This is a genomic window from Microbulbifer harenosus, assembly GCF_005771435.1.
In the GTDB taxonomy this organism is placed as follows: domain Bacteria; phylum Pseudomonadota; class Gammaproteobacteria; order Pseudomonadales; family Cellvibrionaceae; genus Microbulbifer; species Microbulbifer harenosus.
Genome location: NZ_VANI01000004.1, coordinates 402,300 through 459,970, shown reverse-complemented (window position 1 = coordinate 459,970; position 57,671 = coordinate 402,300). Strand labels below are relative to the sequence as shown.

Here is a 57,671-nt window from a genome sequence, read left to right as displayed (position 1 = left end):
GTCGACCACAAGCGCTTGGGCGTGATGTATATCCTGCTGGCGCTGATCATGCTGATCCGCGGTTTTTCCGACGCAATTATGATGCGCACGCAACTGGCCATGGCCACCAACGGCGCCGCCGGTTATCTGCCGCCGGAGCACTACGACCAGATTTTCACCGCCCATGGGGTGATCATGATCATGTTCATGGCGATGCCATTCATGATCGGGCTAATGAACATCGTGCTGCCGCTGCAGATCGGCGCGCGCGACGTGGCCTTCCCATTCATGAACAATCTAAGTTTCTGGTTGTCTGCGGGCGGTGCTGTGCTGATCAATATTTCCCTCGGTCTCGGTGAATTTGCCAAGACTGGCTGGCTCGCCTATCCCCCGCTGTCGGAGCTGTCATTCAGTCCCGGCGTGGGCGTGGATTACTATATCTGGGCACTGCAGATTTCCGGCGTCGGCACGCTGCTGACAGGGGTGAATTTTCTGGTGACCGTGTTCAAGATGCGCGCACCGGGCATGAAGCTGATGGACATGCCGATTTTCACCTGGACCTGCACCTGGGCCAACGTGCTAATCGTGGCCTCCTTTCCGATTTTGACGGCGGTGCTGGGCCTGCTGACCCTCGATCGCTACCTGGATTTCCACTTCTTCACCAACGATCTTGGCGGTAACGCCATGATGTATATCAATCTGTTCTGGGCCTGGGGTCACCCCGAGGTGTACATCCTGATGCTGCCCGCGTTCGGGATTTTCTCCGAGGTAATTTCCACCTTCACCGGCAAGCGTCTTTTTGGTTACACATCCATGGTGTGGGCAAGCGGTGCGATTTCCATCCTCGGCTTCATCGTGTGGCTGCACCACTTTTTCACCATGGGTTCCAGCGCCAATGTGAATGCTTTCTTCGGCATCATGACCATGATCATTGCGGTACCCACCGGCGTAAAACTGTTTAACTGGCTGTTCACCATGTATCGCGGCCGCCTGCGTATGACGGTGCCGGTACTGTGGACGCTGGGTTTTATGGTGACCTTCACCATCGGCGGCATGACCGGGGTTTTGCTGGCAGTGCCGGGGGCGGACTATGTGCTGCACAACAGCCTGTTCCTGATCGCACACTTCCACAACACCATCATTGGCGGTGCGGTGTTCGGCTACCTCGCCGGCTTCGCCTTCTGGTTCTCCAAGGCCATGGGCTTCCACTTGAACGAGCGCATCGGCAAGGCCTCTTTCTGGTGCTGGCAGATCGGTTTCTATATGGCGTTCATGCCGCTGTACGTACTGGGTTTCCTCGGCATGACCCGCCGTCTGAACCACACGGACAACCCCGACTGGAATATCTGGCTGTATATCGCCTGTGCCGGTGCCTTCGTGATTCTCGTGGGCATCGTGCTGCAATTTGTGCAGCTGTATCTGGCATTTCGCAACCGCGAGCAGAACCGCGACCTCACCGGCGATCCCTGGAACGGCCACACCCTGGAGTGGTCCACCGCTTCGCCACCGCAGTTCTACAACTTTGCGGTGCTGCCGCAGGTGGACGACATCGATGCATTTACTGATATGAAAGAAAAAGGCACCGCATACCAGCGCCCCGCCAAATATGCGCCCATTCACATGCCCAAAAATACCGCTGCCGGAATTCTAATCGCCAGTGCAGCCACCGCGTTCGGCTTTGCCGCAGTGTGGCATATCACCTGGTTGGCGGTGGCGAGCCTTGTGGCCGCGGTGGTCTTTCTGTTGCAGCGCGCCTACGTCTCGAATGTGGATTACTACGTGCAACCGGATGAAATCGCACGTATCGAATACGCGCACCTGCGCCACGTGAATCCCGCTCCCGCTCACCACCAGGCCACCCCGGCCAAGCGCCGCAAAAAAGCTGCCGAAGAATCTATCGAGGAGGTGTCCGCATGACCGCGATCGCTCACGTACATCAGGGTGCCAACACGGCACCGGATCATCACCACCACGACACGAGTGAGAACACCATCTTCGGTTTCTGGCTCTATCTGATGACCGACTGCCTGTTGTTCGCATCAGTCTTCGCCACCTACGCAGTCCTGTTTATGAACACTGCCGGTGGCGTATCTGGACGCGATATTTTCGAACTGGATTATGTCGCTATCGAAACCGCGGCACTGCTGTTCAGCAGCATCACCTACGGTTTTGCGATGATCGCCGCACACCGCCAGAACAAAGGTGCCACCCTCGGATGGCTGCTGGTGACCTTTGCCTTCGGCGCGGTGTTTATCGGCATGGAAGTGAATGAGTTCCATCACTTGATCGCCGAGGGTAATGGCCCGTCGCGCAGCGCCTTCCTGTCTTCGTTCTTTGCTCTGGTCGGCATGCACGGTCTGCATGTTACCGCCGGCCTGATCTGGATGGCGGTGATGATGATCGAAGTGGTCAAGCGCGGTCTCGGCAGACAGACCATCACGCGGCTGTCCTGCCTGAGCCTGTTCTGGCACTTCCTGGATATCGTCTGGGTGTGTGTATTTACCGTTGTCTACCTGATGGGGGTTCTTTAATGAGCGCGCAGACAGATTTACATGCCGATCACTCTCATGAAACGGATCACGGCAGCGTCAAGTCTTACCTGGTGGGGTTTGCACTGTCGGTCATTCTCACCGCCATTCCATTCTGGGCGGTGATGACCGCTCAATTCGACAAGGCCACCAATATCTGGCTGATGGTGACAATGGCAATCGTGCAGGTGGTGGTGCATCTCAAATATTTCCTGCACCTGAACTTCTCCGAACAAGGGCGTGCGAACACATTCGCCTTCCTGTTTACCGCATTGATCATCGTCATGGTGGTTGGATTGTCGATATGGATCATCTACGCCTCCAACGCCATGATGATGCACTGACGCTTTTGGCGATTCGGGAATGGCTATGCTCAAACATTACATTCACGTCACCAAGCCGGGCATCATCGCCGGCAACCTGATCTCGGTCGCCGGGGGATTTTTTCTCGCCGCCCGCGGGGACATCGACTGGCAGCTGTTTTCCGCCACGGTAATCGGGTTGTCACTGGTGGTGGCCTCCGGTTGCGCTATCAACAACTGCATCGACCGCGATATCGACGCGCGTATGCAGCGTACCCGCAATCGGGTGACCGTCACCGGCGCCCTCTCGGTGCGCGCGGCGCTTGTGTTTGGAATAGCGCTCGGCGTTGTGGGATTTGCGCTGCTGGCGGTATTCACCAACGCCGTCAGCGTCGCTTTCGCTGCGCTGGGTTTTGTGATTTATGTGGTTGTCTACAGCCTGTATATGAAGCGCAATTCCGTATACGGCACGTTGGTGGGCGCGCTCTCCGGTGCAGTGCCGCCGGTGGTGGGTTACTGCGCGGTCACCGGCCAGTGCGACAATGCGGCCCTGATCCTGCTGCTGATGTTCTGCCTGTGGCAGATGCCGCACTCCTACGCCATTGCGATATTCCGTTTCCGCGACTACGCAACGGCGAATATCCCGGTACTGCCGGTGGCGCAGGGCGTCGGCAAGGCCAGGCTACATATCGTGCTGTATATCGCGGTGTTTTCACTGGTCAGCATCCTGCTGCCACTGAACGGCTATACCGGCGTGGCTTTTACGGCGGTGGCCTGCACCACCAGTTTCTGGTGGCTGGTGATGGCACTGCGGGGTTACCGGAGGGATGTGGATATTCACAGCTGGGCGCGACAGGTGTTCGCGTTTTCTATCTTTATCATCACCGCACTCAGCGTCAGTATGGCGCTGGACTTTAATGAAGTCGTAACTAACGCGTCCCCACATCTCGCGGGAATCTGATGCCGCATGGACCACCAGATACCATTCCAATAAAAAGGTTTGCCGGCTAACCGGCAAACCTTTTCGCTCTCACAGATCCTTTGACGTTTACCGCTGCAGATCCCGGATGCAGCTGTTGTAGGCATTGATAAATACCTCACTGCCCCGGTTCGGGACCGCATTGGATTTATCCGCTGCCACGTTCCGACAACCCTCAAGCTGATCACTGCTCAGGCCTGTACCCGGCAATGTCTGGCTGCGCTGATACATATGCGCTTGCAATACACGGTCCTTATGAGCCTGTACGGTAGGTTGAGGTACCTGATAGAACAGGCCGGTGTCCTGGTTGAACTGATAGAAATTATTGCCACTTCTCCAGTAGGTGGTGCCCATGATCTGAACTTCCGAAGCACCAGCAGGAAGCTGGGATATCGGCTGCTGCGCCAGGGCGGCACCGGAAAGTGAACAGAACAGTACTACAGGTATTAAGTAACGCATGGAAAACTCCTCCTCTTCCAACGTGCCACGAAGTCTACTCACGCCCGACCGCCGTCCCCAACGAATTTCCCGATAAATTTTCTGATCCGGTGGTTCACAACCGACCCTTTTCAGAAGCCTGGTTTTGTCAATACTGCGCATTTTAAGAAAGCGGAAAACTGGTCTTCAATATGATCTAATTGAGTCCTTATTGGTTCAAAATGGACAAAAAACGTGCAACCAGAATTTCTTACCGCCACCCTGTTCAATCTCGGTATCAACCTGCTCTACACCGTACTGGCCATCATCGTGGGTATGGTTGCATTGCTCGTGATCGACAAAAAGCTGCTGAAACATGTGGATATCGAACAGGAACTCAAAAACGGCAACATCGCCGTAGCGATATTTGCTTCCACCATTCTGGTGTTTGTAGCAATGATCATTTCCTTTGGTTTGAAAGGTTGAGGTTAATTTCCCGTGCGCCTTTTGCTCACCGGAGTACTACTGAGCATACTGATGATGCTGCCGGAGCTGCTCCAACAGCGGAACCAGTTACTGCGAGACAGCGTTGTTCTGAGCCACCAGCGCGCCGCCGCTGGGGAGGGCGAACCTACCGATGTCAGCGACAACCAGCGCGGCACTGTACTGGTGGAAGGCAGCCGCTCGCCACTCACGGAACAAATGGTGCAACAGGCGGTGGGGAAACGCTCGGATGCAGAGAGCGGCTACATTTCTATCTGGAACTGGCAAGGGCTGGAAAACGTCACCGCCTCTGCCCGCGGCCTCGACAGTCACCATCACTTCGCCAACAGTTATCTCGTCGGCTTCCAGCCTTTTGAGACCAAGGAGCTTTGGGTCCCGCTGTACACTCTCGCCATGCGCAAGGAATACCAGTACGACCATCTGCAGTACGCAGGGCTTGCAGATATCTGGCAGACCTCCCGCCAAGCGTATTACCAGAAACGCGGTGACTGCGAAGACCACGCCATCCTGCTGGCGGACTGGCTGATCAATCTCGGGGTGGATGCGCGGGTCGCACTTGGTACCCATAAGGGTGAGGGCCACGCCTGGGTCGTGGCTGTTGTCAATAACACGGAATACCTGCTCGAAGCCACCAGCAAACGGCGCCAGTCCAGCTGGCAGGCCATGCCGCTGGCGGCACTCGCGGAAGGTTATGAAGTGGAATTTCAGTTCAACCGGGAATACTTCTGGGCGAAAACCACCTCGGCGTCCACCCGCAGTTATCGCGGTAAGCACTGGATCAGAAAGTCGCAGTTTGTGCGCGGTTAGTATAGCCGGTATTAATCAGTCGCAATTCTTGCTTAATTGGCGAGGTAATAAAACAACGGCACCTTTCGGTGCCGTTGTTTTATTCCGAATTACCTTACTCCTGACTCAGCTCTTGTAACTCCAGACCACTGATTCCCTGGGAGATAACATACAGTTTGTCTCCGCTGCGCAACAGATGCAGTGGATTTACCAGATTGTTGGCGCTGCCAGTACGGGCAAAGCTCGTAAGATAGTCATGCTCATACAGTGTGCCGTCCGAGCCCAGTACTTGAACTTCACCGGCAGATTCATCGAACACCAAGCTGTTCACCATTACGCCAGTCGCAGTCAGGCTGAGGACATAGGTCATGTCGGAGGCGAGGAATACATCGCCACCGCGGGTTATAACGTGCTGGCTATCAGGCGTCGCCCAGATGTTGCCATTCATTCGGTAGTATCCGTGATAGGGTGAATCGCCGAGACGGGTGATGCCAGTACCGCTAATGTCGAATTTTTCAATATCGGAAGGAGATAAGTCACTGTCCGCGGCAAATACCCAGTTCTGCGATGGGTGCAACGCGAGGCGTGAACGCTGCCGGATGCCATTCTGCCCAAGCAGGACGCCGGTCTCGGCATTATAAGAGAGGATATCTGTCCACTGGCCGGAACCCGACGCCACCACCAGTTTACCGGAATCAGTAGCCACGAGATCGTAAGGATCTGTCGCCACCAGGATAGTGTTGATATGGGCCTGTTGCTCAGGATCAAACTCAGCCACATAACCATACTGGTCCTCTTCCCACCAGTAACTGCTATGCTCTTGCACCAGCAGCGCAAGATAGAGCTTGCTGCCATCTGGTGTGATCGCCAATCGCTCCGGCATTTGTTCAAACTCGAAGTAGCGTTCGGTAAGACCACTCAACAGATTTACCACATATAGACGCTTAGCTGATTTATCGCTGAAGTAAGCCTTATTCCGCGTCTGGTCCACCACAAAGTCGGCTATGGCAAAATCCAGCTGATTGGCAATGCTGCCCGTTACCTCTATCCCCGTGTTCACACCCTGCGCGACAGAGAGACTCTTCTGCGCAATCGAAGCAAGCCCTCCCGAGTCGCGGACCTGCATGCGAACGAGGTAGCTACCCGCCAGTATATAGTTGTGACTGGCAGAAGAACTGGTAGAGAAGTCACCATCCCACTCACCATCACCGTTCAGGTCCCAGCGGTACTGCAGTGCATCACCATCCTCATTGTCAATACTGCCCGAGGCATCGAAGGTAAATGTGTTCGCCGTATCCATCGCCGCTGCATCAACACTGAACGCGGCCACCGGCGCGGTGTTAGCGCCGCAGCCAATGCAGGGATGTACGTATTCACTCAGCTGGAATGCCGTCTGCCCTTCGGAAACAACGAACACACTGCTGCCAACTACGGAAATGGATACCGTATCTGCCGGCACCGACATGGTGTCAACCTGCAACCAACTGCTTAGATTGAAGTACTGAACACTTCCGTCTGACAATAGCGCAAACGCCAGTTTTTCCGCTGTATCAAAAGCCAGTTGCTCTATCCGCACCTCCTCCGAGGTCAACCCAAACACAAAGGAGAGATCTGATGTGCGAAAAATATCGCCGCCGCGGCTGATCAGGTAGTTTCCATCTGGGGAAACCCAAATATTGCCATTCACGCGATGATTGCTCAGATAAACGGAATCCACCGAATCATCAATACCAATACCCGATATATCCAGTTTGTAGATATAGGAATATGAGTCGGACTGAACCGCAAACACCTGCTTCTGCGAAGGAGACAAGGCCAACACGAGCTGGCTTGCCACACTGAGACTACTAAGCAGATTGCCACTGTCAGCATCATATGCCTGGACGTGATTCCAACGTCCAGAGACAACCAGCTGCCCTGCATCCGTCACCACGAGGTCATAGGGGTCAATCGCAACCGGCAGTGTATTTACATGGGCCTGTTGCTCGAGATCAAACACAGCAACATAGCCGAGCTGCTCTTCCAAACTGCGGTATGCATTAGAACTCGTAGAAAGTAACGCGAGATACAACTTACTGCCATCTGGAGTAATCGCCATGCGCTCCGGAATTGCCGGAAATTCAAAGTAACGTTCAGTCAATCCGGTTAACAGGTCGACTACATATAACCGCTTTTCCGATTTATCGCTGATGTAAGCCTTGCTGCGCAGAAGATCGACTTCCATTTCTGTCACAGTGAAGTCAAGCAAATGGGCCGCGCTGTCTGAGACTTCAACACCATTGTCGATGCCCTGGGCAACCGAAACCACCTTTGTTCTGGTGGAGGTCAGACCGCCGGAATCCCTGATCTGAAGACGCACCTGATAGCTGCCCGAGAGCAGGTATTTCTGTTCCGCGGTAGAGTTGCTGGAGAACGCCGAGTCCCACTTTCCGTCACCGTTCAGATCCCAGCGATAGAGCACTGCACTCCCATCTTCGGAATCACTACTTGCACTACCGTCAAACTCATATACGTTCGAGGTATTACCTGTTTCCGGGGCATACTCAAAAGATGCCGTAGGTGCAGTATTAGCACCGCAACCCGTACAGGGATGCTCCATATCCGTAAGCAGGGATTCAGACTCCGTACCGGCCAGAGCAACGACTTTGCCACCCATTACGGAAATCCATTCACTCCCATTCAGTACAGGAACACTGCCAACCTGTAACCAGCTGGTCATATTGAAATACTGCAGGCTGTCGGCAGACGTCAGAGCGAAAGCCGTGTTTTCCACCGGATCGAAAGTCAGCTGTTCAATGTAAACACCCTGGGCGGTGAGGTTCGTAACAAACGTCATGTCGGAGGCATTGAAAATATCACCACCGCGTGTGATCAGATACTTTCCATCCGGCGTAGCCCATACGTTGCCGTTTATACGGTGGTCGCCGTGGTAGGGGGAGTCACCCACACTCACAATACCTGCGCCACTAATATCAAATTTTTCAAAATCGGATGGAGACGAACCCGTGTCCGCCGCAAACACCCAATTCTGGGACGGATGGAGAGTTAGGCGGGATGCCTGACTAATGGATGCATTGCCGAGAACCTTGCCAGTACTGGCTTCGTACGCGTAGATATCGGTCCACTGACCAGAACCCGACGACACGATCAGCTTGCCGGCGTCTGTAACCACCAGATCGTAGGGGTCGGTATTTATCTTGAATGTGCGGACATATGCAAGCTGTTGCAGGTCGATCTCTGCGATATAACCATACTGCTCCTCCTCCCACCAATAAGAACTGTGCTCCTGGGCAAGCAATGCCAGATACAGGGTAGAACCGTCGGATGTCATGGTCATGCGCTCAGGCATGAAATCGAATTCGAAATATCGCTCGGTGAGGCCGGTGGTGACATTCACTACATACAGACGTTTGCCGGCCTTGTCGGTGATATAGAGCAGGTTGCGCGCTTTGTCCTCCTGTACTTCGGTAACATTGAAGTTCAGGCTATTGGCGACAGCATCCTCTACAACCACACCGGGATCAATCCCCTGCGCAACGTTGACGCTCTTGACAGCCGTGGAAACCAACCCCCCCGGATCCTTTACCTGCAGGCGAACAAAGCGCAAGCCCGCCAGTGTGAAGCGATGCTTCAATATCGGACTGGAAGAGAAGTCCGCTTCCCACTGACCATCGTTGTCGATATCCCAGCGGTACTTAAGCCCTACGCTACTTTCACTATCGCTACTGGTCGATGCATCGAACGTGTATAGATCGGTCGTGTTGCCATCGGTCGGAGTGTAAGCATAGCGCGCGACGGGTGCTGAATTGTTACCGCAATCGGCGCAGGGGTGCTGTTTCTTGATGGTGATTAGTTCATTCTGGTCAACCAGAAAGTAACTGACACTGTCCCCATGGGTATGGACTCCGAGAGCATTGCCAAAATACATATCTGTGGTTACTGCCTCGAAGGTAGACAGATTGACAATCAGAATGCTCTTGTCGGAAAGCATGAGCCAGGCAAGACCCCGCGCAGTATCAAAATGTACGTGATGGATCGTTACCGACGGCGGAGTAATACTTTTTACATAGGAAAGGTCACTGGCTAAGAACAGGTCCCCGGCACCAGCAATGACATACTTACCATCTGGCGTGGTCCAGACGTCGTAACCAGCGCGATGATTGTAGTTGGTGGATACATTAGAGGGGCGCACAATACCCGCGCCACTGATATCCAGCTTTTCGATTTCCGATGAGCTGGACCTGGAGACAAATACGGATTGTTCATCCGAGTGCAGGCTGATATATGAACCCTGGTAAATGTGATTGCTCATGCGGCCAAGCTCTACGCCAGTATCCGCATCGTAGGCGATGATGTTGGTCCACTGCCCGGATCCCGACGTCACTACCAGTTTTCCGCCACTGGTAACTACCAGATCGAATGGATCGATATTGAGTGTGAGGGTTTTAACAAGAGTGCGGGACTCGAGGTCGACTATCGCTACGTGGCCCAGCTGATCTTCCTCCCACCAGTAGGAGCTATGTTCCTGCTCCAGAAGCGCCACATAAAGCTTGCGCCCATCCGGAGTAGCCGCCATCCGCTCGGGAGCGTGGTCAAAGGTGAAATATTGCAAAAGGTCGCCGGAGTATAGATCCAGTACTTCAACACGCTTTCTGCTTTTATTGGATATGTAGAGTAGGCCACGATCCGCATCTACATAGGTATCGGCAATGCCTTCAGCTGCGCTGGCACCAATATGCACCAGCTCCAGAAGGTTGTCGGTTGCGTCTTCCAGTCCATCCTGATCGTCATCTTTATCGGTATTGTCCCCCAGATAGTCGCCATCAAAATCCCGCTGTTCATCGGGGTTCCAAGGCAACTGGTCGAGTTCATCCGCGACACCGTCATTATCATCATCCGGGTCGACGTTGTTCATCAGACCATCGCCGTCAAAATCGAGCAGCGTGGATTCCGCCAACTGACGGGAAAAGTGTCGAATGGCATTGGCTGGCATCACCGGGCCGTCTCTTCCTGGCAGCGACGCAATAAGAGCCTTGACCTTTGCGCTAGCCAGAAACGTCTTATATGACTCGGACAAATCGGCCAATTTAATGTCGGCGGCGGCCAGTGCATCAATATTCACCTGCGGGATAACGATGGCATTTTCAATATCACCATCGTCATCAAGGGTCTGTAACAGCACAAGCGTGTTGATCACTTCATTGCTGCTGAAATCCCGGAGCGCAAACAAATCAAAAGGCGTCATTACCGGTAAGGCGGCTACTTCCGGAAAAGCGATATTCCCCACTGAAAAGACAATGTGGTCATCTTGCCTGAACTGGAATTTCCCGCGGGCATCGGTGGTACCGGCAAGGCCGGAGGTGGTGGTGTAGGAGAGTCCCACCACGCGGCTGTCCAGGAATATGCCATCCATGGACACAACGTCACCGCCACTGGAACTGCTGGATCCGCCCCCGGAGCTGCCCGAACTTGAGCTGCTGGAACCACCAGTCTGGGGCGATTCGCTCGATCCGCCCCCGCCGCCGCAGCCCGACAACGCCAGCACAACTGAAAACAGTAAAGTGAAAAGATTTCGGGAGAAAAGTCCGTGTTTCATGGGCAATCCGGTTATTAACGTCAAATACAGCCAGAGGTCATTGCGCGCAGCAATAACTGGAGCCCCTGAACAACCAGACTACAGTGACGGCGAAGCCCCCCAGAAAATAGCGATCAAGGCTAAAACAGTGATCGACGCCAGTCCAGAGCGTGTAATGAAGTGTAATTTCGTTAGAGCCGACCACAAAAAATACAAAACGAACAATAAAAAAACACAAGAGTTAGTAAAACCACAATATGAGTGATAATCAACCAGAACTATACCCGTTACCTCGACTCCGATCCGCTTCGACAATGATTCATTTACTGCCTCCACTATCTTCGATGGCCTGTTAATGGTTTCTCGCCCCTACGTCTGTCATAGAACCCGGGCGGCTAATCATATCGGCAAAACAGGCAGCACCGACTTAACGTTTCCTCTGGCCAATGAAGTACCGGAATTTCGCCAACTTAAAATTGGCGCGAGCTTGATAGCGAATTGGCGGCCGAACTGCAACGTGCATACTGTTCGCATTCTCAGATCCCACTCCCCCGATCCCTGATTTCTTTCGCCCCGACTCCACTCACCGCGTATGCCCGGCTTTTGGCACGTTTAATGCTTTTCACCCTTTGTTCAACGGGGAACAAACGGGGAAATTTATGAGTATTGAGGAAGTATCTCTATTCATCCTGCTGCTGTGCGCTGCAGGTCTTATCGCGGGAATTACCGCGGGACTGTTCGGCAATGGCGGAGGCTTTGTGGTAGTGCCCGCGTTGCTCGCCGTATTTCCCTTTCTGCACAGCGCTTCGGATGAAATGATGCGGGTCGCTGTGGGTACCTCCCTCGCTTCCATCGTGATTTCCTCGGCGCGCTCGGTGCAGGCGCACCACAAGCGAGGGGCGGTGGATTTCAAGGTATTGCGGGACTGGTCGATATGGATTGTGCTGGGCGTCGGCGCCGGTCTGTATATTGCCTCGTTTACCGACAGCAAAAGCCTTGTCTATGTATTTGCGGCCGGTGTACTCCTCTACTCCATCTATTTCCTGTTTCCGAATCTGTTCGATGGCCTCAAGGGCAAACTCGAAATGCCTACCGGCCTCGCCCGCGCCGGGCTCGCCAGTTTTCTCGGTGGGTTTTCGTCTCTGCTCGGCATCGGCGGCGGCACCATTACCGTGATGACCATGGTGCTGTGCAACCGCCCTGCGCATCAGGCGGTTGCAACCGCTTCTGGTATCGGCTTTCTGATCGGTCTGCCCGGAGCCATCGGCTTCCTCATTATGGGGCTCGACGCACCGAATCTGCCCATGGGCTCCATCGGCTACATCAATATCCCGGCGCTGATTGCGATTTCCGCGTTCTCTATCATTTCCGCGCCTATCGGTGCGCGCTGGGCACACAGTCTTAATGAGCTGCATCTGAAGCGGCTGTTCGGGGTGTACCTGATTGCCGTCTCCCTGGCGATGTTTGCCAAGGCCTGATTACAGCGTTAATCCAACACACATAAACACAAAACACAAAACACACAGCCAGGAGAGCAGAATAATGCACAAATCACTGAGCAGAAGGTTGTTTTTACAAGGGGCAACAGCGGCCTTTTCCGCGGCTACCATGGGTGGACTTGCGAGCAGCGCCTCCGCCAAGGAAATTATCAGACCCAAACCGCTGTACGGCCCACCGCCGGGTGTGGCCAGGCTCAGCGCAAACGAAAATCCCTACGGGCCCAGTCCCGCCGCCCTCAAAGCCATAATGGAGGCAAGCCAGAAAGGGGCCTACTACGTTTACGACAGTGTAACGCGGCTCAAGGAAATGATTGCTGAACGCCACGGTCTGACACCGGATTACATTTCCCTCGGTTCTGGCAGCAGTGCAGGACTCACAGCGGCCGCCATCGTCGCCGGGCGCAAGGGCAACATTCTCGGTCCCGATCTGTTTTGGGATACCACAGCTCAGGTAGTGGAGGTTCAGGAGCTGGGCGAAATCAAAAGGCTGCCGAAACTGGAGTCTCTGCAGATCGACCTGGATGCCATGTACGCAGCCATTGACGATTCCATCTCCATGGTACAGGTCACCAACCCGAACAACCCCACGGGTCTGTTGATTGACCCGATCGCTATGCGGAATTTCTGCATCAAAGCTTCCAAAAAGTGTACCGTGCTGGCGGACGAGGCCTATAACGAACTCACCGACAACAGCGATGCCAATACCGTCATTCCCCTGGTGAAGCAGGGACATGACATTATCGTTGCACGCACCTTCTCCAAAATCTACGGGCTTGCGGGTATGCGCGTGGGCTACTTGATTGCGCAACCGGAGAAGATAGAAGAAATCGAAAAGTACGGTGTGGGCTGGTACGGGCTCAACCAGGCCGGCCTCGCCGCCGCCATCGCCAGCTACGAAGACCACACGTTTATGGATTACTGCCGCAACAAGGTGAAAGAAGCGCGGGAGATGGTCAGTGCGGCGGTTAAAGAGAATGGGCTAACTGCGCTCCCCTCCGTCACCAACTTCATGTTCGTCAATCTGGGCGATCTCAATGCGGAAACTTTCCGCGCGGAGATGGAAAAAGAAAGTGTGTTTATCCGCGGTATCTACCGCGACTACACCAACTGGTCGCGGGTCAGTATGGGCTTTATCGAGGATGTGGAGAAATACACTTCCGCACTGCCAAAAGTTCTTCATCGCTTGGGCTGAGCAAACGCCTGTTCCTCCAAATGGCCAGCACTGCTGGCCATTTTTCTGCCGGTATCCGATTCGCGAAAACGTTTATCGCTTTTAGTTCGCGTCACGCAGCGCCCGCCGCCACAGGCAAACGAGCATACTGGCCGTGATTTGCGGAAATCCGGATACTGCGCACGGTTAGTGTGATTAATCCAACCGACTCGCAAGTGAGTACCGGCTCGACAAACTTCTGTCGCGCAAAAAAATCCCCGCAAAGCGGGGATCAAGCACGTGAAAGGCAATGGAAGACTAGAAATTGTGTTGGAGACTCAGGTAGTAAAAACTGCCCTGCCAGTCGACGATGGAACCGGTGGGATAGATAGCACCGCAGCAGTAGTCGCCCAGTAGATCCTCGTCTGGGTATTCGTCAAAAATATTCCGACCGCCGATACTGGCACTGGTGGCTTCGGTAAAGTGGTATTTACCTTCCAGATCCACCTGTACCACGGAGCCGTACTTCTGCACCTCGCCATCCTCGTAATTTTCCGAAGTCCCGTACCAATTGGCCCTGGCCATCAGCGAGACGGGGCCAATATCGTGCATCGCGGTCACGGCGCCGCGCAGTTTCGGGTCGAAGTTTTCGAAGTCGTGCTGATCCTCCTCGTTCAGGTATTCACTGGGGTCCGAGGTAAATTCCGACTTGTTGTAATTGAGCGAAGCGGTAATGTTGGTGGTGTTGTCTGCGGACCACTCCAGTGGATAGGTCGCCACCAAATCTACGCCCTGGGTACGTGTGTCGAAGGCATTGGTGAAGTAAAAGACACCGCCAATGGATTCCGCCCCCACCACACCGGCGTCCACCAGTGCCAGATAGTTTTCGTAGGCCGCGCCACTGTCAGTATCTGCGGAAACATCCAGGGTGGAGATCGCGTAAGTCCTGTCGTCCACGTCGATGCGATAGAAATCCACCGTCAGATTGAACTTGTCAAAATCCGCAGTGAACCCAAAGGTAAAATTGGTTGAGGTTTCCGGCTTCAGGGCTTCGGCGCCCAGCGCCTGGGCGACACTGCTGCTGGCGGGAAACAGGCCGGTCGCCACCGGGAAGCCGTTTGGCAGGCGCGTGGACACGTTGGTGGTACCCTGCTGGCCCGGCGTTGGTGCGCGGAAGCCGGTGCCGATCGAGGAGCGCAGCCCGATGCTGTCGGTGATGTCGTATTGCATCGCGAGCTTGCCCACCAGCTCCGAATCAAAGTCGGAGTAATCCTCGAATCGCATAGCGGCCTGCACAAACAATTGATCGGTGAGGTCGGTGCTCAGATCGCCGTAGATGGCATAGGAGTCGCGGGAATAGCTGCCGCTGTATTCCGGCGAGTACCCGGGAAAACCGTTGGAACCCACACCCACCACCTGATAGACCGCATCATCCGGATCGGCACAATCGAGACTGGAGCCATCCGCAATAGCGGCAAGACCCGCGCTGGAGGCGGTGCCATCGGCATTGCAGAGGCCCCAGGGATCTGGTGTGGCATAGGGGCCCGCCTCGTAGGAAGCCTCGTCACCGCCGGTCAGCTCGTAGGATTCATCCATATAGCTGAAACCGAACGCGGCCACCACCGGGCTGCTTAAGCCCAGCATTAACTCTTTGGAGAAGTCCGCCTGGATTTGGACTTCCTCATTCGCCAGGGTGCCCGGCTTAAAGGATGTGGGGCTATCCGGTCCCATGGACGGGTTGATGGTATTTTTCAGGGTATAGCTCACCTCCGAGTAGCCGTAACGCGCACTCAGATCGTAGGCAAGACCGGAAATCATTTCGCCTTTAAGCCCGGAGACCAGCGCATAGTCAGTGACATCGCCAAAAAAGCGCGGAGTAAAGCCGCCGGGGAATTTTTCCAGTGGACTGTAGATGGAACCGTCTTCCAGCCGCAAATCTTCAATAGTGCCATTGCCCGGATAGCGATAATAGAAACCGCCGTCCGCCGAGCTTTCGGAGTAGTTGCCGAACGTATAGAGTTCCCGGCCCTCGCCGAGATCGTAGCCGGCATTGAAGAACAGCCGCGCGGCTTCGGAATTGGGCTGCCCCCAGGGCTGCACCACATCACCTTCAAGAGATGCTTTTTTTGCCGCTTCGATATACGCCGCATCCTGATCGTCGATACAGAACCAGCTTTCACAGTACTGCTCTGAGCGGGATGTGAAATCCGCAGAAGACACCTCACCGGAAATGCTCAGGAAGCCACGGCTCCCAAGCGGCATACCCACGTTGCCGGTGGCGGTGGTCTGGAAGCCATCACCTTCGCTGTACTCACCGGTGCGAACGCCAAAAGACCCACCTTCATCATTGTCTTTCAGAATAAAGTTGATCACACCGGCGATGGCATCGGAGCCGTATTGAGCCGCCGCACCATCGCGCAGTACCTCGACGGATTTGAGTGCGGAACTGGGGATGGTCGCAATATCCGGGCCCTGGGTACCGGAACCACCGATCTCCACCAGTGCGGCTCGGTGGCGGCGCTTGGAGTTCACCAGTACCAGGGTTTTATCCGTGGGCATACCGCGCAACTGTGCCGGGCGAATAAAGGTACCGCCGTCACTGATCGGCTGGCGCGACAGGCTGTAGGAGGGAACAAGGGTCATCAGCACATCATTGGTATCGGTGTGGGAAACCGACTCCAGCGCCTCACTGCCGAATACGTCCACCGGTACTGGCGAATCAGAAACCGAGCGCGGCTTGCCCCGCACTCCGGTCACCGCTACTTCCTCTATTTCATCTGCCACCGCCATTGGAACCGGTGCCATGGCACCTCCGGCGATAATTGCTACCACAGCACAACTTAGAGACTTCCGCTTCATGAGCCACCCCTCTTTATTAAAAAAACGCCATAACTTTTTGTTGAGTTTTGATTTTTTCGGGCAAAGAAACCCCGCACCGCGTACGCATCAGATTGCGCGGTGAAACTGGACATCGGGTACAACGGATACTTCTGTTAAGGGCCAGTGACGGTCATTGCGACCAGCGCCCTTCTGCGCCTGACGGCGGCACTAAATGCCTGTCGATACGGCTTAACCTAAATTCAGCAATATGCGTGCCAGAAAATTTCTGACCATTTTTCGCATCCACTGCATCCAGAATGGCAATGACTTGCGTCATACCTGCAGATCAAGCCTCTTATTCCACCTGGAACAGTTTCTGACCGGACATGATGATGAACCAGATTCGCCTGCTGACCCTCGCTTCTTTAATGGCCCTTTCCGTCACCGCGCCGGTGCAGGCAGCCGAGATCCATCTGGACTCGGATGACCATCACTATTGCGACGTGGATATCCACCATCAGATCACCGTCGGGCCGGACTTTATGGAAGCCCGCGACGGAGACGATAACCAACCGCTGTTCGCCTACAACGCCCCGGACCAACTGGCGGTGGGCGATACAGGGCTGCTTCTCAATCGCCAGCAACAGGAAATGATGCAGTCCTACCAACAGGGACTGCACACGGCCGGGCGCCAGGTGTCGCAGATTGCGATGGATGCCATCGATATCGCCATGAACGGCGTCGGCATTGCCCTCGCCGCACTTGCCGGTCCCGATGACTCAGACACCCAGGAGTTTCTGCAATCGTCCGAAGCGCTGCGGGAAAAACTGCTGGCGCAGACCAGGCGGCAGGGCGACGTATATACCTTCGGCACCCCATGGGTTGGCGACTCCTTCGGAGGAGCTTTCGAAAGAGAATTGGAACCACAGATCGAAAAACTGGCGATGAAGTCTGCCCGTAATATTTCCTGGCACGCGATGAAAGCGGTATTTACCGGTGGTGCAAGTATTGAAAGGAACGCGGAAGCCGCGGCAGAGGCCGCCGAAGCGGCAATAGAAATGAAAGCGGAAAAACTGGAAGCCCGCGCGGAGTCACTGTGCCAACAACTGCACGCGCTGGACCAACTGGAAACAAAACTGCATCAGTCCATCCCTGAACTGCTGGGAATGGAACTGATTGCCAAAAAATAATTTCCTCAGGACCGCCGATGGTCCTGATACCGATTACTCAACACCCCCAAGTGTTCGGCCGCAATATGCGGCCTTTTTTTATTGTTTTTTTGCCACACCCAACTCACCCAGAGTGCGCGCCATATCCTCGGCACTGGTAGCCGGCTTGATGTTCTCATCGATTTTCAGAATCTTTCCATCCTTGCCGATGTAGAAGGTGACTCGTTTGGCCATATTCAATACCGGCATTTTCACGCCGTAGGCCTCGGCGACGGCACCGGTGGGGTCGCTCAGCAGCGGGAAATCCGCTTTCTGTTCCGCCGCGAATTTCTTGTTCTCCTCCACCTCATCGGTGCTCGCCATAAAATAGGCAACGTCGTACTCGCGAATCAAATGACCGTTTTCCGCCAGGGATTTGCACTCGATGGTGCAACCCTTGGTGAACGCCTTGGGGTACCAGGCAATGGCCACTGCCTGCTTGCCTTTGAAATCCGACAGCGTGTAGGTTTTTCCATCGGACGCCTGCAACGAAAATTCCGGCGCCGGCTCGCCCACTTCAACGGCCATAGCAGGAACCACTGCTACTAACAGCAACATTCCGTAGAACAGCTTTCTCATATTCTTCTCCTTTAACAGAACCTTCTCACACGGGTGATTTTTACCTGGATTTCCGACCGGTAATTCACAAGCAGTTTCGGTGTTTTCGCCGCTGGCTTCAATCGTTTTTCGGTTTTAGAATCGGGTCTTTTTTCGCGCACCCAAAAGTTCACGGAAGCGGATACCAGTCGGTCACTGGTATCTAGGCGCAGGGATTAACACAATAAAACCCCCTACGCCGTATTATGATTTCATCCATCGTTTCACCCTGGTCATCCAGTTGGCTGGCCAAGGGCCGCCATTACCTTTTTCTTGTTTCTCTCTGTACTCTGCCTTTGCTGTTCGCCGGTTGCGGTGGCGGCAGCAGCGCGGGTGACAGCGATATCGCACCGCCGGAGGAACCGGTCGAAGCGCCACCGACATCCACGGCGCCGGGCTCCAACAATTCCTCCGGTGGCACTACCGGAGAGGTATCAACGCCCAGCAACGCTACCGCAGTGGCGCCCGGCGATTACGCCAGCCTGAGCAGATGCACACCAATTGCCGGCAGCGAAACCGCAGAGTTCAAGGTCCTGCTCGCCAATCTGGACAACGCCCCGTATTTCGATGAGATCGTCACCGATGCCATCGACAATCAGTTCCGGGCTCTGTCGCCATTCGCCGAACAGTTTTCCCGTTTTGCGTTTTACCGCATTGAACTGCAGGACTTTGCCGCGCTGGGCTGCAAGGCTCAGGAAGGAACGGCATTCGCGTGTGATGATACGAAGGTCATGCAGGCAATGGATCAACAGTGCGGCGCGGATGACATTTACGGCATCATCAAGATTGTGGTGGCAGATACCGGTTACGGGGCATCCGGTGGCGAGGTGATCTATCTCGGCAGCGACAGCAGCTGGCCCGACGCCACCACTGCGCTGCGCCATTTGCGCAATATCGTCGTTCACGAAGTCGGGCACAACTTCGGACTTGCGGATCTATACGAAACCGGTATTGATGGCAGTGGCACCGCTGTCGAGGGCTGGCCGAGCGAGCTTTCCCGGGAATGGCGCAACCTCGACGGCCCGGGTTGCAGCAAGTGGTGCGGCAGTTACAAACCCGCATCGGAGTACACTCAGTCAGCCAGCGCCACCTGCCCCACGCTGACCACCAGGGACAGCTGCACCAGTTTTAATCGCTCCGAAACTGGCGCGTGTACAAAAGACGCCGACGGTAACTACCAGTGCTGCGCCTGGTCCGACGAAGCCAAGGACGATTACTTCGCCTCCCAGTGCACACCGGCCTGGGGCAGTGAAGACATAGGGTTGGACTGCCTGGAGGGCGCGGGCTGCTACTATGGCGGCGCTTACGGAAATAATTCCTGGCGACCGGTAAAGACCTGGTCAGACAGCATTATGTACGGTGCGGGACATTCGCAGGCGTTTGACAGTGTGTCTGTGCGCGAGCTCGATGAGACCATCCGCTGCTGTGGCAGCTCCGATGACAGCACTCAATCCTGTGCGGATTTCCGCAAGGAATACAATACTTTTCTCAGCCAGCACCAACCCTATAAACAGCGGCTTGGTTCCTGCGGCGTGCGCTAGGCGCCCTTGTTACTGCGCCGCGAATTGGCCAGGGCGCCCGGCCCGCGGCTGCAGTTCAAAGCCAAGCTCGAGTGAGTGGCACCAGTGTGGCTGCACCCGCAGCCGCCGCAATTACAAATACTCGCGGCAGAAATTGCCTCCGGTAAGTCGCCAGACCGATCACGATAAACACCGCGAAACTGACCACCCCCACAAGTCCGGCCAGCCCCGGCCCCCATCCCGCAGCCTGTACCGCAATAACGGCGGTGGCGCTCAGTGTGATCCAGCCGTAACCGCGCAGCCATCCGCGCCAGCTGACCAAGTTTGTATGCGACCCGGGATTGTTACCGGCGAGGCAGAAGCCCGCAAACGCGGACAATACCAGCAGACATTGAGCCAGCAGGGCAAGGGATGGCGTGCTCACGAAAGATCTCCCATGGCACCGGCGGCGGACGCTGCCGGATGGTCAGCAGCGTTTACGCGACGCGCTGCGGGCAGCGATATGCGGGAGAACCACGCGGCGGCGCCGAACAGACTGGCGATGCCGAGAGCGGTGAGCTCAAACCCGGCGAACACCCAGTCCCCACTGACGAAGCTGTGCAGTAAATGCCGCGGGGTGGACAGGGCATTGATAAGCGGTATCGCCGCAAACGCAAACGCGGCGGCAGCGAGTTGCTCCGTCCAGGCCCGCCGGGTTGGGCGCAGCGCCGCGTGCACCAGCATCAGCAGCCAGGTGAGAAACAGCGCGTGCACTTCCCAATCGGCCCGTGCCGGCATGTCTGCGGGCAACAGACGGTTGGCCCAGAAATAGGCAGCGACGGCAGTGGGGAGGCCGGCAATGGTTCCCACATTGAGCTTCTCCACAAGCACCAGACCATGCGGACGACGGCCGCTAGTGCGTTCAGCGCGCTGGCGGCGTTTTACCGCCCACATGATCAGACCGGTGGCAACCATACCGGTGCCGAGCAAGCCGGAGAAAAAATACAGCCAGCGGATTGCCGGCGCGGCAAACAGGCCTTCGTGCAGGCCGAGAAATACGTCGCGCACGCGCTTGGCCGGTGACGAGCCGGACGGCGCATTGTGCAGCAACTCACCGGTCACACCGTCGAACACCAGACGGCCAGCACCGGTGGCAACAGTGCCATCGATTGTCTCCGAAAGTACGATGCGCCCGTTGCTAAAGCCGGGGTAGCGAATATCAATACTGCGTATTCGCCCCTCCCCCCAGTACTGTTCGGCCAGATGAATGACCGGTGCAAGTGGCGCGAGCCTTGCGGGACTGCCGGCCGCGTCAATCATCCCCGGCGGGCTGAACACTTCATTGTAAAACTGGCCGCGGCCCTCGCCGCCGTACTGGGCGGCGACGATCAACGGCATAAAGGAGAAGCCCATGAAGATCAGCCCGGAATAGGTGATCATCAATTGAAAGGGCAGCGTGATCACACTCAGTACATTGTGGGCATCCAGCCAGGAGCGCTGGCCCTTGTTCGGGCGAAAAGTGAAGAAATCCTTGAAAATTTTCTTGTGAATAATGACACCGGTAACCAAGCCGACCAGCATGAACAGCGTGGCGATACTGATCAGCCAGTCGGAGTAGCTGCGAGAGGTGTAGTGCAGCAACCAGTGCATTTGGTAGAGCTGCTGGCCGCCTCCGGTCTCTCGCGCCTGCAAGGTTGCGCCGCTATTCAGGTCCACCAGCTTATTGCCACTGGCAGCGCCCGCGCCTGCTTGTAGGTCTGCGCCACGCCAGTAAATACCCGCGAAGGGTTGGTTGCGATCAGCAGGCAGCGTGAGCAGCCACTGCTCCGCACCCGGGGCTTCGCTCTGCAGTTTACCCAACAGAATGGCTGCACTTTGCGTGGAGGCGCGATTGATCTGCGCCGGTGGTAACTCCGGCTGCATCCAGCGGTCGATTTCTGTATCGAAGTAACCGGCGGTGCCGGTGACGAACATAAAGTACAACAGCCAGCCCAGGGTGAGGCCCGCCCAGGTGTGCACCCAGGACATGGTCTGACGGAGCCCCGCTTTCACGGCAGGTGCGACGTTGCGATCTGTTTCTTTGGCCATACTGTTTACCGCTTTCAGCCTACTGCCGGTTGACGCAGTGCGAGACCGATACTCGCCAGCAAAGTGCTGGCGAGTATGAGGCTCGCCCAGGCGACGCCGGGTCTGCGCGTATGAAATACCCATAGAATGGCGCCGGTATAAAACGCAAACCCCGACAGATGTCCGATCAGGGTATTTTCAGCGATAGAGAACGGCAGCACACCGGCGAGAAAGATGCCCGCGGCAGTCGCCAGTATGTATCCTCCCAACAACGCGGCACCGATCAGCGAGATCAGCCGCCAGCCGTGCAACCCCATATCTGAGCCCCCGATACTTTTTTGTTTACTGTACAAAAGAATGGCCCCGATGAGATTGTCATCGGGGCCTTAGCGTTTCCGTCAGTCAACTCAGACAGGATTAGAACTGATAGGTGACGGAGGCTGTGACATTGCGCGGCTCTCCATACTCAAGCTGGTTATAGAAGCCGATCTGGCTGTAGTACGTCTCATCCAGCAGGTTGTCAAAATTGATCTGGCCGGAAATCTGCTCGCTGAATCGGTAGCGGGCCATCAGGCTGACCAGACTGTAGGCTTTTTGCTCCAGCCGTTCCGCCTGGCCGGTGACGGGGTTGGTGGTATCAGTGAAGTTGCGCCCCTGCCAGTTGACCCCACCGGCCAGAATCAGCCCTTCCAGCTGTCCGGCAAAACGATAGGTAGTAAACAGCTTTAACAACTCACTGGGCTGACTGGTGTTGACCGCGTTGCCTGCAGCATCCTCTGCGTCAAAACTGGTGTAACTGAAGCTGAGATCCCAACCGGGCTTCAGCTCACCAACCACTTCCAGTTCATATCCCTGGCTGCTGGCACCCTCCGCGGCATAATAGGCCTGACTGTTTTCAATGCCGGGTACCGGCAAGTTGCCATCGGGCTGGCCGAGTCCGTCCTGCAGAATATCGAACACGGATACCGTGGTCTGCAGACTTCCGTTAAAAAACTGGCTTTTCAGACCGAGTTCTTTGCTCTCGCCGGTAACCGGATCGAGAAAATCACCGTGGCGGTTCTGCAGATTCTGCGACTGGAAGATTTCTGTATAGCTGGCGTAAACGGTGTGCTGGTCGCTGAATTCATACAGTGCACCGACGTAGGGGATAAATACATCGTCATCGCCAAAGGACTGCTGAGCACCGTAGTAGAAGCCCCGCTGTTCCCAGTCTGCGACACGCCCGCCGGCGATCACCTTCAAATCGTCGGTGACGGAAAGGCGAGTGGCGGCATAGAGGCCGAACTGCTCTGTGGTCTGATCGATGTCTAGATTGTTGTCCCCCCAGGTGGCTTCGGGGTAATGGCCATCCCAGGTATTGAAGTTACCCACCTGAGCAACGTTGCTGCGGGAGCGGGAGGTTGCGTAGCTGTCGTCCTTGTGGTCTATCGCACCCAGGGTGAGTTCGTGCTCTCGCCCCAACAACGTGTAGGCTCCACTCAATTGGAGGCTGACGCTGGTCTGATCGCGGTCAGTGGCCGCATTGCGCGGAGAGGCACCCATACCGAGTCCGGTCTCCCTGTCCGGGGTACCGAACAGGTACAGCAGCTTCTGATCTGACGCGTTGCGGTTGTTATTGACACTGAACTTGGCGGTCCAACCACCGAACTGCTGCACCAGATCCAGATAGTAGTGTTCCACCGTGGAGGACCAGGACGTCCAGTCCACCCCTATGGTTTTGCTCCGAGCCCACTCGGTGCGACTGCCATCGGCATACCAGGTGGGCAGGCCACCCCAAGTGGATGCGGTGGGGTCGTTTTCCTGCCGACTGGCACCAATCCGCAACAGGGTATTGTCGGTAAGGTCGGCATCAACCACGCCGTAAAATACAGTTTTTTCTTCGCCTGCCAGGTCGCGGAAAGAGTCTCCGTCCAGAATATGGCTGACAAATCGCCCCCGGACAGAGCCGCTGGCATTCAGCGGTGTGCTCACATCGGCGGTGGCAGAGTAGGTGTTCCAGCGGCCGGCGGACACATCTGCATTACCGGTGAACGTCCTGCTGTCTGCGTGTTTGCGCACCAGATTGACCGACGCAGAAGGGTTGCCGGCGCCAGTCAGCAGGCCGGTGGCGCCGCGCACAATTTCCACCCGCTCATACAGGCTCATATCGGACTGGGTTTCACCGGCGTTGCCACCCGGCTGCCAGTAGATAGGAATACCGTCCACCTGGTAGTTGTTGATCGCGAATCCGCGCGAGGAATAGGTATGCCGGGTGCTGTCCTGGGCGCGGGCGGAAACACCGGTAGCATTGTTGATAACGTCCGTCAGGGATTCCAGGTTCTGATCGGTAATACGCTGCGCAGTGACCACGCTCACGGACTGCGGCGTTTCATAGAGGGTGAGACCGAGTCCGGTTGCGGTATCCAGACGGTCTTTGGTGGTGTAGCGGCTGATCACCACCACCTCCTCTATGGCTTGCTTTTCAGCGTGCGGGTTTCCAGAAGACTGCGCATGTCCCAGAGGGCTGAGCGCGGCACAGGCAATCGCCGCAGCGAGACTCCGGCGTGCAAAACACGGGCATCCGGCTGATGTTTTTTTGTACATCCTGTATTCCCATCGGTTTCATAAAAAAGCGATGCTAATGAGAATGCTTAGCGTTTGCAAGTTGTAAAAAAGGAGCTCTCGCCACAAAAACTGCTACCGCTACCAACAGTCAACCGTCGATGAGTGAGCGGACATGTCACGGGGATGCCAATCATCTAGCGCGGATTTGAGACGCATCGGCTCCGGATGGTACGTTGGTGCATCAAGCGTCTGGGAATTCTAATTCCCGGCGTGTATATATGAAGACTTCTACGCTGAAGTCAGTTCAGTTCTCTAGAACATCCAATATTGTTAATAGTGCCGGATGACTGGCGTGCGCGAATAGGTTATCCGAACACCGGACCTGTATATGTGAAGGGATTCCGATGAGCCTGAAAAACCATTTTCAAATGATGGCTGATTACAATCAGTCAATGAATTCACAGATCTATGGAGCCGCTGGCCACCTCAGTGCTGAAGAGTTAGCCGAAGATCGTCAGGCCTATTTTGGATCTATTTTGGGCACCCTCAATCATATATTGGTTGGTGACACCATATGGTTGAAGCGGTTCGCGACACACCCATCCAGCCGGACGTCTCTACGTGAGATCTCTGTACTTCCGAGTCCTGACAGTCTGGATCAGATACTCTTTAACGATTTTGCAGCTCTCACTGAGCACCGAGCCTGGCTGGACAGCCTGATCATTCACTGGATAGATACACTCACCGAAGCTGATCTGGGCTCTGTGTTGAGTTACCGCAGCACCAAGGGAGTACCGGCCAACAAACGATTTTCGAGCGTGATTCTCCACTTCTTTAATCATCAAACCCATCATCGTGGACAGGTTTCCACACTGCTGTCTCAGGCAGACAGTGATGTTGGGGTGACTGATCTGTTGATCAGAATTCCCGAAGTGGATCGCGTGTAGCCAAGTCAGTGGAAAACAGTGGTACGGGGTTGCTGCAACGTGCGGTGACAATAGAGATCGCGCACCCGTTAGCCACCATTTTCATTGAAATGGACAAATTGCTCTTCGAGCCTGTCGGCGAGCTCATGACGGTCTTTGTTCCGCAGAATTTCCACAACACATTCCGCAGTACACAGTCCCTCTTTCTTCTGATTGCGACGCAGGCGATAGCGAGAGCCTCGCGCTGAATTCAGGCTCACTCTACCCACCGCGTGTAGATACGGGCTGCGGTTGTACATCTTGCGCGCCTCCTGCCAAGTGGCATCGAGCAGAATAAACCGCTGGCAGGCTTCAATATCCAGTGTGCTGTACGCTGCCCCCGCGACTTCGGTATCCGGATACACAAGCCCGGTGCTGCCCCCACCCAGCATCGAGAGTAATGTCTTGTCCGGTTCTGCGCGCCGCCAGATCAGGCGCTTTGCACTTACACCGACATCAGACACCGCGGTTAAAACCAACTGGCCGGTGTTACTCGGGCGCATCACTTCGCGCTCATGTGTCAGCAGAATAATCTGCACGCATTCAGGCCTGCAGCTTTCTCGCCACATCCAGCATCCGATTGGCAAACCCCCACTCGTTATCAAACCAGATCAGCACCTTCACCAGCTTGCCACCAGCGACCCGGGTCTGGCTGGCGTCGACGATGCCGGAGCGGGGGTCGTGGTTGTAGTCGCAGGAGGCAAGGGGTTCTTCGCTGTAACCGAGCACGCCGGAGTAGCGGGTTTCCGCTGCGGTTTTGAGTACAGTGTTGACTTCGGCCTGGGTGACAGGTTTTTTCAACTGCACCGAGAGGTCGATGGCGGAGACGTTGATGGTGGGCACACGCATGGCCTGGGCTTCGAATTTGCCGGCCATGCCGGGGAGTATGCGCTCGATACCGCGGGCGAGGCCGGTGTCGACCGGGATGATGGAGTTCATCGCGGAGCGGGTTTTGCGCAGATCGGTGTGATGGTAGGCGTCGCTTACCGGCTGGTCGTTCATCGCGGAGTGGATGGTGGTGATGACGCCGGCTTCGATACCGAAGGCATTTTCCAGTGCGGCGATCACGGGGACGCTGCAGTTGGTGGTGCAGGAGGCGGCGGAGATGATGGTCTCTTTTCCGCTGAGCGATGTGTCGTTGATGCCGTAGACGACGGTGGCGTCGACGTCGCGGCTGGCGGGCTGGGAGAAGATGACTTTTTGTGCTCCGGCCTTTAAATGCAGCTCGGCGCGCTCGCGCTCGCTGAAGCTGCCGGTGCATTCGAGGACGATGTCTACCTGCGGGTTGCGCCAGTCGAGGGCTTCGAGTTTGCGGTGGTGGGTGACGGCGATTTTGTCGCCGTTGATGTGCAGGGTTTCGTTGTGCACCGCAACTTCGCCGTGGAAGCGGCCGTGGACGGTGTCGTATTTGGTGAGGTGGGCGATGGTGGCGCAGTCGGCCAGTTCGTTGATGGCGACGATCTGCAGCTGGTCGCGCAGGTTGGATTCGTAGAGGGCTCTAAGGACGCTGCGTCCGATACGGCCGTAGCCGTTGATGGCGAGTCTTATCATGGATTCCTGATTCGGAGTCGGACTCTGTAGGAGCCTGCTTGCAGGCGAATAGATCTGTGCTCTGATCTGTTCGCCTGCAAGCAGGCTCCTACAGGGTGCCAGCGCGTTACTTCAGCAGAGACTCGACGGCCTCGGCGACTTTATCGGCGGTGATGCCGAAGTGCTTCATCAGATCGCCCGCCGGGGCGGATTCACCGAAGGTGTCCATGCCGATGATGGCGCCGTCGAAGCCGACGAACTTGTACCAGTAGTCCTTGTGACCGGCCTCTACCGCAACGCGGGCGCGCACGGCGGAGGGCAGTACGGATTCGCGGTAATCGGCGGGCTGGGCGCTGAAGGCTTCGGCACACGGCATGGAAACCACGCGCACTTTGCGGCCGGCGAGCTTGTCGGCAGCGGCGGTGGCGAGCTCGACCTCTGAGCCGGTGGCGATGATGATCGCTTCCGGAGTGCCTTCGCAGTCGCGCAGGATGTAGCCGCCTTTCTCGATGGCTGCCAGCTGCTCATCGGTGCGCGGCTGCGGGGCAAGGCCCTGGCGGCTGAAGATGAGGGCGCTGGGGCCGTCGTTGCGGGCCACGGCCATTTTCCAGCTGACCGCGGATTCGGTGGCGTCGCACGGGCGCCAGGTGTGCAGGTTGGGAGTCACGCGCAGGGCGGTGAGCTGCTCTACCGGCTGGTGGGTGGGGCCGTCTTCGCCGAGGCCGATGGAATCGTGGGTGTACACGAAGATGACGCGCTGTTTCATCAGTGCGGCCATGCGCACGGCATTGCGGGCGTATTCCATGAACATCAGGAAGGTGGCGCCGTAGGGCACCAGGCCGCCGTGCAGGGCGACGCCGTTCATAATGGCGCTCATGCCGAATTCACGCACGCCGTAGTAGACGTAGTTGCCGCTGGCATCGTCCGCGGTGACGCCTTTGGCACCGGACCAGATGGTGAGGTTGGAACCGGCGAGGTCAGCGGAGCCGCCGAGGAATTCCGGCAGCAGCGGACCGAAGGCGTTCAGGGTGTTCTGGCTGGCCTTGCGGGAGGCGATTTTCTCGGCGTCGGCCTGGCACTTTTTGATGTACTCGTCGGCCTTGGCGAGGAAGTCTGCCGGCAGCTCGCCCTTCATGCGGCGCACAAATTCTGCGGCCAGCTCCGGGTGGGCTTCTTTATAGTCTTCGAAGATGTCGTTCCACTCTTCTTCCTGGGCTTCGCCTTTGGGGCGCGCATCCCAGGCGTGGTACAGGTCTTCGGGAATCACGAAGGGCTCGTGTTTCCAGCCGAGGGTTTCGCGTACCAGCGCGATTTCTTCCGCGCCCAGCGGCGCACCGTGGCACTCTTCGCGGCCCTGTTTGTTGGGAGAGCCGAAGCCGATGACGGTCTTGCAGCAGATCAGGGTGGGCTTGGTGGTCTCGGCGCGGGCGGCCTCGATGGCGGCCTTGATCGCCTGCGGGTCGTGGCCGTCCACACCCGGGATCACGTGCCAGCCGTAGGCTTCAAAGCGTTTAGGCGTATCGTCGGTGAACCAGCCTTCCACCTCACCGTCGATGGAAATGCCGTTGTCGTCGTAGAACGCGATCAGCTTGCCGAGGCCCAGGGTACCAGCCAGGGAGCAGGCTTCGTGGGAGATACCCTCCATCAGGCAGCCGTCACCCAGGAAGGTGTAGGTGTGGTGGTCCACCAGCTCGTAGCCTTCGCGGTTGAACTGGGCCGCCAGCACTTTCTCGGCCAGCGCCATGCCCACGGCATTGGTAATGCCCTGGCCCAGAGGGCCGGTGGTGGTTTCTACACCCGGGGCGTAGCCGTACTCGGGGTGGCCCGGGGTCTTGGAGTGCAGCTGGCGGAAGTTCTGCAGCTCGTGAATGGACAGGTCGTAACCGGTCAGGTGCAGCAGGGAGTACAGCAGCATGGAACCGTGGCCATTGGACAGCACGAAGCGGTCGCGGTCCGCCCACTCGGGGTTGGCCGGATTGTGTTTCAGATAGTCGTTCCACAGCACTTCGGCGATGTCGGCCATGCCCATGGGGGCGCCGGGGTGGCCGCTATTGGCTTTCTGGACCGCGTCCATGGCGAGGGCGCGGATGGCATTGGCCTTTTCTGTGCGAGACGGAGTAGAAGACATAGGGATCTCTCGGTTTGGGGTCTTCGGTTCATCAGATGTGCTGCGAGCCCGGCTCTGACGGCCAGTTGCCGCGGCCCCGTTGCGGTCTGCGGCGCCGGTAGTAAAACAGGAGCCTGTGACAAACGGGGGGCGGTATTTTCCCGTAATCGCCCCGTCGGCGCAAAGGCTGAGGGTTCAATTCACGGCCAGCAATGCAACATTTTCCCGGTGTTTGGCGATCTTTTGGCAAACCGATGGCCCACTCCCACCTCTATCAACTATTTTTGATACACCTAAATCAAAAAATTTTGATATAGGTTCAGGCCGCTGCTAGACTCCCCACCATGTTTGACTCCAGCCACGCCCCTGCCAGCCGCGAAGTACGCGCGAGCGACCAGATTCCGCAACTGGCGGCGACCCTCAAGGCCGCCGGCGACCCGCTGCGCCTGGAGGTCCTGCGCCTGCTGAGTCAGGACTCTTACAGCGTGCTGGAGCTGTGCCGCATCTTCGATCTGCGCCAACCTGCTCTGTCGCACCATTTGAAGGTGCTGACTCAGGCGGGCCTGGTGAGCAAGCGCCGCGAGGGGAACAACCTCTTTTACCGCCGCACGGCGGGCAGCGAGCTGCTGCAGCAGTTGTTTGCCGGCCTCGATCTGTTGCCACTGACCGAGGAGCGCGCGGAGACCGTGGCGCAGATTGCGGCAGAGCGCGCGGAGGCGTCGCGCCGGTTCTTTGCGGACTACGGCAACCGCTTCCGCGAGCAGCAGGAGTTGATCGCCAGTTATAGCGTGTACGGCCCGCAGGTGGCGCAGTTGCTGAAACCGGGGCGTCACGCTTTGGAAGTGGGACCCGGCGAGGGTGAATTTCTGGCGGAGCTGGCGAATCGCTTTGGCACGGTGACGGCGTTGGATCTGTCGAAGACGATGCTGGAGCGCGCGCAGGCGTTTGCGGACGAGAAGGGTCTGCAGAATATCGAGTTTGTGTGCGACGACACCCGTGCTGCGGCGTCGCGCCCGGAAAGTTGCGATGCGATTGTGGTGAATATGGTGTTGCACCACACCCCGGAGCCGGCGCAGATTTTTCAGGATTTGCAGAAGTCCCTGAAGCTGGGGGGGCAGTTGTTGATTACGGAACTGCACGACCACGAGCAGGACTGGGCACGGGATGCCTGTGGCGATCTGTGGCTTGGGTTTGCGCCACAGCAGTTGGTTGAGTGGGCTTCTGAAGCAGGATTATCGAAAGGCCGCAGTGTGCACAGTGCTTTGCGCAACGGGTTTCAGATTCAGATTCAGGAATTTGTAAAGTCCTGAGCTTCGTAGCTTTGGTGCTCTGTTTTTAGTACCGGGCGCCAGATCACCGGGTGCACCTTTTCGGAACCGAGCTAGGCGCCCCCCTGGGAACCCATCCCTGGGAGCTGCGGCGCAAACATCCTGTTTGCGACGCTTCCGAAAAGGTCCACCCGGTGCTCTGGCTTCGCGATGAAATTATGCGCTTCGTAAGCAGAATTAACGACGAAGCTCAATAACTCGAATTTAAGGCCGGGTAGCGGGGGAAAGGTTTCAAAAGCGTCGGCAACAGGGATGTTGCCGACGCAGCGTACAGGGACGTATTCACAGCGGTTTTGAAACCTTTCACCCGCTGCCCGGCCGCCACTGAACCAGGACCAGTGCTCCAAACCAAAAGGCTACGGAGCACGCAACAAGATTTACGCTAACCGCCAGCAGCGGATAAATGGAGCGCCCGCGGCGCAAATGGAGAGATCACAATGAGTGAATACAGCATCTTTACTTCGGAATCTGTTTCCGAAGGCCATCCGGACAAAATCGCCGACCAGATTTCCGATGCAGTACTGGACGCACTGCTGGCGCGCGACAAGAACGCCCGTGTTGCCTGCGAAACCCTGGTGAAAACCGGTATCGCCATCATCGCCGGTGAAATCAGCACCTCCGCCTGGGTCGATCTCGAAGATCTGGTGCGCAAGGTCATCACCGATATTGGCTACACCTCCTCCGACGTCGGCTACGACGGCGAGACCTGTGGTGTGCTGAACGTCATCGGCAAACAGTCTGTGGATATCGCCCAGGGCGTCGACCGCGTAAAACCCGAAGACCAGGGTGCCGGCGACCAGGGCCTGATGTTTGGCTACGCCACCGACGAAACCCCTACCTTTATGCCCTCCCCGATCTACTACGCCCACCGCCTGGTAGAACGTCAGGCCGAAGCGCGCAAGTCCGGCCTGCTGCCGTGGCTGCGCCCGGATGCGAAGAGCCAGGTGACCTTCCGCTACGACGAAGACGGCAAGCCCTGCGCGATCGACGCCGTAGTGCTATCCACCCAGCACAGCCCGGAAGTTTCCCAGGAAGACCTGCGCGAAGCGGTGTTGGAATTAATCGTGCACCACGTGCTGCCGGCGGAACTGCTGCATGAAAATACCAAGTTCCACATCAACCCCACCGGCAAATTTGTGATCGGCGGCCCGGTGGGCGACTGCGGTCTGACCGGGCGCAAGATCATTGTCGACACCTACGGCGGCTCCGCCCGTCATGGCGGCGGCGCTTTCTCCGGCAAGGATCCGTCAAAAGTGGACCGCTCCGCGGCGTACGCCGGCCGTTACGTGGCGAAGAATATCGTCGCCGCCGGGCTCGCCAAGCGCTGTGAGATTCAGGTGTCTTACGCCATCGGCGTGGCCGAGCCGACATCGGTTTCCGTGAATACGTTCGGCACCGGCAAGGTGAGCGATGACAAGCTGATCGAACTGATCCGCGAGAACTTCGACCTGCGTCCCTACGCCATTTCCAAGGCGCTGGACCTGCTGCACCCCATGTACCAGCTCACCGCCGCCTACGGCCACTTCGGTCGCGAGCCGTTCGAGCATACCTACAAGTGGATCGACAGCAACGGTCACGAGCAGTCCGAAACATTCACCGCCTTCCCGTGGGAGAAGACCGACAAGGCGGAAACTTTGCGCGCACAGGCCGGAATTTAATTTACATACACTCGTCATTCCGGCGCATGCCGGAATCCAGCTGCCACGAAACTGGATACCGGCATGCGCCGGTATGACGGCGACGAAATTTCAGAGAGTTAAGTAATGAACCAGATGAGCACCGAATTCAAAGACTTCAAGGTCGCGAACATTGAACTGGCCAACTGGGGCCGCAAGGAAATTGAAATTGCCGAGGGCGAGATGCCCGCGCTGATCACCCTGCGCGAGAAATACCGCGCGGAGCAGCCGCTGGCGGGCGCCCGCATTATGGGCTGCATCCACATGACCATCCAGACCGCGGTACTGATCGAAACCCTGGTTGCCCTCGGTGCGGAAGTACGCTGGTCCTCCTGCAATATTTTCTCCACCCAGGACCATGCCGCGGCCGCCATCGCCGCGCGCGGTATTCCGGTGTTTGCCTGGAAAGGCGAAACCGAGGAAGAGTACGAGTGGTGCCTGGAGCGCACCATCGGCGCCGACGTGGCCGGCTGGCAGCCGAACATGATTCTGGACGACGGCGGCGACCTCACCGAACTTCTGCACCGCAAATACCCGGAGCTGCTGGAAAAGTGTCACGGCATTTCCGAGGAGACCACCACTGGCGTGCACCGCCTCCAGGACATGCTGAAAGCCGGCACGCTGAAAGTGCCCGCAATCAACGTCAACGACTCGGTCACCAAGAGCAAGAACGACAACAAATACGGCTGTCGCCACAGCCTGAACGATGCGATCAAGCGCGGCACCGACCACCTGCTGTCCGGCAAGAAAGCACTGGTGATTGGCTACGGTGACGTGGGCAAGGGCTCTGCGGCATCCCTGCGTCAGGAAGGCATGATCGTGAAGGTCACCGAGATCGATCCGATCTGTGCGATGCAGGCGTGCATGGACGGCTATGAGCTGGTCTCCCCGTTCATCGACGGCGTCAACACCGGCGATGCGTCTTGCATTAACAAGGACCTGTTGGCCAATACCGACCTGCTGGTGACCACCACTGGTAACGTCAACGTGTGCGACGCCAACATGCTGAAAGCGCTGAAGTCCGGCGCAGTGGTGTGCAACATCGGCCACTTTGACAACGAAATCGACACTGCCTTCATGCGCAAGAACTGGGAGTGGCAGGAAGTGAAACCGCAGGTGCACAAGATCGTGCGCAACGCGGAAACCAACGATCACCTGTTACTGCTGTCCGAGGGCCGCCTGGTGAACCTGGGCAACGCTACCGGCCACCCCAGCCGCATCATGGATGGCTCCTTCGCCAACCAGGTACTGGCCCAGATTCACCTGTACCAGGAAAAATTTGCCGACCTGCCGGCGGACCAGAAAGTGTCCGCGCTGTATGTAAAAGTACTGCCGAAAAAGCTGGACGAAGAAGTGGCGAAATACATGGTGGAAGGTTTTGGCGGTGTGATTACTCGCATGACCGAGACCCAGGCCAACTATATTGGCGTTTCTGTGGACGGCCCTTACAAGCCGGAAAGTTACAAGTATTAATTGACTCTGGTTGCTGGATGCCGGCCTGCGCCGGCATGACGGAGACAAAACAAACCCGTCATTCCGGCGCACGCCGGAATCCAGCCCGAGGGAATGGAATAGCACCATGAATGATTTGCGCATCAGCTTCGAATTTTTCCCCCCCAAGACCGAAGAGGGCCGGGAAAAACTGTACAAGACCCGCGAGGAACTGCAGGCGTTCAGCCCGGCATTTTTCTCCGTGACCTACGGTGCCGGCGGCACCACCCGCGATACCACCGCCAACATCGTGTGCAACCTGCGCCGCGACGGTGTTTCCATTGCGCCACACCTGTCCTTTGGCGGCGACAATGAAGAAACCGTGCTCGGTTTGCTCAAACGCTATAAAGAATCCGGCGTGGACCGTATTGTCGCACTGCGCGGCGATATGCCTTCCGGTATGGGTTCGGTGGCACAGCTGGTATACGCCAACGAGCTGGTGGCATTTATCCGCCGCCACACCGGCGATCACTTCCACCTGGAAGTGGCGGCCTACCCGGAAATCCACCCGGAGGCGGAAAGCTACGATGCGGATCTCCGCTTCCTGAAAGGCAAGTTCGAGGCCGGTGCCAACAGCGCGCTGACCCAGTACTTCTACAACCCGGATGCGTATTTTTACTTCCTCGACCAGTGCGAGAAGGCCGGCATCGACGCGCCGATTTACCCGGGCATCATGCCCATCACCAACTTCGCCAACCTCGCGCGTTTCTCGCGCAACTGTGGTGCGGAGATCCCGCGCTGGTTGAAGTACCGTATGGAGAGCTACCGCGATCCGGAAGATGTGAAAAAGCTCGGCCAGGAAATCGTCACCGACCTGTGTGAAACCCTGCTGGAAGGCGGCGCCCCGGGGCTGCATTTCTACACCATGAACCAGGTGGCGCCGAGCGCCGATATCCTGCGTGCGCTGAATTTCGCCGAAAGCGCGGACTGATCTGCACAGGTACATCCATTAAAAAAGGGGCATTGCGCCCCTTTTTGCTATCTTGAGAGGAAATAATTTTCAAGCCTGCTGACAAGGAGTTGTCCATGGCCGATCGTCCCCTCGTCCCCGCTGATCAGGTGATCAGCGAAATCACCCTCAAGGCATTGATCCTCGGCGCGGTACTCTCGGCGGTGCTCGCCGCGGCCAACGCCTATATCGGCCTGCTGGTCGGCCTCACCGTTTCCGCCTCCATTCCCGCCGCCGCCACCTCCATGGGGCTTTTGCGGCTGTTCCGCCGCTCCACCATCCTCGAAAACAACATGGTGCAGACCTCGGCTTCCGCCGGCGAGTCCCTCGCCGCGGGGATCATCTTTACCCTGCCGGCGCTGGTCATGATGGGGGCCTGGAGCGGATATCACTGGGGCACCATGACACTGATCGGGCTGCTCGGCGGGGTGCTTGGGGTGGCGTTTACCATTCCGCTGCGGCGCGCGCTGATCGTGGAAACGGAGCTGGCGTTTCCCGAAGGGGTGGCCACCGCCCAGGTACTGAAAACCGGCGGTATACAAACCGACAGGGATCACCCGGAGTACCGCCCCAGTGCGGAGGCCAAGCGCGGTTTTCGCATTCTGTTGGCAGCGGCCGGTCTCGGCGGCCTGATCAAACTGCTGGAGTCCGGTGTCGGCCTGCTGGCCGGCGGTGTCGCCGCCACCAAGAGCTGGCTCGGCGGCAACTGGCTGTTTACCGGCAATATCACCCTGAGTCCGGCACTGCTCGGCGTCGGCTATATCGTCGGCCTGAACGTGGCGGCGCTGGTGTTTATCGGCGGCGTAATCGGTACGATCATTGGCGTTCCGATCAACTGGTTGATTAACAGCGACGAGCTGATGCAGCTCGCCGGTGTCAGCGGCAATATGGCGGGCTGGAGCGCGCAGGACTGGGAAAATCTCGCCGGCGCCTCCTGGCAGCAGTGCCGGCGCATTGGCGTCGGCGCCATGATGGTGGGTGGCGTGTGGTCGCTGATCACACTGGCCGGCCCCTGATCGCCGGGGTTAAGGCATCGCTGCACGCCCACCGCCAGGCCAAGGCCGGCGAGGTGGCACTGCGCACCGAACAGGACATGCCAATTCCGTATGTGAGCCTGCTGGTGCTGCTGTCCGCGATACCGCTGTATTTCATCTTCCTGCACGCGCTGGACGGCTATCCCGAACGCTACTGGATCGCGGCCATCATGTCGGGGCTGATGCTGGTACTGGGATTCATTTTCGCGTCCGTTGCCGGATATATGGCGGGTCTCGTGGGCTCCAGCAACAACCCCATCAGCGGCGTCACTATTGCCACCGTGATTGTGTCGGCACTGATCCTGTTGCAGTTGATGGGCAACGAGGGCATCGCTGGCAGGCTCGGCCCGATCGCGGTGATGTACCTGGCGGGGATGATCTGCTCCGCCGCCGCCATTGCCGGCGACAATATGCAGGACCTGAAGTGCGGCCATATCCTCGGCGCCACGCCCTGGCGCCAGCAGGTGTTCCAGATTATCGGCGTTGTCGCCGCGGCGGGCGCGATTCCATTTGTACTGTCAATTCTCGACCAGGGCTACGGCATCGGCCGGGTAAGCCCACTCAACCCGGAAGCAACACCGCTGTCCGCACCTCAGGCGAGCCTGATGCGCGACTTGTCCACCGGCATTTTTGGCGCGGGCATCGAGTGGAACTACATTTTTATCGGCTTTGTCCTCGCCGCAGTGCTAATCCTGCTGGACGAAATCCAGAAACGCCGCGGCGCATTGTTCCGCTTCCCGGTGCTGGCCGTTGCGGTTGGCGTGTATCTGCCGCTCGGGCTGTCGATTCCGATTTTTCTTGGGGGGCTACTGGCACACTGGCAACAGAAACGCCGCGGTACCCATGAGGCGGAGGGCAAGGGTCTGCTGCTGGCATCGGGCCTGATCACCGGCGAGGCGCTGATGGGCGTGATTGTCGCCATACTGGCGGTGAGCGCGCCGGGCAGAGTGCCCTACCTTGGCGACTTTGCCCTGGCAACCTGGCTTGGTCTGGCGGGGTTTGCGCTGTGTTTCTGGTATCTGGCCAGAAAAAGCTGATTACTCTGCTCGCTTCGGTTTTTCGCGATTCAGGCCCACATTGACCGGCTTGCCGTCGAAGTCGATCACCCGCACCACCAACCGGCGGTTTTGCTCGCGGCCTTTCGGCGTGCTGTTGTCTGCCACCGGATCAGAATCGCCGAGGCCCGCGGCCTCCACCCGCTCGGCGCTGATCCCGCGCTCCAGCAGAAATTGGCGCACCCAGTTGGCGCGCCACTCCGACAGCTTGCGGTTTTTTTCCGGGTCGCCGGCATTGTCGGTGTGACCTTCGACCACAATCTTGAGCGCAGGGAAGTCCCGCATGATCACCAGCAGCGCTTCGATGTCCCCGAGAGTTTCCATCTTCGGCGCAAAACCGCCGGGTTCGAAATCCACATCCAGCACGAACAGTGCGCCGTCCTTGCGCTTTTGCCCCATCAGGTAGCGCACCATATCGTCGCCGAAGGGTTCCGACTCGCGCGCGACTTTCTCCCCAAACCCATTGCTCACCAGTTCGCGGGGATCAAGGGTGTACTTCTTGGTGGGGTCGGGGCAGCCGCACAGCAACAGTGCGGAAACAACCACTAATATCGGTGCCCAAAGGGGGCTCTGCCGGATAACAGACATGAGGCCGGCTCCTTCTGTGTCAGATGGCTGATCAGGATGGTAAGCGTACGGCGGATTGTAGGATCGGCGAATGTTGATCCGTAGGGCAGTGAGGATCTGATCTAGCGGCGCTGGCAGGCGTCAAAAATAATCCAGCAGTAACTGCATATCGTTGATTACCCGCGCGCCCTCGGCTTCCAGCTGGCGGGCGCGCGCGCCGTTGTGGCTGTAGCCGATCACCGGCATGCCGGCGGCCACCGCGGCCTTCACGCCGGCGATGGAGTCTTCCACCACCAGGCAGTGCTCGGGTGCGATGTCGAACTGACGCGCGCTGTGCAGGAACAGGTCCGGCCAGGGCTTGCCGCGCCCCACATCGTCGGCGCTGTAAATGCGCCCCGCGAAATACTCCCACAACCCGGTTTTGTTCAGGGTAATCTGCATTTTCGCGTGCGGGCCGGAGGAGGCCACGCAGGTCTGCAGGTCGGTGGTCTGCAGTTTTTCCAGCACTTCGCGAATGCCCGCCACCGCTTCGAGTTCGTTGTGGAACGCTTCGCGGATACGCTTCTCGGTGGCGTTGAAGTAGGACTGCGGCAGCGGCCCACCGTAGCGGGTCTCGATATCGAGAATGCAGTCTTGCGACGGGCGGCCGCTGAACTGTTCGTCCAGTTCTTCCGCGGTCGCCGGCATGCCGAGCCTCGTCATTTCCTCGGCCAGCACCCGGCAGACGATGATTTCGCTGTCTACCAGTACGCCATCGCAGTCGAAAATCACCAGCCGGGTGTTTGAATAGGGATTCACCATCGGCGTGCCATCAGGTTGCGGAGATGAGAAGAATGCCCACCAGTACGCCGACCGCGCCGGCAACGCGCACCACATTTTCATTGCCGTGCACGACGCGGAGCACGAATTCCCGCGTGCGCTCATAGCCGGACTGGAGTGCATAGGCGCCGACGACCACCAGCAGAATCCCGAGCCCATTGAACAGCGTGGCCCAGCTGCGGGTTTCCGAGATCACCAGGAAAATCATGCCGATCACGATCCGAGCCCAGGCGCCAAAATAGAACATCCGTGGGTTCATGCGCTCGCTCAGATCGCGGGCGATCTGCGGTTTCAGGATTACGAGAATGGACATAGCGGTGATCGCCACGCCAATCAACCAGACTAGTATTTTCATAGTGTGCTCCGATTAAAAGTCGCCCCATTGAAATTGCAGTACCGAAAGCGCGGCTACCGGCGCGGTTTCGGTACGCAGTACGCGCGGGCCGAGGCGCAGGGGATGAAAGCCCTGCGCCATGGCCAGTTCGATTTCGTCCGCGGAGAGCCCGCCTTCGGGACCCACCAATAATAATGTGGCCTGCGGCTTGCCCGCCTGCTGTTCCAGTTCTGCCAGTGTTGCTTTGGTGCGGTGGTGCAGCACGAGCTTGAGCGCGTTGTCGTCTTTCGCCTGTTCCAGATACTGGTGGAATTTCTGTGGCGGCAGGATTTGCGGCACGCGGTTGCGGGCGCTCTGCTCGCAGGCGCTAATGGCGATCTGTTGCCACTGGCCGAGTTTTTTGTCCATGCGTTCGCCGCTCAGTTTGACTTCGCAGCGTTCGGTAAACAGTGGCTGGATGGCGCTCACGCCCAACTCGGTGGCTTTCTGGATGACCCAGTCGAAGCGGTCGCCGCGGGAGATTCCGATGGCGAGGGTGATGGCCAGTGGAGACTGGTTGTCTTCTGCGGAATGCGCGCCAATTTGCACCCGCGCTTTTTTACCGGCTTCCAGCAGTTCTGCTTCGTACTCTCCACCGGCGCCGTCGAACAGGATCAGCGGGCGGCCGGGGCCGAGGCGCAGGACTTTGACCAGATGGCGGGAAGCGGCCTCGTCCAGCTGGACTTCGGATTTACCCGCCAGCGGCTCGGTGGAGAAGATACGGGGAATGCGCAAGGAAATTTCCTGATTCGAGGAAAAGAATTGCGTGAAGGGTAATACAGGCGGGGAAGAAGTTGTAGTTCCGAGAGTTTAGCGGTGCTCTGTTCGGAGTGCGGTGGCGGCGGAGCACCGGGTATTCGTTTTCAAAACCGCTGTAGACCCATCCCTGGGAGCTGCGGCGCAAACATCCTGTTTGCGACGCTTTTGAAAACGAATCCCCGGCACTCCACCTTCGATTCAAAGAGTTTTACTTCGTAAGCCTTAAGAGCATCCCGTACTTCGATGCGAAGCGCCCTTATCGGGACGGGGTGATTCGGTGCGAAACGATTGCCGACAGGTTGTTGAGTACCGGATTACCCCGGCCCGATAAGGGCGCGCCACAGGACCGAATACAAGCCGATAAGGGCGCGCCACCAAACCAAATGGTGACGCCCCACTTCAATCAGACCTTCTCGAAACTCACCGGCAGCTCATCGGCAATCTTGTCGCCTTTGACCTTGATGCGGATGGTCTCGTTGAGCCCGTGCCACAACACTGATTTCAAAGTACCTGCCGCCGGGTAAGGACAAACCAGCAGGGGTCAATTGGCCCAGCGCTTGTTGCCCTCGCCGAAGGTGCTGCCCCATGACTTTTGCACGCTGCGCGCATAGCCGCCCAGGGTGCTGAGGGAATCCTTGGCAATCACTATGCCTCCGCCGACAACGGCTGCGCCCGCCACCATGCCGGTGCTGGCGTCCAGTCCCAGATCCAGGCTGTCGATCACGGCGGTGAGGCCAGCGGCAGCCACGGGGCCGCCTACCACGCCCTTTGCCGAGATCAGCCCGATTTTGTCCAGGGCCGTCTTGCGCGAGTCCGCATTCCACATATCGCGCGCATCACGGTTGATTCCCACCAGCACCAGGCCCACCTTGTCGCACAGGCGCTTGAGTTCCTTTTCCGTGACGCCCGCGCCGCGCGGGTTGGAAAAGTAAACGCCCTGCAGCCCCATGGTTCTGCGATGCTCCAGCACGATTTTTTCATCCTGGGCCTGGAAGCGGGTGAGGCCGGGGTAGGTCTCCAGTACCTTCAGGGCGTTCACAAAGGTGAGCGCGCCGTCGCCATGCACCAGCCAGTTGACCTGCACCTTGGCGGCCTGCACCTGCTGGATCAGGGAAACCAGGTTGTCCCGCTGTAGGCTGTCCTTGTGGGTGTCGTTGAGCCAGTAGAGGGAGTAGTGGTTGTCGGGCTTTTCCATTTCCGACGGGCGGATGGCGCCCTTGTAGGCGTTGCAAATATGTTCCGGCAGCAGCCTGCCGGCTTCTTCCTTGCTCTTGAACTTGCCGCTGACGGTGGCGTAGTGGATATTGTTCCAGCGGTGGGATAGTTCCATTTTGGGCTGGGTCTCAGTATGGGTCCTCCATCGCTTTTCCTGGCGGTTATAGTTTACCTGGTAGAGCCCACTGGTCTGGTCGCCGCCGGGCTTGCGGATGCTCTCGTTGATGTTCAACAGCAGTATATGCACATCGCCCTTCTGGTTGACGATGTACTGAATCTGGCCGCCATTCATAGTGAGCACCGCCGGGCGCAGGGCGTAGCCACCGGAAAGGGCATTCAGGCTCCGCACCTCCCGCAGCAGGCTGGTGAGGTAATAGTTGCCCACATGCTCCCGTTTTAACTTCTCCCACCTGGGCAGGTGGCGCTCCTGTATATACACATTGCGGCCGGCGTTGCTGGAACCTCTGTCGAACAGCAGTTTCCATTTGGTATCGTCGAGTTGCATAACTCCTCCCTGTCTTACGTTATCTTCCGTTGATGCTTGGTGTGTCGAGTTGAATAAAAATCCATCCTGCGGATCAGAGGGTAAACTCCGGCGGCGGGCTGCCGGCCTTCAGAATAATGACGCCGCTCTTTTCCCCTTTCAGGTAATCGCCGTTTCGCCACTCGGGGTAAACCCACTCCAGCGGCTCGCGGCGCTCACTGGCGCAGGCGTTGGGCCATTTTTGTCTGGCGCTTTCTAGTTGCTGGCGCGCGCTGGGGCTGTATTCCAATGTCACAGTCTCCAGTACCGAGTCACGCAGCCTGTTCATATTGGCGAGGCTGTACTCGGCCGGGGCATAACCGGAATAGTTGAAACCGATACGCAGGAAATAGCGGTCTTCAAGCGGGACATACAGGCCGCACGAAGCTTCCGCCGCCAGGTGTGGCGAATCCTCGTAGTTGCCCTGGCGCAGATCCCGGTGGGATTCAAAATAGATACAGGTAGCGCCATCCAGTTGGGTCAAGCGCCAGTTGATCGGTTCTATATCTCGGGGCGTTGCCGGGTTGCCCGGCCCAGCTTCGTAATACATCTCATGAACCAGCACCTGCTCAAAGTGGGCGGGATTGAAGCAGCTCACCCCATCCGGAAACCCGTCGAGCCTGCGCAGCCCCGGGCGAAATTCTATAAATCCGTAGGGCCGGCCACTCCAGGGGGGGCCGTAAAACTCCCAATTGCGATCACCCAGTGGATCATTCCGATAGACGATGCCGCTGCGCCGCCACTCGGGCAAGTGGCTGTCATCCTGATAAGCCCCGGCATCGTGAATATTCACCCGCGCCGGCGGCGGCTCCACGCCGAAGCCGTCGTAGCGGGTATGGGGCGGCAGCACCATGCTGAGCTTGGTGCCGGAAAGATCCACCTCCACTTTTTCCCGCTGGTTGAGAAAGGGGGTGTAGGGGTGTTTTTTGGAAGCGAAGAGGCGTTTGAACATAATCCCTATGTTGCGCGGTTGACAGCGCCATAAATTCGAGAGAGGCAGTTTAAATACTGCATACCCCGGAAACAAGTTCAGAGGTTATTTAAACAACTTTCCCGAAATATCCCGCAATATCGTGTACGTTTGTGCCAATTTGGAGAGACGCCGAGGGCGAATGGAGGAGAGCGCAAATCCGCGGATATCGCCACCGTTGCCTCTCTCGATTCGGTGCGAAACGATTGCCGACAGGTTGTTGAGTACCGGATTACCCCGGCCCGATAAGGGCGCGCCACAGGACTTGTTCAAGCCAAAATGGGCGCGCCGCCGAGGCCAAAAACAACCCCGGATGGCGCACCAGAAGAATCAGACCTTCTCGAAACTCACCGGCAGCTCCTCGTGGATCTTGTCACCCTTCACCTTGATGCGCAGGGTCTCGATGATCTTGTACAGATTCGGCACCAGCAGCAGGGTGACGAAGGTGGCGCAGAGGACGCCGAACGCGAGGCTCACCACCATGGGGATCAGGAACTGCGCCTGGATCGAGCGCTCGAACATGATCGGCACCAGACCGATAAAGGTGGTGAGGGAGGTGAGGATGATCGGGCGGAAGCGGTCGCGACCGGCCTGTACCACCGCGTCCATCACCGCCACACCCTCGGCGCGCAACTGGTTGATGCGATCCATCAGTACCAGATTATCGTTCACCACCACGCCCGCCGCAGCGAGGAAGCCGAGCATGGACATGATGCTGATGTCGTAACCCATCAACATATGGCCAAGGATCGCGCCGAAGAAGCCGAACGGCACCGCGGTCAGGATCAGCAGCGGCTGCGAGTAGGAGCGGAAGGCGACGGCCAGCAGCCCGTAGATAGCGAAGATCGACAGGAAGAAGAACGCGATGATCGAGGTGCTGAATTCTTCCTCCTCCTGCATTTCACCCGCGGTCTTCAGGCTGAAACCGGGGTAGCGGCTCTCCCAGGTTGCCAGGTTCTTGTCGCGCAGCTCCTTCAGGATCTCGTTTGCCGGTGAGGTGCCTGGAATCATTTCCGCAGTGATCTGCACCGTGCGCTCGCGGTCGTTGCGGCGGATGGTGGTGTAGCCGGGAACATAGACGGCGTCCGCCACCGCGCTGAAGGGAATCTCGCCCTCGCTGGTGCGGATGCGAATGCGGTCGATCTGGTCTTCGCTGGCGCGCTCTTCCTGCGGGTAACGCACCATCACGCGCACGTCCTCGCGGCCGCGGGGAATGCGCTGCACTTCTTCACCGTAGAAACCCTGGCGCACCTGCTTGGCTACATCGGCGAGGCCGATGCCCATATTGGTGGCGTGGGGTTTCAGTTGGATCTCGATATCCTGGCGCGCGGCAATCAGGTTGTCGCGCACGTCGTACACACCGGAGAAGTTGTTGAGGGCCTGCTTCACCTCGTCCGCGGCGCGGCGCAGCTCGTCCATGTTGCCGGAGGAGGTGCTGAGGTTCAGGGACATGCCCTTGCCGCCATCGTTGATGGTGTGCTGGATGTTCATCTCCTCGATGCTGGCGGGGAGCTCGCCGATATACTCGCGCCACTTCAGCGCCAGTTGCTCGGAGGTCACATCTCGATTCTCGCCGTCGGTCAGCTGCAGCAGCACGGTGACGTTGCCCCGCCACAGGAACACCATGGTGTTCTCGACAAATTCCTTGCCGCCGTTCAGCGCCAGCATCTCGGGGTCTTTCGCGAGGATTTCACCGGCCTGTTCGAACTTCTCCATCACCCGCTTGGTCTCTTCGAACGACTCGCCCTGAGCCATGGTGGTGCGCAGTTCCAGCAGATCAGAGGGAACTTCCGGCGAGAAGGCCTTGCCGATATAGCCGCCGCCAAACAGTGCGAACGACAGGATCAGCGCCATAAAGAAGATCATGACCGTGGCGCGGCTGTTGCTCAGGGTTTTCTCCAGCAGCGGCAGATAGTACTTGTCGCCGGCGGCCTTCATGCCCGAGGCGAACTTGCCGCGTATGTCCTGCATTTTTTTGCCGAAGCCGGACGTCGCCGGCTTCTCGGGTTTCAGACCTACCAAGTGCGCCGGCAGGATCAGCAGGGATTCGACCAGGGAGAAGGTGAGGCTCAGCAGTACCACCACCGGCAGCGACATCATCATCTGCGAGGTGTAGCCCGGCAGGAACAGCATGGGCACGAAGAACACCATGGTGGAGACCACGGCGAAGATCACCGGCGCGGAGATATTTTTTACCCCCGCTTCCGCCGCCTTGAGCCCCACCTCACCGCGGTCGTGGGCGGCGTGCACCGCCTCGCCGACGATGATCGCATCGTCCACCACGATCCCGAGAATCATCAGGAAGGCGAACAGCGACAGCATATTCAGGGTGATACCGGTAATCGGCAGCAGCCAGAAGGCGCCCATGAAGGCGGTGAAAATGCCGATGGTCACCCACACTGCCAGCGCCGGGCGCAGGAACAGCATCAGCAACACGAACACCAGTGCGAGGCCGGTGACCGCGTTCCAGAACAGCATGCTCATGCGGCTTTCGTAGGCTTCGGAGAAGTCGAACCAGGCCTCGAACTCCATGCCCGGGGGCAGAGTCTCGCGCGCCTCTTTCATAAACTCGCGGATCGCTTCGGCAGTGGCCACGACATCCAGCGGCTCGCCCTGCATCACCCGCAGGTTCATCGCCGGCTTGCCGTTGAAGCGGATGATGGAACCCTCTTCCTCGAAACCGTCGTTGATGGTGGCCACGTCGCGCAGCAGCAGCTGGGTGCCGTCGGGGCGGCTCAGTACCGGGATGCGCGCGAAGTCCTCGGCGTTGTAGGCCTGGCCGCGGGTCTGCACCTGAATGTCACCGCGGTCGGAGCGCACCATGCCCGCGGGCAGGTCCAGGGAGGACCGGCGCACCGCACCGGCGACATCGTCGAACGACAGGTTGTAGCGGCGCAGGTCGATTTCAGAAACCTCGATGGAGACCTCATCGGCGCGGTCACCCCACACGTCCACACGGCGCACACCGGGCAGCAGCATCAGCTTGTCGCGCAGGTCCATCGCGGTTTCTTTGAGCTGGCGCGGGGAGACGGGACCGCCGATGGCGATCATCATCATCTGCTGTTCCCACTCTTCCAGCGCGATGACCGGGCGCTCGATATCACCCGGGAAGGTGTTGATGGAGTCCACCTGCACCTTGATGTCATTCAGCAGGCGCAGCTCGTCGTAGCCGTCCACCGCCTGGATGCGCACGGTGCTGTGGCTGCGGGCGGACCAGGAGTTGATTTCCTTGATCCCCTTCACTTCGGAAATGGCCTGCTCCACCCGCTGGGTAACCTGCTGCTCCACTTCCGCGGGACCGGCGCCGGGGTAGCTGATATCGACCTTGACCACGCCTGGGTTGATAGCCGGGAACACCTCGCGGCCTATATGCATGATGCCGAAAATCCCGCCGATGATGATCAGGAACATCAGCAGGTTGGCGGCTTTACTGTTGCGGACGAACCATCCGATGATGCCCTGCATAATCAGTAGGCTCCCTGTGCGGAGGCGGTGCTGCCCTTGGCGCCTTGCTCGGCGACGTCATCGGACTCCGGGGCCTTGTCACCGAGCATCAGGCCAGACGCGGGCTTTTCATTCAGCGGATTGGGGCTCAGCACCATGCCCTCGCGAGAATAGCCGAGGCTTGAGACCACCACCTTGTCACCCGTGGCAATATCGCCGCGCAGCCACACCTGGTCGCCCACCGCCTGCAGCAGTTCCACATCGCGGAAGCCCAGCTGGTTCTCTTCGTTCAGCACCAGGATATGGCTGCCCTCGTGCAGCGCCTGGCGCGGCAGCAGGGTGATGTCGTCGTAGGTCTTGCCGGCAATCTGCGCTTCCACGAACAGGCCGTTGATCAGCGGCGCCTCGCCCTGGTAGGGGTTGGCGACCTGCGCCACGGCGTACACAAAGCGGCTGTTGGGATCGATCGCCGCCTCGGTGCGCACGATCTGGCCGCGCCACTCGCGCTGCTGGCCGGCCAGGTTGGCAGTCATGCGCACGGCCGGGCCATTGTCGATGGCGCGGCCCAGCGGCAGCTCAAGCAGCGACAGTTGATGGTCGGTCAGCGGCAGGCGCACTTCCGCCACACCGGTGCTGTGAATGCGCGCGAGCTTGGTGCCCGGCGACACGAACTGGCCGATATCCACCAGAGTCTCCACCACGCGGCCGGCGAACGGCGCTTTCACCGCGGTGCGGTCGAGATCCAGCCTGGCCTGGTCGCGGTCCGCCTTGGCGGCGGCCAGCGCGGCTTCCGCGGCGGCCAGCTGCGGCTTGCGCAGGAACAGATCGTTGGCGGTGGCGGTGCCGAGGTCGCGCCACTCGCGCTTGGCCTGCTTCGCCATCCCCTGCTCCTGGGCCAGGGACGCGGCGGCGGTGGCCACCTGGGATTCGCTGCGGGTCAGCTGGTGACGGTAGTCCGCGGACTCGATCTGGATCAGTGAATCGCCCTGCTTGAAGAAGCCACCGGGCACGAACGCATCGCTCACGCTCTCGATCACGCCGCCAACCCGCGCCACCACTTCAATCTCGTGACGGGCGTGCACCGAACCCTGGCTCGGTACCAATAACGTGTGGCGGCCAGGCTCCGCGTAGAGAATATCCGCCACCGGCGGCACCGCCGCTTCAGCAACTTTTTCCTCAGGTTTTGGCGCCATCAACACAACGGCGGCTATCGCAGCCGCACCAACTAGAACCACAAGACCCAAGACTTTGTTTTTACTTGTACTTTTGTTCGAAGGATTCACAGATGCTTCCACTGATCAAAATTTAACTAGTCGGGCATTCTACAGGTGTTGCACAACATTGGAACTGTCACCGGGTGCAGGCCGTCGCAGCAAAATGCGCTTGACCGCAAATGCGTACTGTGCGCAATTCACGCCGCACAATTTCACGCCCTTTCCATGTTGGTCAGTGCCCTCGCATGGCCCATAATGGCCGCCGAATTTTTTCGGTCAGCACCCGCAGTTGGACACTAACCGTTCACCCGCTATCGCTGCCAAGGCCCATTAGCGCGCCCGTATTTGCGACCGGGTCCGGCGCGGCCGTCGAACCGTGAACCCTGATGACTTCCCGAGGATGTAAAGAACAATATGCTGGATATCAACGCCCGTATTGCCGAAGAACTCAACGTGCGCCCGCAACAGGTGGCCGCTGCCGTGGGCCTGCTGGACGAGGGCGCCACCGTGCCCTTTATTTCCCGCTACCGTAAGGAAGTGACCGGCGAGCTGGACGACACCCAGCTGCGCACCCTGGAAGAGCGCCTGCGCTACCTGCGCGAGCTGGAAGAGCGCCGCGCCGCGATCCTGAAAAGCATCGACGAGCAGGGCAAGCTGACCCCGGAACTGGCCGCGCAGATCAACGCCGCCGACACCAAGAACCGCCTCGAAGACCTCTACCTCCCCTACAAACCCAAGCGCCGCACCAAGGGCCAGATCGCCATCGAAGCGGGCCTCGAACCACTGGCCGACGCCCTCTATGCGGACCCGGCCCTGAACCCGGAAGAGGAAGCGCAGAAGTACCTCACCAGCGACAACGAAGACCCCGCCCTGCACGTGAAAGACATCAAGAGCGCGCTGGACGGCGCCAAGTTCATCCTGATGGAGCGCTTCGCCGAAGACGCCGAACTGCTGGGCAAGCTGCGCGACTTCCTGAGCCGCGACGGCCTGGTCAAGTCCAAGCTGCTGGAGGGCAAGGAAGAGGAGGGCGCCAAGTTCCGCGACTACTTCGAATACGCCGAGCCCTTCTCCAAGGTGCCCAGCCACCGCGCGCTGGCCATATTCCGCGGCCGCAACGAGGGTATCCTCGCCATCAACCTGGGCCTCGACGGTGACGAAGAGCGCACGCCCTCGCAGGCGCACCCCTGCGAAGCGATGATCGCGCGCCACGTGGAGATCGAAGATCAGGGCCGCGCCGCCGACAAATGGCTGGGTGAAGTGGTGCGCTGGACCTGGCGCATCAAGCTGCTCACCAGCCTGGAAACCGACCTGCTTGGCCAGCTGCGCGAAATGGCGGAAGAAGAGGCCATCAAGGTGTTCTCCCGCAATCTGAAAGACCTGCTGCTGGCGGCCCCCGCCGGCCAGAAGGCCACCATCGGCCTCGACCCGGGCCTGCGCACCGGCGTCAAGGTCGCGGTAGTGGACGCCACCGGCAAGGTGCTGGACCACACCGCCATCTACCCCACGCCGCCGCAGAATCGCATCCAGGAATCCGCCGCGATCATCGCCGCCTTCTGCAACAAATACGACGTGGGCCTGATCGCCATCGGCAACGGCACCGCCAGCCGCGAGACCGACAAGTTCGTCGGCGACACCATCAAGCAGTACAAACTCAATGTGCAGAAAGTTGTGGTCAACGAGGCCGGCGCCTCCGTGTACTCCGCCTCCGAATTTGCCGCCAAGGAATTCCCGGATCTGGACGTGACCATCCGCGGTGCCATCTCCATCGCGCGCCGTTTGCAGGACCCGCTTGCGGAGCTGGTGAAGATCGACCCCAAGTCCATCGGTGTGGGCCAGTACCAGCACGACGTATCCCAATCCCAGCTGGCGCGCTCGCTCGATGCGGTGGTGGAAGACTGTGTGAACGGCGTGGGCGCCGAACTGAACTCCGCCTCCGCGCCGCTGCTGGCGCGGGTGTCCGGCCTCACCGCCTCCATCGCCGCCAACATTGTGACCTACCGCGACCAGAACGGCGCCTTCAAGAGCCGCGACCAGCTGAAGGAAGTGCCGCGCCTCGGACCCAAGGCGTTCGAACAGGCCGCCGGCTTCCTGCGCATCAACAACGGCGAGAACCCGCTGGACCGCTCCGGCGTGCACCCGGAGTCCTACATTGTGGTCAAGCGCATCGCCGAGAAAAACGGCCGCGAGATCAACAGCCTGATCGGCGACTCCGCGTTCCTGCGCAAGCTGAACCCGATGGACTACACCGATGAAAAATTCGGTCTGCCCACGGTAAAAGACATCATCGCCGAACTGGAAAAACCCGGCCGCGACCCGCGCCCGGAATTCCGCACCGCCAAGTTCGAAGAGGGCGTGGAAGAGATCAAGGATCTGCGCCCGGGCATGGTGCTGGAAGGCACCGTCACCAATGTCACCAACTTCGGCGCATTTGTGGATATCGGCGTACACCAGGACGGTCTGGTCCACATCTCCGCGCTGTCGGAGCGATTCGTCAAGGATCCGCACGAAGTGGTGAAGGCCGGCGACATCGTCAAGGTGAAAGTGATGGAAGTGGACGTGGCGCGCAAGCGTATCGGCCTGTCCATGCGCATGAGCGACGAGCCCGGCGAACAGGGCAGCGGCGGCGTGCAGAAGGGCGACCATCGCGAGTCTCGCCAGGCGCAGCGCCACAATAACAAAAATCGCCAGCAACCCGCGGGCAACGGCGGCCGCGGCAGCATGGGCGACCTACTGGCGGCGGCGATGAAAGGCAAGAAATAACTGGCCGCGCAAGCGACAGGGCGGTCTTCGGACCGCCCTTTTTCATTCAGGGCATCATGCCTATTCCGCGCCGGCTTGTTTTACACTTGCCATCCACGTTCGATGCAAGGCGTCCGGCGCTAATGGCCAAATCTCAAGACGACAACCTCAGACTCGACAACCAGCTCTGCTTCAGTCTCTACTCCACCTCGCTGGCGATGGGAAAACTGTACAAGCCGATTCTCGATGAGCTGGGACTCACCTACCCCCAGTACCTGATGATGATGGTGCTGTGGGAACAGGACGGCATCACGATTACAGACCTCAGTGCCCGCCTGATGCAGGACAAGGGTGCCCTGAGCCCAGTCATCCGCCGCCTGGAGCGCCAGGACCTGATCGAGCGCCGGCGCGACCCGCAAGACGACCGCCGGGTACTGATTCAGCTGTCGGCGGCGGGCCGCAGGCTGCAGCAACAGGCCAAAGATATCCCCGAACGGGTGTTCTGCATCAGCGGGCTGGATGAGAAAACCGCACGCAAACTGAAGCTGCAGCTGGATACACTGCGCGATACGCTCAATACCCATCTTTGACCTTCACCCGCGCCCATCGTTAGCGCCCAGTCGCGATTCCCAGTCCATCACCGCGAGCAGGACCATCCTGCCTCCCGAGCCGCTGACAACCCGGCAGTGCTATCGGGCACATAGCCACAATCAATTATCGCAATAACTGTTATCGCGATAACTTTGTTCCCGCAATCACGACAGCGGCGACGCAAGCCGGCATCACCGCAAACACGAACGACATAGGAGATGGAATCATGAAAACACTTTATACCGCTTCAGCAACAGTAACCGGTGGACGCGACGGCAAGGCCGTTTCTTCAGACGGCGTATTGGACCTGGCGCTCACAACCCCGAAAGAACTGGGCGGTAGCGGCGGCGCCGCCACCAATCCGGAGCAGCTGTTCGCCGCGGGCTACTCCGCCTGTTTTATCGGCGCCATGAAATTTGTCGGCGGCCAGTCCAAGGTCGCAATCCCGGCAACCGCCAGCGTGCGCGGCGAGGTCGGTATCGGCCAGGTGGAAGGCGGCTTCGGTCTTGAGGTCGACCTGCATGTGAACCTGCCCGGGCTTGCGCAGGCCGTTGCAGAAAAACTGGTCGCGCAGGCACACCAGGTGTGTCCTTACTCCAATGCCACCCGCGGCAATATCGACGTGCGCCTGCATGTGACTACCTGACGAAAAAAGGGGGGCATAAGCCCCCCGATAGAGAACAAGGTATTTTACCTTTGGATCAGAATGCGTAACGCATTCCCAATGTCGCCTGGCGGCGATAGAGAATGTTTGACTGGTGCGAGGTAAATGCGAACGAGACGTTCACTTTGGCCAGGTGCGCGTGTTCGCTCATGATGCATCCATCCTGTGATCCGTACTTCGCCTGTGAGAGCTTCGATTGTGGGATGGAGGTTAGCGGAGCGGTGTGGTAGCGAGCGTAGTAACAACCGTGGTAATTGGAATGAAAATAACGCGAGTGGCGTGGAAATCCCGCATGGAAGAGATACTTGAAAAGAAAACGTGATGTCGTCGCTAAGAATGCAGGATCGCTGACATCGCCAACCGGGAATTCGAGGCAGTGGCGCCAGCGGTAAAAGCGCGCTAGTTCCGGGCAATAAACTCGCGCACGGTTTCCACAAACAACTTGGATGCAGGCTCTCGCCCCAACAGCAAATGGCCGTTGCTGTCCAACCCGACAAATTCCGCATTGGGAATCGACGCTGCGAGGTCTCGCCCCACATCCACCGGAATACGCTGGTCGCCCAGTGAGTGGATCACCAGAGTGGGTACTTTGACCCTGGCCAGTTGTTCGCGCACGTCGATGTCGGCAAACACCGACAGGAAACGCACCGCATTTTCCGGCGATGTGGTCAACCGCTGAAATTCATTGAACCAGGCAAACTCTTCGGCATTGGCGGTGGGCATAAACGTGGAAGAAAAAATCTGGCGGTAGGCCGGATTATCCTGCCCCCAGCCGGTGGCGGTCAGAGTCATCACCGCTTCCCGCTCGCGGGTTAGCGCTTCGCTGGCGCCAATACGCCACCCGGCCGCATAACCACCGAACAGTATCAGGTGCTTCACCCGCTCGGGATAGCGCACCGCATATTCAATGGATACCGCTGCGCCCTGTGAAATACCGAGCAGGGAAAATTGTTCCACCCCGCAGGCATCCACCACTGTTTCCAGGTCGGTAACAAACGCATCAAATGAAATATCACTGACATTCCAGTCAGACAGACCGTTGCCGCGCTCGTCGTAGCGGATAAAACGATGGTCAGACGCGAGATCGCGAAACAGCGGGCTCCAGATGGGCGCGTCCCAATCGTGCTCGAGGTGTGTCAGCCAATTGGCGGCTTTGACGATGGGCGCTCCCTCTCCCACCGAGGCGTAGGCAATGCGCGCCCCATCTGCAGCTTTGCAGAAGTGGATTTTCTGCCGTGCCAGCAGCTCGCGCTCCGTGGGGCCCGCGGAGGGATTTCTTCTGCTGTCCGCCGCGGCGCGCGCATCTGCAGACCAGCTGATACCGGCCTTGGTGAACCGGCTGTCGAGCTCAGCGCCGAGAGAGGCGAGCTCAAGGGCCAGCCCCATGCGATCCAGTTGTGTAACCAGTGCTGTCGCAGCGGCCGGGTTCAATGGTTCCAGTTCATGCCAGCGCCGGGCCCACAGCAATTGCTCATCCAGGGGGCTCTCGTTATGACGCGCCAGGCGGGCACAGACTCCGGCGAACAGCCGCTCCAGCGCACGGCGCTCCGCATTGAGCCAGAGCTGGTACACATTCTGTTCCGGCAGGTCCAGGCCTTCGAGAAAGGGGGTGCCGAGGAGCCTGATGATTTCCTGCAGCCGGGAGGCGGGCAACTGGGGATTCTGCAGTTCTTCGGCAATGTTATGCGTATCAATGGCGATATCAGTGATCACCAGTGACACGCGCTCGCGGTCGGCCTGCAGGCGCTCCCGCTCCGGCGAATTGACCAGGGGGCGCAGTTTGCTCAGCGACCAACGCAGCGCTCCCCGCGGGTCATTCGGGGTCTCCCACAGGGCTTCACAAAGGCTGTCGCGGCGATGGGGGCGGCCGGTAATGGCCAGGTAGGCAAGCAGTGCGCGCGTGCGTTTTGAGGCCGGTAATTTGACTTCAATACCGTCATTAAAAAGCGCCAGACCGCCCAGGGTTTGAATAGAGACAGCCACCGTCGAGCTCCCTTTGACTCTATTTTTGTACGCACCTAATACAGCGACTTCTGCAGCGTCTTCCGCGCAGTGTCTTTTGCAAACTTTGTGCCGGAGCGGGAATGATACCCAGTTACCTTTAGAAGTTCATGCAGAAGTTCATGCAGAAGTTCATGCGGGACGTCTAGAGCGACATGCACGGAGTCATGTTTATCCCCCGCCCTTAAAATGTGATCGAATTTGTGGGCGCGGGTGGCGTCAACAAGTCATAAGAAGTGCCTGGACAGGCGAGGAGAGTTTCCTCCGCGTCGAACCTTTTACCACCCTATTCGTTCAATTTTTCCCGAGCTGAAATTCCGCTCCCGGGTTGCACAAAAAGTGCATTTCTTTTCCCAGCACCGGATGCTCAAAACCCAGTTCCTGCGCATGCAGCAGCAAACGCGGTGCCGCGGCGAGCGCCTCCCTGTGGGCGTAGAAAGGATCACCCAGAATCGGGTGGCCGAGGGCCTGCATGTGTACACGCAACTGGTGGGAACGACCCGTGACCGGGGTCAACTGCAGCAGGCTCGTTGCGCCGTCGCTGTCGAGTTTCCGCCAGCGGGTCAGCGACGGCTTGCCGTGCTCGAAATCCACTTTCTGTTTTGGCCGGTTCGGCCAGTCGCAGATCAGCGGCAGGTTTACCTCACCGCTGCTCTCTCCCGGCTCTCCCCACACCCGCGCAAGATAGCTTTTTTCCACCTGCCGATTCTGGAACAGCGCGCTCAGTTGTCGGTGCACTTCCGGCCCAAGCGCCATTACCACCAGCCCCGAGGTATCCATATCCAGGCGGTGCACGATCAGTGCATCCGGGTATTCCGCCTGCGCGCGGCTGGCGAGGCAGTCCCTGTGGGTCGGATGGCGCCCGGGCACGGTGAGCAGGCCGCTGGGCTTGTCCAGCACCAACAGGTAGGCATCGCTGTAGACAACATCGAGATAAGGTTCGACAGGCGGGGAATACGGGCGCAAAACAGAACTCGGAGAACATCGGGGTTGTTGGAATCCGCAAGCTTACGCAATTTTCCACCGGACTGCGCGCACGGCAGAATCACCGTCGCCACAGGCCACCCCACCGGGATATACGCTTCATATACAATCCATATATAATGCGTGCAATCACACAAGCGGAGACCACCATGGGAATCGTCAAAATATCCGATGCACTGCACGATGAGATCCGCCAGGCCAGTACGGTCATGTCGCGCTCCATCAACGCTCAGGCCGAGTTTTGGGTGCGGATTGGCATGCTCGCAGAGCTCAACCCGGACCTTACCTACAACCAGCTGTGCAAAATGCTGCTGCGCAACCCCGCTCCCAGCCTGGAGGCTCTCACCCGTGACTAAGGTGCAATTGAAAACGCCGCGGGAGCAGGAGCTGATGCGTCATTCCGGACAGCTTCTGAGTCAGGTCTTCCAGATGCTGGACGGCTTCGTCGCGGCCGGCATCACCACCATGGAAATCGACCGCCAGGTGGAGGACTTCATCACCAACACCCTGAAGGCACGCCCCGCCAGTAAAGGTCAGTACGACTACCCCTATTCCCTGAATAGCTCCATCAACGAAGTCGTGTGCCACGGTATGCCAAGCGCCTCACGCAAGCTGAAAAACGGCGATATCGTCAACCTGGACATCACCCTGGAGAAAGATGGTTTTATTGCCGACTCCAGCAAAATGTACCTGATCGGCGACGTTGCCCCCGCCGCCCGCCAGCTGGCGCGGGCCAGCTACGAGGCCATGTGGAAAGGCATTGAAACCGTGCGCCCCGGCGCAACCCTCGGCGACATTGGCCACGCCATCCAGCAGTATGCAGAGAAGCAAGGTTACAGCGTGGTACGGGAATACTGCGGCCACGGCATCGGCCGCGAAATGCACGAAGCCCCGCAGATCCTCCACTATGGCCGCCCGGGCACCGGTGAAGCACTGCAAGCAGGTATGACCTTCACCATCGAACCCATGATCAACCAGGGCACGTATAAAACCAAAACCAAGAAAGACGGCTGGACAGTGGTAACACGGGACAAAAAACTGTCTGCGCAATGGGAACATACCGTGCTGGTGACGAATCAGGGCTGCGAAGTACTTACGCTCAGATCGGAAGAAAAAAATCGAGCATAAACCGGCTTTGCAGATATATTTAACCGCCCACCTGGGGGAAATACCTAACACCGCAGAAGGCGGCCACCCTCGGCCCGGTCGGGCAGGCTGTTTTTCCGACAGCCCACGGAGCGGTTAAACCAGGGATCCAAGAACTGAGATCAGATTATGAGCAAAGAGTTAGCAGGAGCTTCCGGCCAGTGCCTGTGTGGAACCGTTAGATTTGAAGTAAACGGCACAATATCAGCATTCCATATTTGTTATTGCTCCCGCTGCAGGCACTCTACCGGCTCCGCCCATGCATCAAACCTCTTTACCGACCCCAAGAATATCTGCTGGATATCTGGAGAGGATTCCATTCAACGCTTCGAGTTGGCCTCAGCCCAGAGTTGGGCAAAACAATTCTGCAAGGTTTGTGGTTCCGGGGTTCCCTATATAAATCGCGCTGGTACACGCCTGGTAATCCCAGCGGGAAGCCTCAACGAGAATCTGCAAATTGCACCGGATGACAGGATATTTTGCGAAGACAGGTGCACCTGGGTTGAGAGCATACAGGACAGTCCCGAGTTTCCCGCCCTGCCGGAAAAAATCTGACAAAGTCAACAGCCACTACTGGTTGCGCCAGATCGCTCCAGGTGGAAAGCCATTTTTATGCGCAGCGCGGTTTCACGGATTTTGATCCTGCTGGCTCTGCGAGTTTCCACCAGTAACATTTATACACGATAGACTCTGAACATGGACTTGGTAAATATAGCTACGTTCGTACTCATGGCGACACTGCTTGTGATATCGCCCGGCCCCAATGGTGCCCTGATCGTAAAAACAGTACCCACCTCTGGCAGCAAGGCGGGGTTTGCCAATATCTTGGGGTTCATTGCAGCATTTTATGTTCACGGAACGCTGTCTGTATTCGGTATTTCGGTTCTGCTTTTACAATCAGCAGAGATATTTTTTGTTTTTAAAATTCTTGGCGCAGCATACCTCTGCTGGCTTGGTATTAAATCAATCCTGTCCGCCTGGAGAGTCGCACCGAACGCAGCAAGTTTGCCTTCCGACCCGCGCGAGAATAGAAAATCCATGCGTGTAGCTTTTCTTGAAGGCTTTATTACCAATGCGCTAAACCCGAAAGTATCCATGTTTTACTTGGCGGCTTTTCCGCAATTTCTGCCATTCAGCGATAGCGCGCCACTTGCTTATATTCTGGTCTCTGCTCACGCCGCCGTTAACCTGGTCTGGTTTTCAGCCATGGTCATTCTTTTGACTCAGCTGAAAGGGCTGTCAGTTAGCACCGGATTTTCCAGATGGCTGAAATCCGTCACCGGCGTTTTCTTTCTTGGCTTCGGAGCTAAACTGGCCTTTTTAAACTCGTAAAGCGTGGATGCGATTTGTTTCGCCATTGGAATCAGGAAGGAACCATGGATTCGGACAAAAACCGCCTGCTTATTTTAGCGGCAATGTGCACGACTCTTGCGGCAATTGCTCACCTTGGGTGTATTGTTTTTGGGGGCGACTGGTATCGTTTATTTGGCGCGGGGGAGGAAATGGCCCAGCTGTCTGAACAGGGCCACTGGTATCCCACCGCAGTAACTTCAACTATCGTCGCGATTCTATTGCTGTGCTCGCTTTATGCTCTTTCTGGCGCTCGCGTGATCCTCCGGCTACCGCTGTTGCGCACAGGCTTGTGCACTATTTCCTCTATCTTTCTTCTGCGCGGTGTTGCCTTTTTCGGTATCACCGCCTTGTTTCCGGGTAACAGTTTGCTGTTCTGGCTCGTCAGCTCGGGGATATGCCTGGGGATTGGGATGCTGTTCGCTGCTGGCACCACTCAGGTCTGGCCAAAACTCAGCGCAAAAAAGCCCTGAACGATACGCGAGTAGAGAGGCGCGCTTTCTCCAGCGTCTCATCCTGCACCCCCAAGAGGTATCGTCATGGATAAGGTTACTGCCAGAGATACATACTCGCTCTCTTATTGAGAATGTTTAACATAAACACTTCTGTACAGGGTCTGTTCGCCAGCCCGCAACAGACATGTAGTGGCAACAGGTGCTCTTCGCGCGGATGGCAGAAACGGGCACCCGGCGCTTTTTCCCAGAGAGCCAACCGCTGCATCCGCTCGGATTCGGACATCGCCTCGCTGGCACAGGTTTCCTGCAGCCATTGCTCGAACGCGATGTTTAGCCCGCGGGATTCCTCCGTTTCCTCGGCGAAGAAAGCGCGCATGTTGTGGAATGAGAAGCCGGAACCCACAACCAGCAGGTTCTCCCATTTCAATTCGTTAAGTGCGGCGCCTATCTCCAAATGCTCCTGCGCGTTCAGGGTGCGCTTCAGGGATAGCTGGACACAGGGAATGTCCGCCGTTGGAAACAGGATTTTCAATGGCACGAAAAGGCCGTGATCAAATCCCCGGTTCGCATCCCTCGCGGTTTCAATACCGGCTCCGGACAACGTCTCAAAGACCTGTTGCGCCAGCGACGGATCGCCAGGGGCCGGGTACTGGATATGGTAAGCCGCCTCGGGAAAACCGTAGTAGTCGTAAACCAGCGGCGGATTGCTGGCGACAGTGATGGTGGGTACTCGCTCTTCCCAGTGGGCGCTGACAACCAGTATCGCGGATGGTTTGCGCAGACGAGCGGCAATATTTTGCAGGCACACCTCCATTTCCCGGTGCCCCGGGTCTCCGAGCAACGGCAGTGGTCCGCCACCGTGAGACACAAACAGAATTTCCGGTTGCAGGATATTTTCCGGCATGATTTGCCATCCTTCCGTTAACAACAAGACACTAACCGCAATAACACAAAGCGTTGTTCTCACGCCGCGATTGCGCTTGTGCAGCGGCGAAAGCGGCCCTCAATTTTGCTCCGAGGAGACAAGGTGGCGCGCGAGGGACGCCCGGTCTTCCAATGTGGAACACACTACCGCCAGCAGCATGCCGACAACCGCACCTACCAGAGTATCCAGCACTCGCTCGGGTACCAGTTGCGCGCTTGCGGCTTCTCCGTGGCTGGCCAGATAAGTCATCAGCAGTGCCATGGGCGTTACCAGGATCTGCCCAAGAGCATAGTTCGAGCCAATCACGATTTCTGTCACAACCTGGAATATGGCGATCAGCGCG

48 protein-coding genes and 1 pseudogene (2 of these 49 cut by a window edge) are annotated in these 57,671 nt (G+C 58.0%); 25 read left to right on the top strand and 24 right to left on the bottom strand.

Annotation, left to right across the window (positions count from 1 at the left end; genetic code table 11):
• The 4 genes in view from cyoB to cyoE are tightly spaced (at most 25 nt apart) and all read left to right on the top strand, a layout consistent with a single transcriptional unit that may run on beyond the window.
• Positions 1-1,896, top strand: partial view of a cytochrome o ubiquinol oxidase subunit I gene (gene cyoB, locus FDY93_RS04225; RefSeq protein ID WP_138234480.1) — the 3' portion only. The gene continues 159 nt to the left of window position 1, outside the view; 1,896 of the gene's 2,055 nt are visible here — the last part of the coding sequence; its start codon lies off the left edge, out of view; it ends in the stop codon at positions 1,894-1,896.
• Positions 1,893-2,510 carry a cytochrome o ubiquinol oxidase subunit III gene (cyoC, locus tag FDY93_RS04220; RefSeq protein ID WP_138234479.1) on the top strand — a complete coding sequence of 206 codons (618 nt, stop codon included), beginning with the start codon at positions 1,893-1,895 and terminating at the stop codon, positions 2,508-2,510. The genes cyoB and cyoC overlap by 4 nt, the downstream gene beginning before the upstream one ends.
• Positions 2,510-2,851: a cytochrome o ubiquinol oxidase subunit IV gene (gene cyoD / locus FDY93_RS04215; protein ID WP_138234478.1), complete on the top strand. Its 342-nt coding sequence runs from the start codon at positions 2,510-2,512 to the stop codon at positions 2,849-2,851. Before cyoC ends, cyoD begins: the two co-directional genes overlap by 1 nt.
• Before the next feature lie 25 nt (positions 2,852-2,876).
• Positions 2,877-3,770, top strand: a complete 894-nt coding sequence (gene cyoE / locus FDY93_RS04210; protein WP_138234477.1) for a heme o synthase — start codon at positions 2,877-2,879, stop codon at positions 3,768-3,770.
• Positions 3,771-3,857: 87 nt separating this feature from the next.
• On the opposite strand, the gene FDY93_RS04205 is transcribed toward cyoE, so the two are convergent.
• Positions 3,858-4,247, bottom strand: a complete 390-nt coding sequence (locus FDY93_RS04205) for a hypothetical protein (RefSeq protein ID WP_138234476.1) — start codon at positions 4,245-4,247, stop codon at positions 3,858-3,860.
• Positions 4,248-4,460: 213 nt separating this feature from the next.
• On the opposite strand from FDY93_RS04205, the gene FDY93_RS04200 reads away from it, so the two are divergent.
• Together FDY93_RS04200 and FDY93_RS04195 are read left to right on the top strand one after the other, a co-directional pair.
• Positions 4,461-4,691 (top strand): DUF350 domain-containing protein, encoded by a 231-nt coding sequence (locus tag FDY93_RS04200; RefSeq protein WP_105103243.1) that lies wholly within the window; start codon positions 4,461-4,463, stop codon positions 4,689-4,691.
• A gap of 12 nt (positions 4,692-4,703) precedes the next feature.
• Positions 4,704-5,516 carry a transglutaminase-like domain-containing protein gene (locus FDY93_RS04195; RefSeq protein WP_240914041.1) on the top strand — a complete coding sequence of 271 codons (813 nt, stop codon included), beginning with the start codon at positions 4,704-4,706 and terminating at the stop codon, positions 5,514-5,516.
• Between the two features lie 94 nt (positions 5,517-5,610).
• On the opposite strand, the gene FDY93_RS04190 is transcribed toward FDY93_RS04195, so the two are convergent.
• On the bottom strand, positions 5,611-10,908 hold the full coding sequence (locus tag FDY93_RS04190) for a PKD domain-containing protein (RefSeq protein ID WP_171018884.1): 5,298 nt from the start codon (positions 10,906-10,908) through the stop codon (positions 5,611-5,613).
• On the opposite strand from FDY93_RS04190, the gene FDY93_RS19415 reads away from it, so the two are divergent.
• From FDY93_RS19415 to FDY93_RS04175, 3 genes are all read left to right on the top strand, one after another.
• Positions 10,907-11,335, top strand: coding sequence for a hypothetical protein (locus tag FDY93_RS19415; RefSeq protein ID WP_166219310.1), 429 nt, complete (start codon positions 10,907-10,909; stop codon positions 11,333-11,335). The two genes, FDY93_RS04190 and FDY93_RS19415, sit on opposite strands and share 2 nt — an antisense overlap.
• 394 nt (positions 11,336-11,729) lie before the next feature.
• The gene (locus tag FDY93_RS04180; protein ID WP_138234473.1) at positions 11,730-12,548 is read left to right on the top strand and encodes a sulfite exporter TauE/SafE family protein; all 819 of its coding nucleotides are present in this window, start codon (positions 11,730-11,732) and stop codon (positions 12,546-12,548) included.
• Positions 12,549-12,612: 64 nt separating this feature from the next.
• On the top strand, positions 12,613-13,761 hold the full coding sequence (locus FDY93_RS04175; protein ID WP_138234472.1) for a pyridoxal phosphate-dependent aminotransferase: 1,149 nt from the start codon (positions 12,613-12,615) through the stop codon (positions 13,759-13,761).
• Between the two features lie 276 nt (positions 13,762-14,037).
• Here FDY93_RS04175 and FDY93_RS04170 read toward each other — a convergent pair whose 3' ends face one another.
• Positions 14,038-16,524 carry a TonB-dependent receptor plug domain-containing protein gene (locus FDY93_RS04170; RefSeq protein ID WP_246068452.1) on the bottom strand — a complete coding sequence of 829 codons (2,487 nt, stop codon included), beginning with the start codon at positions 16,522-16,524 and terminating at the stop codon, positions 14,038-14,040.
• A gap of 205 nt (positions 16,525-16,729) precedes the next feature.
• Positions 16,730-16,876, bottom strand: coding sequence for a hypothetical protein (locus tag FDY93_RS19410; protein ID WP_171018883.1), 147 nt, complete (start codon positions 16,874-16,876; stop codon positions 16,730-16,732).
• Between the two features lie 55 nt (positions 16,877-16,931).
• Between FDY93_RS19410 and FDY93_RS04165 the strand changes: the two genes are divergently transcribed.
• Positions 16,932-17,729, top strand: coding sequence for a DUF2884 family protein (locus FDY93_RS04165; RefSeq protein ID WP_171018882.1), 798 nt, complete (start codon positions 16,932-16,934; stop codon positions 17,727-17,729).
• A gap of 78 nt (positions 17,730-17,807) precedes the next feature.
• Here the strand turns inward: FDY93_RS04165 and FDY93_RS04160 are convergent, their stop codons facing one another.
• Positions 17,808-18,326 carry a peroxiredoxin gene (locus FDY93_RS04160; protein WP_246068451.1) on the bottom strand — a complete coding sequence of 173 codons (519 nt, stop codon included), beginning with the start codon at positions 18,324-18,326 and terminating at the stop codon, positions 17,808-17,810.
• A gap of 224 nt (positions 18,327-18,550) precedes the next feature.
• Here FDY93_RS04160 and FDY93_RS04155 point away from each other — a divergent pair, with 224 nt between their 5' ends.
• Entirely contained in the window at positions 18,551-19,885 is a 1,335-nt protein-coding gene (locus tag FDY93_RS04155; protein WP_138234469.1) for a zinc metalloprotease, read from the top strand.
• A 55-nt stretch (positions 19,886-19,940) separates the two neighbouring features.
• Here the strand turns inward: FDY93_RS04155 and FDY93_RS04150 are convergent, their stop codons facing one another.
• From FDY93_RS04150 to FDY93_RS04135, 4 genes are all read right to left on the bottom strand, one after another.
• Positions 19,941-20,288, bottom strand: a complete 348-nt coding sequence (locus tag FDY93_RS04150; protein ID WP_138234468.1) for a DUF3325 family protein — start codon at positions 20,286-20,288, stop codon at positions 19,941-19,943.
• Positions 20,285-21,931: a PepSY-associated TM helix domain-containing protein gene (locus FDY93_RS04145; protein WP_220446088.1), complete on the bottom strand. Its 1,647-nt coding sequence runs from the start codon at positions 21,929-21,931 to the stop codon at positions 20,285-20,287. The genes FDY93_RS04150 and FDY93_RS04145 overlap by 4 nt, the downstream gene beginning before the upstream one ends.
• Positions 21,932-21,945: 14 nt before the next feature.
• Positions 21,946-22,227: a hypothetical protein gene (locus tag FDY93_RS04140; RefSeq protein ID WP_138234467.1), complete on the bottom strand. Its 282-nt coding sequence runs from the start codon at positions 22,225-22,227 to the stop codon at positions 21,946-21,948.
• Positions 22,228-22,327: 100 nt separating this feature from the next.
• A complete protein-coding gene (locus FDY93_RS04135) occupies positions 22,328-24,493 on the bottom strand; it encodes a TonB-dependent siderophore receptor (RefSeq protein ID WP_138234466.1) in 2,166 nt (721 codons plus the stop codon).
• A 365-nt stretch (positions 24,494-24,858) separates the two neighbouring features.
• On the opposite strand from FDY93_RS04135, the gene FDY93_RS04130 reads away from it, so the two are divergent.
• Entirely contained in the window at positions 24,859-25,401 is a 543-nt protein-coding gene (locus FDY93_RS04130; protein ID WP_138234465.1) for a DinB family protein, read from the top strand.
• Positions 25,402-25,469: 68 nt separating this feature from the next.
• Here FDY93_RS04130 and FDY93_RS04125 read toward each other — a convergent pair whose 3' ends face one another.
• The 3 genes from FDY93_RS04125 to tkt form a co-directional block, all read right to left on the bottom strand.
• Positions 25,470-25,958 carry a DTW domain-containing protein gene (locus FDY93_RS04125; protein WP_171018881.1) on the bottom strand — a complete coding sequence of 163 codons (489 nt, stop codon included), beginning with the start codon at positions 25,956-25,958 and terminating at the stop codon, positions 25,470-25,472.
• A gap of 4 nt (positions 25,959-25,962) precedes the next feature.
• The gene (gap, locus tag FDY93_RS04120) at positions 25,963-26,970 is read right to left on the bottom strand and encodes a type I glyceraldehyde-3-phosphate dehydrogenase (RefSeq protein ID WP_138234463.1); all 1,008 of its coding nucleotides are present in this window, start codon (positions 26,968-26,970) and stop codon (positions 25,963-25,965) included.
• Between the two features lie 106 nt (positions 26,971-27,076).
• Positions 27,077-29,077 carry a transketolase gene (gene tkt, locus FDY93_RS04115; protein WP_138234462.1) on the bottom strand — a complete coding sequence of 667 codons (2,001 nt, stop codon included), beginning with the start codon at positions 29,075-29,077 and terminating at the stop codon, positions 27,077-27,079.
• 323 nt (positions 29,078-29,400) lie between these two features.
• Between tkt and FDY93_RS04110 the strand changes: the two genes are divergently transcribed.
• The 5 genes and pseudogenes from FDY93_RS04110 to FDY93_RS19940 all read left to right on the top strand — a co-directional run.
• Positions 29,401-30,366, top strand: a complete 966-nt coding sequence (locus FDY93_RS04110; RefSeq protein WP_138234461.1) for a metalloregulator ArsR/SmtB family transcription factor — start codon at positions 29,401-29,403, stop codon at positions 30,364-30,366.
• Positions 30,367-30,821: 455 nt separating this feature from the next.
• Positions 30,822-32,042: a methionine adenosyltransferase gene (gene metK / locus FDY93_RS04105; RefSeq protein ID WP_138234460.1), complete on the top strand. Its 1,221-nt coding sequence runs from the start codon at positions 30,822-30,824 to the stop codon at positions 32,040-32,042.
• Between the two features lie 105 nt (positions 32,043-32,147).
• Positions 32,148-33,533 (top strand): adenosylhomocysteinase, encoded by a 1,386-nt coding sequence (ahcY, locus tag FDY93_RS04100; protein WP_138234459.1) that lies wholly within the window; start codon positions 32,148-32,150, stop codon positions 33,531-33,533.
• 106 nt (positions 33,534-33,639) lie between these two features.
• Positions 33,640-34,482, top strand: coding sequence for a methylenetetrahydrofolate reductase [NAD(P)H] (metF, locus tag FDY93_RS04095; RefSeq protein WP_138234458.1), 843 nt, complete (start codon positions 33,640-33,642; stop codon positions 34,480-34,482).
• A 154-nt stretch (positions 34,483-34,636) separates the two neighbouring features.
• A pseudogene (locus FDY93_RS19940) lies at positions 34,637-36,571 on the top strand (OPT family oligopeptide transporter); the annotation flags it as partial.
• On the opposite strand, the gene FDY93_RS04085 reads toward FDY93_RS19940, so the two are convergent.
• The 8 genes from FDY93_RS04085 to FDY93_RS04050 all read right to left on the bottom strand — a co-directional run bounded on the left by FDY93_RS04085 (position 36,572) and on the right by FDY93_RS04050 (position 46,452).
• On the bottom strand, positions 36,572-37,177 hold the full coding sequence (locus tag FDY93_RS04085; RefSeq protein WP_138234457.1) for an OmpA family protein: 606 nt from the start codon (positions 37,175-37,177) through the stop codon (positions 36,572-36,574).
• A gap of 120 nt (positions 37,178-37,297) precedes the next feature.
• A complete protein-coding gene (locus FDY93_RS04080; RefSeq protein ID WP_138234456.1) occupies positions 37,298-37,957 on the bottom strand; it encodes an HAD family hydrolase in 660 nt (219 codons plus the stop codon).
• Between the two features lie 10 nt (positions 37,958-37,967).
• Complete coding sequence (locus FDY93_RS04075; RefSeq protein ID WP_138234455.1) at positions 37,968-38,330, bottom strand: hypothetical protein; 363 nt, start codon at positions 38,328-38,330, stop codon at positions 37,968-37,970.
• Positions 38,331-38,342: 12 nt separating this feature from the next.
• A complete protein-coding gene (locus FDY93_RS04070) occupies positions 38,343-39,083 on the bottom strand; it encodes a 16S rRNA (uracil(1498)-N(3))-methyltransferase (RefSeq protein ID WP_138234454.1) in 741 nt (246 codons plus the stop codon).
• Between the two features lie 565 nt (positions 39,084-39,648).
• Positions 39,649-40,827 (bottom strand): hypothetical protein, encoded by a 1,179-nt coding sequence (locus FDY93_RS04065; protein ID WP_138234453.1) that lies wholly within the window; start codon positions 40,825-40,827, stop codon positions 39,649-39,651.
• A gap of 73 nt (positions 40,828-40,900) precedes the next feature.
• Positions 40,901-41,797 carry a hypothetical protein gene (locus FDY93_RS04060; protein WP_138234452.1) on the bottom strand — a complete coding sequence of 299 codons (897 nt, stop codon included), beginning with the start codon at positions 41,795-41,797 and terminating at the stop codon, positions 40,901-40,903.
• A 348-nt stretch (positions 41,798-42,145) separates the two neighbouring features.
• Entirely contained in the window at positions 42,146-45,280 is a 3,135-nt protein-coding gene (locus tag FDY93_RS04055; RefSeq protein WP_138234451.1) for an efflux RND transporter permease subunit, read from the bottom strand.
• 2 nt (positions 45,281-45,282) lie between these two features.
• Complete coding sequence (locus tag FDY93_RS04050; protein ID WP_246068450.1) at positions 45,283-46,452, bottom strand: efflux RND transporter periplasmic adaptor subunit; 1,170 nt, start codon at positions 46,450-46,452, stop codon at positions 45,283-45,285.
• A gap of 435 nt (positions 46,453-46,887) precedes the next feature.
• On the opposite strand from FDY93_RS04050, the gene FDY93_RS04045 reads away from it, so the two are divergent.
• From FDY93_RS04045 to FDY93_RS04035, 3 genes are all read left to right on the top strand, one after another.
• A complete protein-coding gene (locus tag FDY93_RS04045) occupies positions 46,888-49,233 on the top strand; it encodes a Tex family protein (protein ID WP_138234450.1) in 2,346 nt (781 codons plus the stop codon).
• Positions 49,234-49,355: 122 nt separating this feature from the next.
• The gene (locus tag FDY93_RS04040) at positions 49,356-49,802 is read left to right on the top strand and encodes a MarR family winged helix-turn-helix transcriptional regulator (protein WP_138234449.1); all 447 of its coding nucleotides are present in this window, start codon (positions 49,356-49,358) and stop codon (positions 49,800-49,802) included.
• A gap of 227 nt (positions 49,803-50,029) precedes the next feature.
• Positions 50,030-50,449 carry an organic hydroperoxide resistance protein gene (locus FDY93_RS04035; RefSeq protein ID WP_138234448.1) on the top strand — a complete coding sequence of 140 codons (420 nt, stop codon included), beginning with the start codon at positions 50,030-50,032 and terminating at the stop codon, positions 50,447-50,449.
• Positions 50,450-50,866: 417 nt separating this feature from the next.
• Here the strand turns inward: FDY93_RS04035 and FDY93_RS04030 are convergent, their stop codons facing one another.
• Positions 50,867-52,450 (bottom strand): bifunctional AfsR/SARP family transcriptional regulator/alpha/beta hydrolase, encoded by a 1,584-nt coding sequence (locus FDY93_RS04030; protein WP_246068449.1) that lies wholly within the window; start codon positions 52,448-52,450, stop codon positions 50,867-50,869.
• Between the two features lie 312 nt (positions 52,451-52,762).
• On the bottom strand, positions 52,763-53,434 hold the full coding sequence (locus FDY93_RS04025; RefSeq protein WP_138234447.1) for a pseudouridine synthase: 672 nt from the start codon (positions 53,432-53,434) through the stop codon (positions 52,763-52,765).
• A 167-nt stretch (positions 53,435-53,601) separates the two neighbouring features.
• Here FDY93_RS04025 and FDY93_RS19695 point away from each other — a divergent pair, with 167 nt between their 5' ends.
• The 5 genes from FDY93_RS19695 to FDY93_RS04005 all read left to right on the top strand — a co-directional run bounded on the left by FDY93_RS19695 (position 53,602) and on the right by FDY93_RS04005 (position 56,421).
• Positions 53,602-53,808 carry a ParD-like family protein gene (locus FDY93_RS19695; protein ID WP_240914036.1) on the top strand — a complete coding sequence of 69 codons (207 nt, stop codon included), beginning with the start codon at positions 53,602-53,604 and terminating at the stop codon, positions 53,806-53,808.
• Positions 53,801-54,580: a type I methionyl aminopeptidase gene (gene map / locus FDY93_RS04020; protein WP_421654234.1), complete on the top strand. Its 780-nt coding sequence runs from the start codon at positions 53,801-53,803 to the stop codon at positions 54,578-54,580. The genes FDY93_RS19695 and map overlap by 8 nt, the downstream gene beginning before the upstream one ends.
• 147 nt (positions 54,581-54,727) lie before the next feature.
• Entirely contained in the window at positions 54,728-55,153 is a 426-nt protein-coding gene (locus FDY93_RS19935) for a GFA family protein (protein ID WP_138234445.1), read from the top strand.
• 174 nt (positions 55,154-55,327) lie between these two features.
• A complete protein-coding gene (locus FDY93_RS04010) occupies positions 55,328-55,930 on the top strand; it encodes a LysE family translocator (RefSeq protein ID WP_246068448.1) in 603 nt (200 codons plus the stop codon).
• Between the two features lie 44 nt (positions 55,931-55,974).
• On the top strand, positions 55,975-56,421 hold the full coding sequence (locus FDY93_RS04005; protein ID WP_138234443.1) for a hypothetical protein: 447 nt from the start codon (positions 55,975-55,977) through the stop codon (positions 56,419-56,421).
• Between the two features lie 76 nt (positions 56,422-56,497).
• Here FDY93_RS04005 and FDY93_RS04000 read toward each other — a convergent pair whose 3' ends face one another.
• On the bottom strand, positions 56,498-57,307 hold the full coding sequence (locus FDY93_RS04000) for a DODA-type extradiol aromatic ring-opening family dioxygenase (RefSeq protein ID WP_138234442.1): 810 nt from the start codon (positions 57,305-57,307) through the stop codon (positions 56,498-56,500).
• Between the two features lie 99 nt (positions 57,308-57,406).
• Positions 57,407-57,671: the 3' end of an FUSC family protein gene (locus FDY93_RS03995; protein ID WP_138234441.1), read on the bottom strand. 749 nt of this gene lie beyond the right edge of the window; only the last 265 of its 1,014 coding nucleotides appear in the window; its start codon lies beyond the right edge, outside the window — the gene reads right to left on this strand; its stop codon occupies positions 57,407-57,409.

Bases quoted from the DNA above. Each gene is read 5' to 3' on its own strand.
- FDY93_RS04065 (WP_138234453.1), bottom strand. From the start codon at position 40,827: ATGCAACTCGACGATACCAAATGGAAACTGCTGTTCGACAGAGGTTCC.
- metF (WP_138234458.1), top strand. From the start codon at position 33,640: ATGAATGATTTGCGCATCAGCTTCGAATTTTTCCCCCCCAAGACCGAA.
- FDY93_RS04175 (WP_138234472.1), top strand. From the start codon at position 12,613: ATGCACAAATCACTGAGCAGAAGGTTGTTTTTACAAGGGGCAACAGCG.
- FDY93_RS04205 (WP_138234476.1), bottom strand. From the start codon at position 4,247: ATGCGTTACTTAATACCTGTAGTACTGTTCTGTTCACTTTCCGGTGCC.
- FDY93_RS04075 (WP_138234455.1), bottom strand. From the start codon at position 38,330: ATGAAAATACTAGTCTGGTTGATTGGCGTGGCGATCACCGCTATGTCC.
- FDY93_RS04140 (WP_138234467.1), bottom strand. From the start codon at position 22,227: ATGGGGTTGCACGGCTGGCGGCTGATCTCGCTGATCGGTGCCGCGTTG.
- FDY93_RS04045 (WP_138234450.1), top strand. From the start codon at position 46,888: ATGCTGGATATCAACGCCCGTATTGCCGAAGAACTCAACGTGCGCCCG.
- FDY93_RS19410 (WP_171018883.1), bottom strand. From the start codon at position 16,876: ATGACGCAAGTCATTGCCATTCTGGATGCAGTGGATGCGAAAAATGGT.
- cyoE (WP_138234477.1), top strand. From the start codon at position 2,877: ATGCTCAAACATTACATTCACGTCACCAAGCCGGGCATCATCGCCGGC.
- FDY93_RS04190 (WP_171018884.1), bottom strand. From the start codon at position 10,908: ATGGATGGCATATTCCTGGACAGCCGCGTGGTGGGACTCTCCTACACC.
- FDY93_RS04130 (WP_138234465.1), top strand. From the start codon at position 24,859: ATGAGCCTGAAAAACCATTTTCAAATGATGGCTGATTACAATCAGTCA.
- FDY93_RS04160 (WP_246068451.1), bottom strand. From the start codon at position 18,326: ATGAGAAAGCTGTTCTACGGAATGTTGCTGTTAGTAGCAGTGGTTCCT.
- tkt (WP_138234462.1), bottom strand. From the start codon at position 29,077: ATGTCTTCTACTCCGTCTCGCACAGAAAAGGCCAATGCCATCCGCGCC.
- FDY93_RS04145 (WP_220446088.1), bottom strand. From the start codon at position 21,931: ATGGCCAAAGAAACAGATCGCAACGTCGCACCTGCCGTGAAAGCGGGG.
- FDY93_RS04085 (WP_138234457.1), bottom strand. From the start codon at position 37,177: ATGTCTGTTATCCGGCAGAGCCCCCTTTGGGCACCGATATTAGTGGTT.
- FDY93_RS04135 (WP_138234466.1), bottom strand. From the start codon at position 24,493: ATGTACAAAAAAACATCAGCCGGATGCCCGTGTTTTGCACGCCGGAGT.
- FDY93_RS04035 (WP_138234448.1), top strand. From the start codon at position 50,030: ATGAAAACACTTTATACCGCTTCAGCAACAGTAACCGGTGGACGCGAC.
- FDY93_RS04010 (WP_246068448.1), top strand. From the start codon at position 55,328: ATGGCGACACTGCTTGTGATATCGCCCGGCCCCAATGGTGCCCTGATC.
- FDY93_RS04060 (WP_138234452.1), bottom strand. From the start codon at position 41,797: ATGTTCAAACGCCTCTTCGCTTCCAAAAAACACCCCTACACCCCCTTT.
- FDY93_RS04005 (WP_138234443.1), top strand. From the start codon at position 55,975: ATGGATTCGGACAAAAACCGCCTGCTTATTTTAGCGGCAATGTGCACG.
- FDY93_RS19695 (WP_240914036.1), top strand. From the start codon at position 53,602: ATGGGAATCGTCAAAATATCCGATGCACTGCACGATGAGATCCGCCAG.
- ahcY (WP_138234459.1), top strand. From the start codon at position 32,148: ATGAACCAGATGAGCACCGAATTCAAAGACTTCAAGGTCGCGAACATT.
- FDY93_RS04165 (WP_171018882.1), top strand. From the start codon at position 16,932: ATGAACCAGATTCGCCTGCTGACCCTCGCTTCTTTAATGGCCCTTTCC.
- FDY93_RS04180 (WP_138234473.1), top strand. From the start codon at position 11,730: ATGAGTATTGAGGAAGTATCTCTATTCATCCTGCTGCTGTGCGCTGCA.
- FDY93_RS19415 (WP_166219310.1), top strand. From the start codon at position 10,907: ATGGACACAACGTCACCGCCACTGGAACTGCTGGATCCGCCCCCGGAG.
- FDY93_RS19935 (WP_138234445.1), top strand. From the start codon at position 54,728: ATGAGCAAAGAGTTAGCAGGAGCTTCCGGCCAGTGCCTGTGTGGAACC.
- FDY93_RS04000 (WP_138234442.1), bottom strand. From the start codon at position 57,307: ATGCCGGAAAATATCCTGCAACCGGAAATTCTGTTTGTGTCTCACGGT.
- FDY93_RS04110 (WP_138234461.1), top strand. From the start codon at position 29,401: ATGTTTGACTCCAGCCACGCCCCTGCCAGCCGCGAAGTACGCGCGAGC.
- cyoD (WP_138234478.1), top strand. From the start codon at position 2,510: ATGAGCGCGCAGACAGATTTACATGCCGATCACTCTCATGAAACGGAT.
- metK (WP_138234460.1), top strand. From the start codon at position 30,822: ATGAGTGAATACAGCATCTTTACTTCGGAATCTGTTTCCGAAGGCCAT.
- FDY93_RS04155 (WP_138234469.1), top strand. From the start codon at position 18,551: ATGATTTCATCCATCGTTTCACCCTGGTCATCCAGTTGGCTGGCCAAG.
- FDY93_RS04170 (WP_246068452.1), bottom strand. From the start codon at position 16,524: ATGGCACCGGTTCCAATGGCGGTGGCAGATGAAATAGAGGAAGTAGCG.
- cyoC (WP_138234479.1), top strand. From the start codon at position 1,893: ATGACCGCGATCGCTCACGTACATCAGGGTGCCAACACGGCACCGGAT.
- FDY93_RS04050 (WP_246068450.1), bottom strand. From the start codon at position 46,452: ATGGCGCCAAAACCTGAGGAAAAAGTTGCTGAAGCGGCGGTGCCGCCG.
- FDY93_RS04080 (WP_138234456.1), bottom strand. From the start codon at position 37,957: ATGGTGAATCCCTATTCAAACACCCGGCTGGTGATTTTCGACTGCGAT.
- FDY93_RS04055 (WP_138234451.1), bottom strand. From the start codon at position 45,280: ATGCAGGGCATCATCGGATGGTTCGTCCGCAACAGTAAAGCCGCCAAC.
- gap (WP_138234463.1), bottom strand. From the start codon at position 26,970: ATGATAAGACTCGCCATCAACGGCTACGGCCGTATCGGACGCAGCGTC.
- FDY93_RS04040 (WP_138234449.1), top strand. From the start codon at position 49,356: ATGGCCAAATCTCAAGACGACAACCTCAGACTCGACAACCAGCTCTGC.